Genomic DNA, 57,671 nt, shown 5'->3' with positions numbered 1-57,671 from the left:
GCCGCGAAGCCCCGTCCGTACAGCACGTAGTACAGCTGCGAGGTGGCGTTCGGGCTGGTCTCGACCTGCTCACCCGGGCGGATGCGCACGAAGTTGGCCAACAGCGCCGGACTGGTGGCCGCGCCGGTCCTCATGCCCAGCTCGGTCGACAGGTCGAGCGGGATGACGCCGGTTCCCTCGTTGAGGTAGGTCTCCGGGTCAAAGCGGGTAACCGGCACCTGCGGGACGTGCCCGGAGCCGATCGGGTTGGCGGCCTTGGAGTATTCGAAGTACTGAGCGTCATCGGCCCAGTCTTCGAAGCGGCCCTCGAAGCCGTATTCGGCGACGTTGATCATCGGCGCGGGAACGGTCGGGTTCAGGTCGGGAACCGCTGAGTGATCCGTGCCCACGGTGTTCGTGGGTGAGCTGGTGGTCATGGGACAAACCCTTCGACGAAGGTGACTTCTTGCACCTATATCGTATCTATCTTGTATCTAAGCGTCAACCGACTCCCTCGGACGGTTTCCCGGGGTGTACGGTCAACCCCCTTGGGATACGACTTAGCTACAAGAGGGGTGGTGGGATGCCTTCCGCAAAGGACCGCGCGCTGGAGTACGTGAAGACCCGAGTCCTCACCGGCGCCCTGCCCGGCGGTGAGCTCATCAGCGAGGGCGACGTCGCCGCCGCGCTGGGAATGTCGCGTACGCCGGTGCGCGAGGCGTTTCTGCGGCTGGAGGCCGAGGGTCTGCTCCGGCTGTATCCGCAGCGCGGCGCCTTGGTCGTGCCGGTCTCGCCCGATGAGGTCCGCGCGGTGATCGAGGCCCGTTCGGTGTTGGAACAGTTCGCGGTCACCAAGGTTGCCGAACGCGGGCCCGCGGCCTGCGCCGCGGTGTTCGAGCGGTTGTCGGGTGAACTGCAGCGGCAGCGCGACGCGGCCGCGAAGTCGGACTGGCGGCGATTCGTGGAGGCCGACCGCGCCTTTCACGCCGTCACGCTCGAGGAGTCGGGAAACGCCATCCTGTCTGGCTTCTACTCGTCGCTGCGCGACCGGCAGATGCGGATGATCGGCGAGTCGTCGCTCCGCGAGCCCAGCCGGGTGGCGACCATCCTCGCCGAGCACCGCGACATCGCCGAGGCGCTGCGCGACGGCGACCTGCCCCGCACGCAGCGCGCCGTGCAGGCCCACCTCGCCAGCACGGTGCGCGCCATGGGCGGCGCGCTCGACCGGATTTGAGAAAGCCGTTCCGGCCGAACTGTGTTACGAGGCGGCGAATTCGGGGAACACCTGTGCAAGATGGCGCCCACCCCGGGAGCCGTTACGAACAGGAGCGGAAATGATCGGATCGATAGTCCTCGCCATCGTTGTGGGCGCGATCATCGGTTTGGTGGCGCGTCTCGTCATGCCGGGTAAGCAGAACGTCGGCATGCTCATGACGGTGGCCATCGGCGCCGTCGGCGGCCTGATCGGCTCGGCGCTTGCGAGCCACTTCGGCTACCACAATGCCAACGGTGGAATCGCGTGGATTCCGTTCTTCATCGGAGTCGGCGTCGCCATCGTTCTCATCGCCCTCTACGAGACCCTGACGGGTCGTCGCACCGGCACCAGGCTGCCCCGCTAACCCGGTCGGCCTCGCAACGCCGCTCGCCCGGCTACCGGGCGGGCGGCGTTTGTCGTCTTACCCGATCAATACCGCGTAGCGCGGCTTGATCACCTCGTCGATGATCGCCAGCCGCTCGTCGAACGGGATGAACGCGGACTTCATGGCGTTGATGGTGAACCGTTCCAGGTCGCTCCACCCGTAGCCGAAAGCGTCGACCAGGCGCGACATCTCGAGACTCATCGAGGTGTCGCTCATCAGCCGGTTGTCGGTGTTCACGGTGACCCGAAACCGCGTGCGCGCCAGCAGGTCGAAGGGGTGGTCGCCGATGCTCTTCACCGCGCCGGTCTGCACGTTGGAGCTTGGGCACAGCTCCAACGGAATTCGCTTGTCCCGCAGGATCGCTGCGAGACGGCCCAGCCGGACGCTCCCGTCGGCGAGCACGTCGATGTCGTCGACGATGCGCACCCCGTGGCCCAGCCGGTCGGCCCCGCAGAACGCGATCGCCTCATGGATCGACGGCAGTCCGAACGCCTCCCCGGCGTGAATCGTGAAGCGCGCGTTGTTGTCCCGCATGTACTCGAACGCGTCCAGGTGGCGCGTCGGGGGGTTGCCGGCCTCGGCACCGGCGATGTCGAACCCGACCACCCCCTTGTCCCGCCAGCGGATCGCCAGCTCGGCGATCTCCCGGGACACCGCGGCGTGCCGCATCGCGGTGACCAACAGCCGCACCACGATCGTCCGTCCCGCTGCGGCGCAGGCCTTCTCGCCGTCGGCGAAGCCCGCCAGCACGGCGTCGACGATCTCGTCGAACGACAGCCCGCGGTCGATGTGCAGCTCCGGGGCGAACCGAATCTCGGCGTAGACCACCGAGTCGGCGGCCAGGTCCTCCACGCACTCGAACGCCACGCGGTGCAGCGAATCCGCCGTCTGCATCACGGCGACCGTGTGCGAGAAGGGCTCCAGGTAGCGCTCCAGCGAGCCGCTGTGCGACCGCGTGCGGAACCACTTCGCCAGCGCGTCGACGTCGGTGGCGGGCAGCCCGTCATAGCCGATCTGGCCCGCGATGTCGACCACGGTCGACGGGCGCAGGCCCCCGTCGAGGTGGTCGTGCAGCAGGGCCTTGGGCGCCTTGGTGATCTGGTCGAGAGTCAGGGGTGTGGTCACTTGACGATCCGATCGATGATCAGCGGACGGCCCGCGGGTGCGGTGTCGCCCACGCTGTAGCCGCCGGCCAGCTCGGCCATCGCGGCGGCGAAGCGGTCCGGCGTGTCGGTGTAGAGGGTGAACAACGTCTCGCCGGCAGCGACCGGCTCCCCCGGCTGGCGGTGGATCCGCACGCCCGCACCCGACTGCACCGCGCCACCCGGCCGGGATCGTCCCGCGCCGAGCCGCCAAGCCGCCAGCCCCACTGCCATCGCGTCGATATCGCCCATTGTGCCGCCCCGGGCCGCGGTCACGGTCTCGGTATGCGCACCGATCGGCAACGGGACCGACAAGTCGCCGCCCTGGGCGGCGATCAGTCGCCGGAATCGGTCCATCGCGGAGCCGTCACGCAGTGTGTCGGCGGGGTCGCGGTCGCCGATCCCGGCGAGCTCGAGCATCTCGGCGGCCAGCCGCAGCGTCAGCTCGACGACGTCGGGCGGGCCCCCGCCGGACAGCACCTCCAGCGACTCCGCGACCTCGAGCGCGTTGCCCACCGTCTTCCCGAGCGGGCAGTTCATGTCGGTCAGCAGCGCGCGGGTCGGCACGCCGTAGGCCGCGCCCAACCCGACCATGGTGTGCGCCAGGTCGCGGCATTGCGCCTCGGAGGCCATCAGCGCCCCCGAGCCCACCTTGACGTCGAGCACCAGCGCGGCCGTCCCCTCGGCCAGCTTCTTGCTCATCACCGAGCTGGCGATCAGCGGCAGCGACTCGACGGTGCCCGTGACGTCGCGCAGTGCGTACAGCTTGGCGTCGGCGGGGACCAGCTCGCCGGCGGCGAAGATGGCCGCGCCCACACCGCGCAGCTGCTCGCGCACCCGGCCGCTGGACAGGTCGGCCGTGAATCCGGCGATGGACTCCAGCTTGTCCAGGGTGCCGCCGGTGTGCCCGAGCCCGCGGCCCGAGGCCTGTGGCACCGCCGCACCGCACGCGGCGACGACGGGCACCAGCGGCAGGGTGATCTTGTCCCCCACCCCGCCGGTGGAGTGCTTGTCCACGGTCGGCAGCGGCAGGTCACCGAAATCCAGGCGCGGGCCGGACGCCACCATCGCCGCCGTCCAGCGCGCGAGCTCGCCGCGGTCCATGCCGCGAAAGACGATCGCCATCAGCAGGGCCGCCATCTGCTCCTCGGCGACCCGGCCGCCGGTGTAGGCGTCGATCACCCAGTCGATGGCGGCGTCGGACAACCGGCCGCCGTCGCGCTTGGTCTTGATCACCGTCGGCGCGTCGAACGGGAGGCTCACACCAGATCCTCGGGACCGAACGCGTCGGGCAGCAGGTCGCCGAGGCGCCGCGGCCCGGCCGGATGGTCGACCAGCAGTTCGGGGCCGCCGTGCTCCAGCAGCACCTGGCGGCACCGTCCGCAGGGCATCAGCGCGGACCCGGCCGCGTTCACACACGCCAGCGCGACCAGCCGCCCACCGCCCGTCGCGTGTAGGGCGCACACCACACCGCACTCGGCACAGAGACCAAGGCCATATGAGACGTTCTCCACATTGCACCCGGTGACAACGCGGCCGTCGTCGACCAGCGCGGCCGCGCCGACCCGGAATCGCGAGTACGGCGCGTACGCGCCCGCCGATGCCCGAGTTGCCTTGTCCCGCAACTGATCCCAGTCAATTCCTGGCATGAGAAACCCGCTACCTCCGATGGGCCGTGTCCACAGGTCACCCTAGACCCGGACCACACTTCGCTTGGCGGCCTGTTCGGTGCCGCGGGCTAACTCGCCGGGTTAGGCTGAACTGCCCGGCTTGGCTGTGGGCGAGTGTCGGAGAAGGGCGGTGAGGACAGGGTTGAGTACGCAGGCGACGACCGCGGAACCGGTGAAGCCACCGGCGCGCAAGCGGCGGCCACCACGCACCCTCTACCGGGGCGACCCCGGGATGTGGGCCTGGGTGCTCCACCGCATCAGCGGCGCGACCATCTTCTTCTTCCTGTTCGTCCACGTGCTCGACGCGGCGATGCTGCGGGTGAGCCCGCAGACCTACAACGCGGTGCTGGCGGACTACAAGACGCCGATCGTCGGGCTGATGGAATACGGCCTGGTCGCGGCGGTGCTGTTCCACGCCCTGAACGGGATCCGGGTGATCCTGATCGACTTCTGGTCCGAGGGCACCCGCTACCAGAAGCTGATGCTGTGGATCGTCGCCGTCGTCTTCCTGCTGCTGATGGTCCCGGCGGGCGTGGTGACCGGCATCCACATGTGGGAGCACTTCCGATGAGCAGCCCCGACCTCCAGCTCGGACGCGGCCAGACGGCGCCGGTGCGGCAGCGCACCCACGACCGCCCCGCCAGCCTGGACAACCCGCGCTCCCCGCGCCGCCGCGCCGGCATCCCCAACTTCGAGAAGTTCGCCTGGCTGTTCATGCGGTTTTCCGGGGTCGCGCTGGTCGCCCTGGCGATCGGGCACCTGTTCATCACGCTGATGTGGGACAACGGCGTCTACCGCCTGGACTTCAACTTCGTGGCCCAGCGCTGGGCTTCGCCGTTCTGGCAGTTCTGGGACCTGGCGCTGCTGTGGCTGGCCCAGCTGCACGGCGGCAACGGCCTGCGCACCATCATCGATGACTACAGCCGCAAGGACGTCACCCGCTTCTGGCTCAACAGCATTCTGCTGCTGTCGATGGGCTTCACGCTGGTGCTGGGCACCTACGTGATCCTGACGTTCGACCCGAATATTTCCTGATGGAGGCGACCCGCAGTTGATCCAGCAACACCGATACGACGTGGTGATCGTCGGCGCGGGCGGTGCCGGCATGCGGGCCGCCGTCGAGGCGGGGCCCCGGGTGCGGACAGCGGTGCTCACCAAGCTCTACCCCACCCGCAGCCACACCGGCGCCGCGCAGGGCGGTATGTGCGCGGCGCTGGCCAACGTCGAGGACGACAACTGGGAATGGCACACGTTCGACACCGTCAAGGGTGGCGACTACCTCGCCGACCAGGACGCCGTGGAGATCATGTGCAAGGAAGCGATCGACGCGGTGTTGGACCTGGAGAAGATGGGGATGCCGTTCAACCGGACCCCCGAAGGCCGCATCGACCAGCGCCGCTTCGGCGGGCACACGCGCGACCACGGCAAGGCTCCGGTGCGCCGCGCCTGCTACGCCGCCGACCGCACCGGCCACATGATCCTGCAGACCCTCTACCAGAACTGCGTCAAGCACGACGTGCAGTTCTTCAACGAGTTCTACGCGCTGGACCTGGTTTTGACGCAGACCCCGAGTGGCCCGGTGGCCACCGGCGTGGTGGCCTACGAACTGGCCACCGGCGAGATCCACGTGTTCCACGCCAAGGCCGTCGTGCTCGCCACCGGCGGTTCGGGCCGCATGTACAAGACGACGTCCAACGCCCACACGCTGACCGGCGACGGCATCGGCATCGTGTTCCGCAAGGGACTCCCGTTGGAGGACATGGAGTTTCACCAGTTCCACCCGACCGGGCTGGCCGGCCTGGGCATCCTGATCTCCGAGGCCGTACGCGGCGAGGGCGGCCGGCTGCTCAACGGCGAGGGCGAGCGCTTCATGGAGCGCTACGCGCCGACGATCGTCGACCTGGCACCGCGCGACATCGTCGCCCGCTCAATGGTTTTGGAAGTTTTGGAGGGCCGCGGCGCCGGCCCGCACAAGGACTACGTCTACATCGACGTCCGCCACCTGGGCGAGGATGTGCTGGAGTCCAAGCTGCCCGACATCACCGAGTTCGCCCGCACCTACCTGGGTGTGGACCCGGTGCACGAGCTGGTCCCGGTCTACCCGACCTGCCACTACGTGATGGGCGGCATCCCGACCACCGTGACGGGACAGGTGTTGCGGGACAACACCTCCACCGTGCCGGGCCTCTACGCGGCCGGCGAGTGCGCGTGCGTGTCGGTGCACGGCGCCAACCGGCTGGGCACCAACTCCCTGCTGGACATCAACGTCTTCGGCCGCCGCGCCGGCATCGCCGCCGCCGGCTTCGCCGACGGGCACGACTTCGTCGACATGCCGCCGGACCCGGCGGCCATGGTGGTCGGCTGGGTGGGCGACATCCTCTCCGAGCACGGCAACGAGCGCGTCGCCGATATCCGCGGCGCGCTGCAGCAGTCGATGGACAACAACGCCGCCGTCTTCCGAACCGAGGAGACGCTGAAACAGGCGCTGACCGACATCCACGCGCTCAAGGACCGCTATTCCCGGATCACCGTGCACGACAAGGGAAAGCGATACAACAGCGACCTGCTGGAGGCGATCGAACTCGGCTTCCTGCTGGAGCTGGCCGAGGTCACCGTGGTGGGCGCGCTGAACCGCAAGGAGTCCCGGGGCGGGCACGCGCGCGAGGACTACCCGAACCGCGACGACGTCAACTACATGCGCCACACCATGGCATACAAGCAGGGCACCGACCTGCTCAGCGACATCGCGCTGGACTTCAAGCCCGTCGTGCAGACCCGCTACGAACCGAAGGAACGGAAGTACTGATGACTGCAGGCGAGGCTGTCGAACCCCGCGTCGAGCCGCCGTTGCCGCCCGTCCCCGAGGGCGCGGTGATGGTGACGCTCAAGATCGCCCGGTTCAACCCCGACCAGCCCGACGCGTTCGCGCAAACCGGTGGCTGGCAGAGCTTTCGGGTGCCCTGCCTGCCGAGCGACCGCCTGCTCAACCTGCTGATCTATGTGAAGAGCTACCTCGACGGGACGCTGACCTTCCGGCGGTCCTGCGCCCACGGGGTGTGCGGTTCGGACGCCATGCGCATCAACGGCGTCAACCGGTTGGCGTGCAAGGTGCTGATGCGTGACCTGCTGCCCGAGAAGCCCAAGCCGGGCAAGACACTGACCATCACGGTCGAACCGATCCGCGGGCTGCCCGTGGAGAAGGACCTGGTGGTCGACATGGAACCCTTCTTCGACGCCTACCGCGCGGTGAAACCGTACCTGGTCACCACCGGGAACCCGCCGACGCGCGAACGCATCCAGAGCCCCACCGACCGCGCGCGCTACGACGACACCACCAAGTGCATCCTGTGCGCGGCCTGCACCACCAGCTGCCCGATCTTCTGGCAGGAGGGCAGCTACTACGGGCCGGCGGCGATCGTCAACGCGCACCGGTTCATCTTCGACAGTCGCGACGAGGCCGCCGCCGAGCGCCTCGACATCCTCAACGAGGTGGACGGGGTGTGGCGGTGCCGGACCACGTTCAACTGCACCGAGGCGTGCCCGCGCGGCATCCAGGTCACCAAGGCGATCCAGGAAGTCAAGCGCGCGTTGATGTTCACGCGCTAGACCCGCGCCAGGACCCTCCTGACGGCGAGCGTGACGCCAGCGTCACCGTCGGCGCCGAACGTGAACGCACCGTCACGTTCGCCGGGGCAACCTCGTCTCAAGGGCATGACACAAAAAACCCGCATCGAACCCCTGCCCCCCGAACGCGCCGGGCTGTGGACCCGCGCCATGTACCGGATCGCCAGTCGGCGCTACGGCCAGGTCCCCGAACCGTTTGCCGTCACAGCGCACCATCGCGGGCTGATGCTCGCCGGAGCCGTGCACGAGACGATGATCGAGCGGGCGTCGAAGCGGCTGCCGGTCGGCGTGCGTGAGCTGGCGGTGCTGTGGACCGCACGCAGCATCGGCTGCTCCTGGTGCGTCGACTTCGGGTCCATGCTGCAGCGGATGGATGGCCTCGACGTGGAGCGACTCAACGACATCGACAATTACGCAACCTCTTCGGCCTTCACCGACGACGAGCGCGCCGCAATCCGCTACGCCGACGCGATGACGACGGATCCGCACACCGTCACCGACGAGCAGGTGACCGACCTGCGGGCCCGGTTCGGCGACGCCGGAGTGATCGAGCTGACCTACCAGATCGGCGTGGAGAACATGCGGGCCCGGGTCAACTCCGCGCTGGGCATCACCGAGCAGGGCTTCAGTTCCGGTGCGGCATGCCGGATTCCGTGGGCCGCGCCGGCGTCCGCAGCGGAGAGCCGGTGAACTTGTCGGGATTGGCGATGTCCCACAGCGCGCAGACCTTCCCGTCGCGCACGGTGAACGCCGTGATCCGCGGCAGCATGCCCCGGTGGCCGTCGCCACCGGGGGTGCCCGCGGTGTAGGCGCCGAGCTCGCCGTTGACCCGGGCGAGCTGCTGGGCGGTAAAGAAGGCCGGGCCGTAGCGCTCGGCCAGGCCGAGCATGAACCGCACCACCTTGTCGCGGCCATGGATGACCTGAACGGCTGTGGGCGCCTTGCCGTTCGAGTCGCCGGTCAAGATCACGTCCGGGTGCAGCAGCGCCACCACCGCGTCCACGTCGCCGGCGGCCATGGCGGCCAGCAGGCGGCCGACCACCGCGTCGTGCGAGGGGTCGGGTTCCGGCGGCGGCTGCGCGGCGACCGCCTTGCGCGCCCGCGACGCCAGCTGGCGGGCGGCGGCCTCGGTGGTGCCGAGCACCCGCGCCACCTCGGCGAACGGCACGACGAACCCGTCGTGCAGCACGAACGCCACCCGCTGATCCGGCGACAGTCGCTCCAGCACCACCATCGCGGCGAACCGGGCGTCCTCGCGGGCCACCACGGCGGACAGCGGGTCGGCCTCCCGGGACAACGGCGCGACGACGGGTTCGGGCAGCCAGTTGCCGGTGTAGGCCTCGCGGCGATGCCTGGCCGACCGGAGCCTGTCCAGGCCGAGCCGGCTGACCACCGTCGTCAGCCACGCGCGGAGGTCGGCGATGTCAGACTTCTGGCGGTCCCAGCGCAGCCAGGCCTCCTGCACGATGTCCTCGGCGTCGGCCACCGTGCCCGTCAACCGGTACGCGACGGCCATGAGATGCGGTCGCAGCGCCTCGAATTGGGCGACCTCCCGGGTTGAGGTCATGGCCTTGAACCTACCCGTCGATCGCACCCACCGATACGCTCACTCCAATGACCGACAACCTGTGGCTGCACTTCACCCGGCACGGCGCGGGCGCGACGCCGCCGATCATCACCCGCGGCGACGGCGTCACCATCTACGACGACCGCGGCAAGAGCTACCTCGACGGCCTGTCGGGGCTGTTCACCGTGCAGGTCGGCCACGGGCGAACGGAACTCGCCGACGTTGCCGCCCGGCAGGCGAGCACCCTGGCCTACTTCCCGTTGTGGGGGTATGCCACCCCGCCCGCGATCGAGCTGGCCGAGCGCGTCGCCGGCCACACGCCGGGCGACCTGAACCGGGTGTTCTTCACCACCGGCGGCACCGAGGCCGTCGAGACCGCCTGGAAGCTGGCCAAGCAGTACTTCAAGCTGACCGGCAAACCCGGTAAGCACAAGGTGATCTCGCGCTGGGTCGCCTACCACGGCACCACGCAGGGGGCGCTGGCGATCACCGGGCTGCCCAAGTACAAGGCGCCGTTCGAGCCGGTCACCCCGGGGGGCTTCCGGGTGCCCAACACCAACTTCTACCGCGCTCCCGAACCGTTCCAAACCGACCTCAAGGCCTTCGGGAGGTGGGCCGCCGATCGGGTCGCCGAGGCCATCGAGTTCGAGGGCCCTGACACCGTCGCGGCCGTCTTCCTCGAGCCGGTGCAGAACGCGGGCGGCAGCATCCCGCCTCCGCCGGGTTATTTCGAGCGGGTCCGCGAGATCTGCGACGCCTACGACGTGCTGCTGGTCTCCGACGAGGTGATCTGCGCGTTCGGCCGGATCGGGTCGATGTTCGCCTGTGAGGACTTCGGCTACGTGCCCGACATGATCACCTGCGCCAAGGGACTGACGTCGGGCTACTCACCCCTGGGCGCGATGATCGCCAGCGAGCGGTTGTTCGAGCCCTTCGACGACGGCAAAACGATGTTCCCGCACGGCTATACGTTCGGCGGCCACCCGGTGTCGGCCGCCGTCGGGCTGGCCAACCTCGACATCTTCGAGCGCGAGGGCCTCAACGATCGCGTCAAACAGCACGCGGCCGGCTTCCGGGCGACCCTGGAGAAGCTGTACGACCTGCCGATCGTCGGCGACGTGCGCGGCGAGGGCTACTTCTACGGCGTCGAATTGGTCAAGGACCAGGCGACGAAGGAGACCTTCACCGATGACGAGCGCCGGTCGCTGCTGCCGCGGGTCGGTGCGGCGCTGTTCGAGAACGGGTTGTACTGCCGCACCGACGATCGCGGCGACTCCGTCATCCAGCTGGCGCCGCCGCTGATCAGCGGCCCCGCCGAGTTCGACACCATCGAGGCCGTCCTGCGCGCGGTGCTCAGCGAGGAGTCCCGGCGCCTATAGACCGCGGGCGCGAAGTAACTTGCGTCCCAGCAGTCACAGCGCGGCTCCCCGGAATCGGGGCGCGGATCGCCTAGTCTGCACACACAATGAACGTACTGCGCTCCGCATCTTGCCTGGCAGCGGCGGCTTTCCTGACGGCGGCCCCGGTGCTGTTCGCGACTCCCGGCGCCCTCCCGAAGGCGGCCGCCGAGCCGAACCCGGGCCCCAACGCGGCGCCGGCGAACTGCCCCTTCAAGGTCAACACCCCGCCAGCGGTCGACTCGTCGGAGGCGCCGCAGGCCGGCGACCCGCCGATCCCGCTTGCGGTGCCGGCCAAGCCGGTCGGCGGCGACGCGCTGGGCGGCTGCGGCATCGTCACGGCGCCGGATACACCGCCGCTGCCGACCGACGTGTCGGCCGACGCGTGGCTGGTGGCCGACCTCGACAGCGGCGCCGTCGTTGCCGCCAAGGACCCGCACGGCCGGCACCGGCCCGCGAGCATCATCAAGGTGCTCGTCGCGATGGCGTCGATCAACGCGTTCAACCTCAACAAGTCGGTGCCCGGCACCGCCGAGGACGCCGCCGCCGAGGGCACCAAGGTGGGCGTCGACGAAGGCGGGGTGTTCACGATCAACCAGCTGCTGCACGGGCTGCTGATGCACTCCGGCAACGACGCCGCCCACGCGCTGGCCATGCAGCTCGGCGGGATGCAGCAGGCGGTGGAGAAGATCAACGTGCTGGCCGCCAAGCTCGGCGGCCGCGACACCCGGGTGGCGACGCCGTCCGGCCTGGACGGCCCGGGCATGAGCACGTCTGCGTACGACATCGGGCTGTTCTACCGCTACGCCTGGCAGAACCCGACTTTCGCCGACATCGTCGCCACGCGCTCGTTCGACTTTCCCGGCCACGGGGACCACCCCGGCTACGAGCTGGAGAACGACAACCAGCTGCTCTACAAGTATCCCGGCGCGCTCGGCGGCAAGACCGGGTACACCGACGACGCCGGCCAGACGTTCGTGGGCGCGGCCAACCGCAACGGGCGGCGGCTGATGGCCGTGCTGCTGCACGGGACGCGGGTGCCGATCGCCCCCTGGGAACAGGCGGCGCACCTGCTCGACTACGGCTTTGCCACCCCGCAGGGCACCCAGGTCGGATCGCTGATCGAGCCCGACCCGTCGCTGCTGCCGAAGCACGACAGCGCCACGGACCGGCAGACCGGCGCGCAGGCGGCGGGCCTCATCCCGTCGGGGGACGCGATGCCCGTGCGGGTGGGCGTCGCCGTCGTCGGCACCATCGTCGTGTTTAGCTTGATCATGGTCGCACGCTCGATGAACCGCCGGCCCCAACACCGTTGACCGCGCGGCCCGCCCGGTTGCGCGGCGCGCTGGTCGGGCTCACCGCCGCCAGCGTCGGTCTCATCTACGGCTACGACCTGTCCATCATCGCCGGCGCCCAGCTGTTCGTCGCCGACGACTTCGGGCTCACCACCCGGCAGCAGGAGCTGCTGACGACGATGGTGGTGCTTGGCCAGATCCCCGGCGCGCTCGGCGCCGGCGTGCTCGCCAACCGGATCGGTCGCAAGGGATCCGTGCTGTTGATCCTGGTCGCGTACGCGGCGTTCGCGTTGCTGGACGCGTTCTCGGTGTCGCTGCCGATGCTGCTGGCGGCGCGGTTCCTGGTGGGCCTGACCATCGGGGTGTCGGTGGTCGTCATCCCGGTGTACGTGGCGGAATCGGCCCCCGCGGCGGTGCGCGGGTCGCTGCTGACGGCCTATCAGCTCGCCGTGGTCAGCGGCCTCATCGTCGGCTACCTGACGGGCTACCTGCTGGCCGGCACCCACAGCTGGCGGTGGATGCTGGGCCTGGCCGCCGTGCCCGCAATCCTGTTGCTGCCGTTGATCGGCCGGATGCCCGACACCGCCCGGTGGTATTTGCTGCGGGGTCGGCCCGACGACGCCCGCGCCGCGCTGCTGCGCGTGGAGCCCACCGCCGACGTCGACGCCGCCGACGCGGAGCTCGCCGAGATCGGCCGTGCGCTGGGCGAGGAGGGCGGCGGAGCGGCCGAGATGCTGCGCCCCCCGTACGCGCGGGCCACCGCCTTCGTGATCACGCTCGGCTTCCTCATCCAGATCACCGGCATCAACGCGATCATCTACTACAGCCCAAGGATATTCGCGGCAATGGGCTTCACCGGCGACTTCGCCCTGCTGGCGCTGCCGGCCCTGGTGCAGGTCGCCGGGCTGGCGGCGGTGGGCGTCGCGCTGCTGCTCGTCGACAGGGTCGGGCGGCGCCCAATCCTGTTGTGCGGCATCGCGATGATGATCGTCGCCGACGTCATCCTGCTGCTGGTGTTCGGCCGCGGCGCCGGCGGGGTGATCCCCGGCTTCGCCGGGGTGCTGCTGTTCATCATCGGCTACACCATGGGTTTCGGCTCGCTGGGCTGGGTGTACGCCAGCGAGAGCTTCCCCACCCGGCTGCGGTCCATCGGCTCGAGCGCGATGCTGACGTCCAACCTGGTGGCTAACGCGATCGTCGCCGCCGTCTTCCTGACCATGCTGCATTCGCTCGGGGGCGCGGGCACTTTCGCGGTGTTCGCGGCCCTCGCGGTGTTCGCGCTGGGCTTCGTCTACCGGTATGCGCCGGAAACCAAGGGCCGCCCGCTCGAGGACATCCGCCATTTCTGGGAAAACGGCGGCCGCTGGGAAGGCCCGTGATCACCGCGGGCACCATGGTCCTCGACGGGGAGGTCGCCCGGCCGGGGTGGCTGGAGACGTCCGGCGGCCGAATCCTGGCCTGCGGCGCCGGTCCCCCGCCCCGGCCGACCCACGACGACTTCCCGGATTGCACCGTGGTGCCTGGCTTTGTCGACATGCACGTGCACGGTGGCGGCGGGGCGTCCTACACCGACCCCGCCGGCATCATCCGGGCGGCCGACTTCCATGTGCGGCAGGGCACCACCACCACGCTCGCGAGCCTGGTCACCGCCTCGCCCACCGACCTCCTCGCCGGCATTCGCGCGCTCGCCGCAGCCAGCCACGAGGGCGCGGTCGCCGGTATCCACCTGGAGGGGCCGTGGCTGAGCCGCGCGCGCTGCGGGGCGCACGACCCCGCCCAGACGCGTCCCCCCGACCCCGCGGAGATCGAGGCCGTGCTGGCTGCCGGTGGCGGCGCCATCCGGATGGTCACGCTGGCCCCGGAACTGCCCGGTGCCGGTGAGGCGATCCGGCGCTTCCTGGACGCGGGAGTCGTTGTGGCCGTTGGCCATACCGATGCGACCTACGACCAGACCGAGCGCGCCGTCGACGCCGGTGCCACGGTCGCCACCCACCTGTTCAACGCGATGCCGCCACTGCATCACCGCGAGCCGGGGCCGGCGCTGGCGCTGCTACAGGACCCGCGGGTGACGTGCGAGCTCATCGCCGACGGCGCGCACGTGCACCCGGCCGTCCTCCGCGCGGCGATCCGGGCCGCGGGACCCGGCCGCGTCGCGCTGATCACCGACGCCATCGCCGCGGCCGGATGTGGCGACGGCGCATACACACTCGGCGCCATACCGATCGACGTGGAGTCCGGTGTCGCGCGGGTGCGCGGCGCGTCGACGATCGCGGGCAGCACCGCCACCATGGCCGAGATCTTCCGAGTCGCCGCCACGCTCGCGGGAGTGCCCGCCGCCGTGCGGATGACCGCCGCCACGCCGGCGGGGGCCCTGGGCCTCGAGCGGGTGGGGCACCTGCGCGCGGGCCACGACGCGAACCTGGTTGTGCTGGACGCCGACCTGCGTGTCAGGGCGGTGATGGTGCGCGGCGACTGGCGGGTCACCCGTGACTAGCGCAGCCAGCGGGTCAGGCGCGAAAACGCAAGCGCCACAAGAGCTCCCAGCCCCATCGCGGTCAACGTCTGCCGCGCGCTCAGGCCCTCGTCCAGCTGCACCCGCGGGGCGATGATGGCCGGGGGCGGCGGCTCGATGCGACGACGGCGCGCATCGGTCGAGGTGGTCGCCGCCCACGCGGTGCAGAACAGCACGAGATAGGCGGTGATGTAGGCGAACACCATCAGGCCCAGCACCGGCCCGAACGTGGCGCCCGCCGGGCTGCGCGACACCACCCGCAGGTAAACGGAGGCCACCTGCTTGAAGATCTCGAAGCCGACCGCCGCCATCAGCCCGGCCCGCATCGAGTGGACCACGCTGACCTTCTCCCGGGGCAGCCGGGCGATCATCCAGGTGAACAGCAGCCACGACACCAGCACCGACACCACGATCGAGATGCCGCGGAAGAGCCATTCGAACACCAGGAACTCCGGTATGCCGGCCCATCTCAGCACCGCGGCCATCGGCTGCTCGTGGCCGAGCGTGGTCAGTGCGACGGTGCCCATCGTCACCGCGAACGTCCCGCCCATCGCCAACAGGTCCGAGACCTTGTTGCGCACGAAGCCCGGCGAGTCCACGCAGTGTTCCCACCACATCTCGGTGAGGGCCTGCCGCAGATGGGAGATCCAGCTCAGGCCGCCCCAGGCCGCCGTCGCCAGGCCGATGACACCGACCGATGTCCGCGCGTCGATAGCCGAGTCGATGAGCTCCAGCAGCTGGTTCCCGAGCGGGCCCGACACCTGCGCCCGGATGTGGTCGTCGATCGTGCCCAGCAGCCGGGGACGGGTCGCGAGCAGGAAGCCGAAGACCGCGAAACCGACCATCAGCAAAGGGAACAGCGCAAAGATCGTGTAGTACGTGAGCCCGGCCGCGAAGAACCCGCCGTTGCGGTCGTCGAAGCGCTGGTAGGCGCGCACGGCGTGGTCGAGCCAGTCGTACCGGGCCCGCAGGCGGTCCAGGATCCCCGGCTTGGCCGGCTCGTTCATGTGTGAAACCTATTCCCGCTGCGGAAGGAAGCCCAGCCGATCGTAGACCCGGTGCACGGTCTTGCCGGCCACGTCCTCGGCGCGCGCCGACCCGGCGGCCAGCACCGACTCCAATTCGGCGCGGTCCGCCATCAATTCGTCGACGCGCGCCTTGATGGGGCCGACGTACTCGACGACCGCCTCGGCGGTCTCCTTCTTCAGGTCGCCGTAGCCGCGCCCGGCGTAGCCCTCGACGAGCTTGTCGATGCCCACCCCGGTGACCGCCGACTGGATGCTCAGCAGGTTCGACACGCCGGGCTTGGCCTCCAGGTCGTAGCGGATCTCGCGCTCGCTGTCGGTGACCGCCGAGCGAATCTTCTTGGCGGACACCGCCGGATCGTCGAGCAGGTTGATCAGCCCGGCGTCCGAGGACGCCGACTTGCTCATCTTCGACGTCGGGTCCTGCAGGTCGTAGATCTTCGCGGTGACCTTGGGGATGAGCACGTCGGGAACCACGAACGTGTCCGGGAACCGGCTGTTGAAGCGCTGCGCGACGTCGCGCGCCAGCTCCAGGTGCTGGCGCTGGTCCTCGCCCACGGGCACCAGGTCGCTGTCGTAGGCCAGGACGTCGGCGGCCTGCAGCACCGGATAGGTGAACAGCCCCACGGTGGTCGAGTCGCTGCCCTGCTTCGTCGACTTGTCCTTGAACTGCGTCATGCGCGACGCCTGGCCGAAGCCGGTGAAGCAGCCCAGCACCCACGCCAGCTGGGTGTGCGCGGGCACGTGGCTCTGCACGAAGACCGTGCTGCGGCCGGGGTCGATGCCCAGCGCCAGGTACTGCGCCGCCGTCACCAGCGTCCGGTGCCGCAGCGCCGCCGGGTCTTGCGCGATTGTGATCGCGTGCAGGTCGACCACGCAGAAGAACGAGTCGTGCTCGTCCTGCAGCGCGACCCACTGGGTGATGGCGCCCAGCGCATTGCCGAGGTGAAGCGAGTCAGAGGTGGGCTGCACGCCGGAGAAGATCCGGCGGGGTCCGGTGGGGGTGCTCATGATGCCTCGATCTTTTCACGCGGCCCGCTTCGGCCGAGCGCCCGGCCAGCCGGGCGCCCGCCTTCCAGCGCCCGGCCAGCCGGGCGCCCGCCCCGCACTCGCTTGGCCGCCTCCGAGTGCTTGGCCGCTTCGGCCGGGCGCCCGGCCAGCCGGGCGCCCGCCCCGCGCTCGCTTGCGGTACCGGCGGTACCGCATTTACTGTCACGGATATGGGGAATCGTCCACCGATCCACCTCGGCTCCGGAGAGCCCGTCCTGCTGCTGCACCCATTCCTGCTGTCCCAGGCGGTGTGGGAGGGCGTGGCCAGGCGGCTGGCCGACACCGGCCGCTACGAGGTGTTCGCCCCGACGATGGCCGGCCACAACGGCGGCCCGCGCGCCGGGACCTGGTTCCTGTCCTCGGCGGTGCTCGCCGATCACGTCGAGCGGCAGATGGACGAGCTGGGCTGGGACACCGCCCACATCGTCGGCAACTCCCTGGGCGGCTGGGTGGCCTTCGAGCTGGAGCGGCGCGGACGGGCCCGCAGCGTCACCGGCATCGCGCCCGCGGGCGGCTGGACGCGGTGGAGCCCGCACAAGTTCGAGGTGATCTTCAAGTTCGTCCTCGGCATCCCGCTGCTGCTGCTGGCCTGGGCGTTCGGACCGCGCGTCATGCGCCTGCCCTACAGCCGCCGGCTGGCGACGTACGCGATCAGCGGGTCGCCCGATGCCATCAGCGACGCCGACATCCTCACCTGCATCGACGACGTCGCGCACTGCCCCGCCTACTTCCAGCTGCTGGTCAAGGCGACACTGCTGCACGGCCTGCGGGAGCTCGCCGACAACGCGGTTCCCGCACACCTGGTGGTCTGCGAGAAGGACCGGGTGATCCCCGCACCCAGATTCAGCCGACACTTCACCAACCACCTGCCGGACCATCAGGTCACCGAGCTCGACGGCGTGGGGCACGTCCCGATGTTCGAGGCGCCCGACCGCGTCGCCGAGGTGATCAGCGGCTTCATCGACGAGTGCACCCGCGAGACGCGGGATCGCCAGCAGCCGGCCGGCTAGCTTTTATGGCGGCGACCCGCTAGTTGGCTAGTCGGCCCCGGCGAGCTTCTTGTCGAGGTTCTCGGCGATCGAGTTGAGGAACTGCTCGCTCTGCTGCCACTCCTGGTCGGGACCGATGAGGATGGCGAGGTCCTTGGTCATCTTGCCGCTCTCGACCGTCGCGATGACCACGCTTTCCACAGTCTGCGCGAACTCGATCACTTCCGGCGTGTTGTCGAGCTTGCCGCGGTGCTGCAACCCGCGCGTCCAGGCGAAGATCGAGGCGATCGGGTTGGTCGACGTCGGCTTGCCGGCCTGGTACTGCCGGAAGTGCCGGGTGACGGTGCCGTGCGCGGCCTCGGCCTCGACCGTCTTGCCGTCGGCCGTCATCAGCACCGACGTCATCAGCCCCAGCGAGCCGTAGCCCTGGGCAACGAGGTCGGACTGGACGTCGCCGTCGTAGTTCTTGCAGGCCCACACGTAGCCGCCCTCCCACTTCAGGCAGGCGGCGACCATGTCGTCGATCAGCCGGTGCTCGTAGGTGAGCCCCTCGGCCTCGAATTTGTCCTTGAACTCTTCGTCGTAGATGCGCTGGAACTCGTCCTTGAACATGCCGTCATAGGCCTTGAGGATGGTGTTCTTGGTGGACAGGTACACCGGCCACTTGGCGTTGAGGCCGTACGCCAGCGAGGCGCGCGCGAAGTCCCGGACCGATTCCTTGAAGTTGTACATCCCCATCACGACGCCGCCGTCCTCGGGAATGGAGACCACCTCGTGCACAATCGGCTCGCTGCCGTCCGACGGGGTGAACGTGATCGACACGGCGCCCGGCTTGTCCACCTTGAAGTTGGTCGCCCGGTACTGGTCGCCGAAGGCGTGGCGGCCGATGACGATCGGCTTGGTCCAGCCCGGAACCAGCCGGGGGACGTTCGAGATCACGATGGGCTCGCGGAAAATGGTGCCGCCCAGGATGTTCCGGATCGTGCCGTTGGGCGACAACCACATCTTCTTGAGGTTGAACTCGGAGACGCGGGCCTCGTCGGGGGTGATGGTGGCGCACTTGACGCCCACGCCGTGCCGCTTGATCGCATACGCCGCATCGATCGTCACCTGGTCATTGGTGCGGTCGCGGTTCTCGATGCCGAGGTCGTAGTACTCGAGGTTGATGTCGAGGTGCGGCAGGATCAGCAGGTCCTTGATGAACTTCCAGATGACACGGGTCATCTCGTCACCGTCGAGTTCGACGACCGGGCCCTTGACCTTGATCTTGCTTCCGTCGGACATCTCGAGTCGACTCCCTCCTCGCGGCCCTTAGCCTTGCGAGCGTGCCAGCGCTTCGTTAAACGTTTTGCTCGGCCGCATGACTGCAGTTGTCTTCTCGCTGTCCGGCCGATAGTAACCACCGATGTCAACGGCCTCGCCCTGCGCTTCGGCGAGCTCGGCCACGATGGTGTCCTCGTTTTTGCTCAGCGCGTCGGCCAGCGCGGCGAAGTGCTTGCGCAGCTCCTCGTCGTCGGACTGCGCGGCGAGTTGTTCGGCCCAGTACAGCGCGAGGTAGAACTGGCTGCCGCGGTTGTCGAGTTCGCCGGTCTTGCGGGACGGACTCTTGTTGTTGTCCAGCAGCTTGCCGATCGCCGCGTCCAGCGTCTTGCCCAGGATCTTGGCGCGCTCGTTGCCGGTCTTGATCCCGATGTCTTCGAAACACGCTCCCAGCGCGAGGAACTCACCGAGGGAGTCCCAACGCAGGTGGTTCTCCTCGACGAGCTGGTGGACGTGTTTGGGCGCCGAACCGCCCGCCCCGGTCTCGTACATTCCGCCGCCGGCCATCAACGGCACGATGGACAACATCTTGGCGCTGGTGCCGAGCTCCAGGATGGGGAACAGGTCGGTGAGGTAGTCGCGCAGGATGTTTCCGGTGGCGGCGATGGTGTCCTGCCCGCGCACCGCGCGCTCGATCGTGTACCTCATGGCCCACACCTGCGGCATGATCTGGATTTCCAGGCCCTCGGTGTCGTGCTCCTTGAGGTACTGCTTCACCTTCTTGCGCAGCTCGACCTCGTGCGGCCGTTCGGTGTCCAACCAGAACACCACCGTCATGCCCGAGTTGCGGGCCCGGGTGACGGCCAGCTTGACCCAGTCGCGGATCGCGGCGTCGGTGACGATAGGCATGCGCCAGATGTCACCGGCCTCCACATTCTGGGTCAGCAGGACTTCCCCGGTGTCGAGGTCGACGATGTCGGCGACCCCGTCCTCGGGAACCTCGAACGTCTTGTCGTGTGAGCCGTACTCCTCGGCCTGCTGCGCCATCAGGCCGACGTTCGGCACGGTGCCCATCGTGGTCGGATCGAACTGCCCGTTGGTCTTGCAGAAGTTGATCATCTCCTGGTAGATGCGGGAGAACGTCGACTCGGGGTTGACGGCCTTGGTGTCCTTCTGGCGCCCGTCGGCGCCCCACATCTTGCCGCCGGCGCGGATCATCGCCGGCATCGACGCGTCCACGATGACGTCGCTCGGCGAGTGGAAGTTCGTGATGCCCTTGGCCGAATCGACCATCGCCAGCTCGGGCCGGTGTTCGTGGCAGGCGTGCAGGTCCCGGATGATCTCCTCGTGCAGCGACGCGGGCAGCGACTCGATCTTGTTGTACAGGTCGACCAGTCCGTTGTTGACGTTGACGCCGAGCTCGTCGAACAGTTCCTGATGCTTGGCGAACGCGTCCTTGTAGAAGATCTTCACCGCGTGGCCGAAGACGATCGGATGGGAGACCTTCATCATCGTCGCCTTGACGTGCAGCGAGAACATCACGCCGGTCTCGTAGGCGTCCTGCATCTGCTGCTCGTAGAACTCGCAGAGCGCCTTCTTGCTCATGAACATGGAGTCGATGACGTCGCCCGCGCGCAGCTCGACTTTGGGCTTGAGCTCGAGGGTTTCCCCACTCTCGGTCCGAAGCACCATCTTCACGTCGCGCGCGTGGTCCAGCGTCATCGACTTCTCACCGTGGTAGAAGTCGCCGTGCCGCATGGTCGCGACGTGCGTGCGCGACGCCGGCGACCACTCCCCCATGCTGTGCGGGTGCTTGCGCGCGTACTCCTTCACCGCCTTGGGTGCGCGCCGGTCCGAGTTGCCCTCGCGAAGCACGGGGTTCACGGCGCTGCCAAGGCACTTGGCGTAACGCTCGCGAATTGCCTTGTCCTCGTCCGTCTTCGGGCTCTGCGGGAAGTCCGGGACCTTGAATCCCTTGCCCTGCAGCTCCTTGACAGCCGCGATCAGCTGGGGCACCGACGCACTGATGTTCGGCAGCTTGATGATGTTGGTGTCGGGCAGCTTCGTCAGGCGGCCGAGCTCACCGAGGTCGTCCGGCACCCGCTGATCCTCGGTCAGGTGCTCGGGGAACTCGGCCAGGATCCGGGCGGCCACGGAGATGTCGCTGGTCTTGATCGTGATGCCCGCCGGCTCGGCGAAGGCGCGCACGATCGGCAGCAACGCGTAGGTCGCCAGCAGGGGCGCCTCGTCGGTCAGCGTGTAGATGACGGTCGGCTGTTCGGCGCTCACGGTCCCTCTTCCGGCGTTCAAATCTTGATCGGACAGACCTCATCCGGGCTCAGCGTTCTGGCTGCCACGTTATCAGCGGCGTTCGGGCGGGTGTCGACCCGCAGGCTGGATGCGCCGCCCGATCGGCCAGCGCGGGGCCTACTCCCGGACGGCGTTGCGCCGGATCTTGCCTGTCTGTGTCTTGGGCAGTTCGGGTACGACGCGGATTGCGCGCGGACACTTGTACGCGGCCAGCCGTTCCCGGGCGAAGGCGATCATCTCGGCCTCCGTGGCTGTTTCACCGCCGTTGAGGGACACGTACGCCACCACCGCCTCACCGCGATACTCGTCCGGCGTCCCCACGACCGCCGCCTCGAACACCGCTGGGTGCGCCGACAGCACATCTTCGACTTCGCGCGGCCACACCTTGTATCCCGAGGTGTTGATCTGGTCTTTGAGGCGGTCCACCAGATAGACCCAGCCATCCTCGTCCACGATGGCGCCGTCACCGGTGTGCAGCCATCCGTCCGGCATTGTCGACGCGGTCGCCTCGGGGTTCCGCCAGTAGCCGGGAACCACCTGCGGCCCACGCAGCACCAGTTCCCCCTGCACATGCGGGATCACGGGCCGGCCGGAGGCATCCACCACCCGCACCTCCATCCCGTGCAGCGGTCTGCCGATCGACAGCGCGCCGCTCGCCCGGTCCACGGGCGCTTCCGCGCCGAGTGGTACGCCGATCACCGCCGACGACGTCTCGGTCATCCCGTAGACGTTGTGGATGTACACGCCGAACCGTTGCATGAACTGGCCGACCGTCGACGGCGGGATAGGCGCGCCACCGCTGTACACAGACTTCAGGGACGCAAAATGCTCGTGCGACGCGTGCGGCAGCCGTGAGATGGAATTGAAGGCGGTTATCGAGCCGATTGTAAAAGTAACCCCGTGCTCCACAAACGCCTCGATCGCCACTTCGGGGTGAAAGCGGTTGACCAGCACGAGGATTGCGTCATGCAGCAAGGCCATGGCGGCGTTGACGACGGCGCCGGTGATGTGGAAGAACGGCGCCATCGCGAACACTGCATCCCCGGGTTGGAGGTCGATCCAGGCAGCGAAGCTGTCGGTGACCGCGAGAAGGTTGCCGTGTGTGTTGGTGGCGCCCTTCGGCGGACCGGTCGTTCCGGAGGTGTAGGTCAGCAGGGCGACCTCGTCTGACGTCAGGTCAAGCCGGGGCGCGGACCTCCCGCGGAACTGCGCGATCAGGTTCTCCAGGTCACGGTCCGTGTCGCGGGCCACACGTTCGTCCGTATCGAACACTCGTGGATCATTGCGGCTCTGAAAGGCCAGGGGTGACGTGCTCACCACCCACCGGACCGAGCTGCCGGCCAAGGTCGCCGAGGTTTCCGCCACGTCGTCGTCGGTGCAGACGATGCCGACTGCCTCGGCATCATCGATCAGCCGCCGTAACTCGTGACCTCGGTACATCGGGTTGAGCAGGAGCGCGGTGGCCCCGAGCTTCCAGAGGGCGAGGAACGACAGGGCGTACTGCGGAATGTTCTGCAGGTAGATACCGACCCGGTCCCCACGGGAAGTGCCGAGCGATCGGAACCCGGCCGCGAGGGCATCACTGGCTTCATCGAACTCACGGACCGTCATGGCCCCGTCGAAATACGCGATCGCGCGGGCGTCCGGCTCCCGTTTGACCCTGGCGCGCCACGCATCGACCAACGAGGAATGGCCCCCTCTGGTTGCCACTGCATGCACGGGTGAGGATGCCTCCGGGCTCGTGGGCGCCATCCCACCACCTTATTGGGTTCGAACGATCGCTTATTGGGTTCGAATGATCGGCCGGTCGGCGCCAGGCCGGCGGGCCAGCATCGAGTCAGGCTCGGGAACGCGTTGTCCCACCAGGTGGCTCGTGTTGTTCAGTGCGTGCACGACACGCCGGCCGCCGGGCATGACCCGCACGGTCGACACCGACGTGTAGTCGGGCAGGAAGAAGAACAGCTGCTCCTCGAGCCCCAGCACTGTCGACAGCGCCGCGTTGATCAGCCCGCCGTGGCTGAACGCCGCCACTCTCCGGCCCGGCCAGCGGTCGCTGAGTTCGTCCACGACCCGCCGGGCGCGGGACAGAAAGCCAGTGCGGTCGATGTCTGGAACGAAGTATTCGTAGCGGCCAGTCCTCAGCGCGTGAGACCGGGGGTTGTCGTCCCCCAAATCCTCTATCGCCACGTAAGTCCCGTCGGATCGATGGTCGCGGTCCCATTCGCGGAGATCCTCGAGGGTGCCGGCCACCGCCAGCGCCATCTCATGGGCTGCGACCTCCGCGGTTTCGAGGGCGCGGGCCATCGGACTCGCGACCACCGCGTCGACGCGTTCCCCCGCGAGCCACCGTCCCAGTCGCTCCGATTGATGACGGCCGACAGGGGAAAGTGGTGGATCGACGTATCCCGGACGCGGCTGGCCGTGGCGGATCAACAGAATCTCCGTCATATCGGCGGGAGCCGGCGTCATGCAATCGCTTCGAGATCACGTACGACTGGCTCAAGGTCACGGTCGGACTCTTTGACCACCTCACGCTCGGTTGCCATGTCGAGGTTGCGACACAGTAGCCAGTAGGTCAGGCAGCCGACCGGCACCCCCACAAAGAACGCGACGTCTATCCCGCCCAACGCGGCAGAGATCGGGCCCTCGAAGTGGGAAGCGTGCATGAAGGGGATCATGACGAGAAACGTGACCGTGTACGCCATGATGCCGCGCCAATTCCATCGCCCATAGATGCCGTCGCGCTTGAAGATTTCGCGCACCGAATAGTGCCCCCGCCGGACGATGAAGAAATCGGTCAAGTTCACTGACGTCCACGGCGCCATCAGGTAGGCGAACACCTCCAGGACGACCAGGAAAACGGTGTTGAGGAAATTGTCGGGCAGGAAAGCGCCCGCGATCGCGCTGCTGCCCCCGAGCAACAGGATCGTGACGACGCGGATTGAGCGGCTCACATCGACGGGCCGGATGCTGTCGATGGCAGTGATGAGCGTCAGTGACCCGCCGTAGACGCACATCCCCATGAGGCCGAGCAATCCCAACCCGAAGACCAGGAGCATCAGCGTCCCCAGCCCGGGGAAGACGTGGTCACCGGTCGCCGACACGCTTGCGATGATGTCGTCGCCGGGCAGCATCGCCGCGGCCATGGCGCCGACCGCTTCGTAGGCGAACACGCTGAAATAGAGGCCGATCGACGTCCACAGGATGATGGCGCCGCGGTTGGTGTCCGGGGGCATGTAGCGCGAGTAATCCGAGACGAAGAACGCCCACGACAGCTGGTAGGCCATGGCCGCCGAGACGGTGACCGCGAACGGCACCGGTTGGAAGGTCTCGCCGAGGTTGAGCGCGTTGCCCGGGATGTAGCCGCCGACTGCCAGCCCTGCAATGTAGATCACCAACACGATCACGAGTCCAATGGAGACAATGCGCTGCGCGGAATGCAGCCACCGATACCCGAAGATCGCCAACACGATCGCGACGACGCCCGTGACTATCGCCCAGACGGGCGCACTACCGCCGACGAACTGGTGCAGGTTGGTGCCGAAGATGTTGCCGCCCACGACGAGGTAACCCCAGTAAACGACGATTGCCATCACCCAGATGAACAGGGCACCGTATCGGCCGAACTGCGGCCGGGTCTGCACCATCTGGGGTAATCCGAGGTGGGGACCCTGCGTGGCGTGGATGGACACCGGGATCGTGCCGAACAGCGTTCCGAGCGCCACCCCGAGCAACGTCCAAATGAGATTCAACCCCAAGCCGATGCCGATCGCGCCGGTCACCAGGGTCAGTGGATGGAAACACGCGAACCAGATCGTGGTCTGGTCGACAAGCCGGCCGTGGCGTGCTCGCAACGGGACGTAATCGATTGAGTGCAGCTCGATTTGGTTGACAACTCCGACCTTCGGCTCTTCCTGTACGGCCATTGAGGGTCCTTTCACCTTGTGCATCCGTGTCTTGTTTCATTCACCACGCGGCGCCGGGCAGAGAATCGGATGTGTTATCGATCGCGTATGCCGACGAGAAGTTCGTCGCCCTCAGAGTTCGCCGGACACCAGCTTGGCCCTCACCTGCGCGGTAACGCTGTCCTGGAAGGACGCCCATCCCGTAGCCGGGACTGATTCGAGCGCATAGTGATTCGTCAGCATCCCGCCATCGATGACCACGTCCGATCCCGTCATGCCCGACGCCCTGTCTGAGAGCAGGAACGTACACAGGTTCGCGACCTCCGGGGTGTCCACCATCCGCCGCAGCGGCGCACGCTGCCAATCACTGAGGAGCACGCTCATGGGCTCGTCGGCATCGCCCGTGTCGTCGGCCATGGGGGTCCCGTCGACATATCCGGGGCTGACGGAGTTGACGCGGATCCCGAAGCGGCCGAGGTCCATCGCAAGGGAACGGGTCAACCCGATCAGGCCCGCTTTTGACGCGTTGTAGGGCGCGTTGAGCGGTTCGCCCTGGTGCCCGTTGACCGAGGCGATGTTGACGACCGAGCCCCCACCCGCGCGTGCCATGACACGGCCCGCCGCCTGCGTGAAGAAGAACGACGCGCTCAGGTCGACGTCGATAACCTGATTCCATTGCTCCCGCGTCATCTCAAGGGCGTGGGCCATGACGAACATCCCGGCGTTGTTCACGAGTCCGTCGATCCGGCCCCACCTGGCGAGGGCGAGGGCGACCGCCCGGTCGATGTCGGCCTGCTGCGTCACATCGCATCGCTGGACAAGCGCGCCGTCGCCGATGGCGGCAGCGGTTTCCTCCAGCTTGTCCACGCGTCGCCCAAGGAGCAGGACGTTCGCTCCGTCGGCGGCGGCCTGCTTTGCCACCGCGGCTCCGATGCCACTTCCTGCCCCGGTGACGATCACCGCCTTGCCCGCCAGGAGGCCATTCACCAGGCCCTTGCCATCCATGCGGTTTCCTTTCGCTGTTGGTCCCTGTGGGTGAGCCACGCCTCACATCAGGCAGACGTGTCTATCCACACCGCTTTGGTTTCCAAGTACTCGTTCAGCGACTCGACGCCGCTGTCGCGGCCGATACCACTGCGCTTGACGCCCCCGAACGGCATCGCGGGGTCGATTCGGCGGAACGTGTTGACCCAGACCGTGCCGGCGCGAAGGTTGGCAGCGACCCGGTGGGCGCGGCTGACATCGCGTGTCCACACTCCTGCGGCGAGGCCGAATGGACTGTCATTGGCCTGCTGGATCACGTCGGCCTCGTCCTCGAAGGGAAGCACCGCCAGAACCGGGCCGAAAACCTCTTCCTGAGCGATGGTCATGTCGTTGCGTACCTCGCTCAGGACCGTCGGTTCAAAGAAGTATCCATTGCCCAGCTCAGGGGCGCTGGGCGCCCGACCGCCGGCCGCCAGGGCGGCGCCCTCGTCCTGGGCGGCGGCGACGAGCGCGGCGATTCGCTGCAGGTGTGCACGGAAGGCCACCGGTCCCATGTCGGTCGACGGCTCCAGCGGGTTGCCGAGCCTCATCGCCTCGGCGTGACCGGCCACGCGTCGGACCACGTCGTCGTAGAGCCGGCGCTGCACGAAGAGTCGCGAGCCCGCCTGGCAGCTCTGGCCCGTCGAGGAAAAGATCGCCTTCGCGGCCGCCTCGGAAGCCCTTTGGGGGTCGGCGTCGTCGAAGACGATGTTGGGGGACTTGCCGCCCAACTCCAGGGCAACGCCGGTGATGTTCGTCGCGGCGGTCCGCATCACTGCCGAACCGACCGCCGTCGAGCCGGTGAACGAGACCTTGTCGATCCCTGGGTGACGCACCAGCGGCTCGCCGCACTCGTGGCCGAATCCCGTCACGATGTTGACGACCCCGTCGGGCAATCCCGCCTCGACACACAGCTTTCCGAGCTCAAGGGTTGACGCGGAGGCGTGCTCGGATGGCTTGATCACCATCGTGCACCCCGCGGCCAGTGCTGGCGCAAGCTTCCACAACAGAACCGCGAGCGGGGCATTCCAGGGCGTGATGGCAGCCACCACGCCGACTGGCTCCCGTTTGGTGTAGGCCACCAGCCCGGGCTCCTCGAGGGGGATCGTGGTTCCGTGCAGTTTGTCGGCCAATCCGCCGAAGTAGTCCAGCCATGCCGGCAGTCCCCGGACGTGTCGGCTGGTGTCCGCCAACAGCTTGCCGTTGTCGATGGTCTCGATGCGCGCCAGCCGGTCAGCGTTCTTCTCGATGACCCTTGCCAGACTGTGCATGTGGGCGGCTCGCCGGCGTCCCGACGTCCGCGACCAGAGCTCGAAGGCACGACGGGCGGACGCGACGGCGGCGTCCACGTCGGCGCTGGCCGCCCTGGCCATGAAGGCCCAGTCCTCCCCGGTGTAGGGGTTGACCGAAGGGAAGACGTCACCGTCAAGGGCGTCGACGAAGGAGCCCCCGATGAACAGGCCGTAATGAGGCCGCTCGGAGACATGCACCGCCTCGGGTGCGGCTTCAGACTGGAGATTCACTGTTCTTTCCCACGGTTCTCTTTCCCACGGTTCGCGTCGTGACCATCACTTCACCTTCATGAGCCCGGTGGGCCCCAGTTCGGCCAATCGCTTCGTCAGGCGTGAGCTCGGCCGGCCTTGATCGCTGGCGGCCATGTGGCGCCGGACCGCTCCACGGATCATCAGCGCGCCGACATAGCGCACCGGCTCCGGCGGGAAGCGGTATTTCGGTATCCCGACGTAACTGCTTGCGGCCCAGGCGTCGTCGAGCCCCAACGCCAGCGACGCAAGCATCTGGGCGAAGACGACCGAGGGCCCAACGCCGTTGCCGGCGAAGCCCGCACAGAACAGCGCCCGCGACCCGGGAAGTCGGCCGATGATCGGAAGACCGTCCTGTGTGCGATCTACCGGTCCCGACCAGGAGTGGGTCACCGCAGCACCGAACAGCCGGGGTATCTGCTGCACGAGTGCCGTCGAGAGTTCCAGCGTGCGAGGGGGATTCACGAAGAAGCGGTCGTCGATCTGACCGCGGAACGCGATGGCAGCCGCCCCTCGGCCGAACACCACTCGCCGGTCGCCGGTGGGCCTGGCGAAGTCCACGACAGTGCCGGAGTTGGTCCAGGATTCGCGGGCGCGCCAGTTACAGTCCAAGAAGTCCGGCACAGGCTCGGTTGCGACCGCGTCCGCCGAGACGGGGACGATCACGCGCCTCAACTCCGGCAGCTCCGCCAACCAGGCATTCGTGGCCAAGATGAGCTGGCGGCACCGCACCGAGCCTGCGTCGGTGGTGACGACCTGACCGGCTCGATCGATGCTCTTGACCGCCGAGTTCTCGAACAGCCGTACGCCGCGACGCGCGACCGCGTCGCGCAACCCGAGCACCAGCCGTCCAGGGTCCACGATCGCGGATTTCTCCTCGAACACCGCGCCGAATACATTGTCGGTGCCCAGGCGCTCACGAGCGTCTTTGGCGGATACCCGCTCGAAGGGGCTGCCACCGAGGGACTCGGCCGCCCTCACCGTCGACTCCCAGGAGCCCACCTGTGCGGGCGCGTTCGCAGTCCACAACCAGCCGGACATGTCGAAGCCGCAGTCGATGCCCTCAGCGGCGCAAAACCCGGCGATTTCGGTCAGTGCTGTTTCGCTCGCCTGTGCCAGACGGGCGGCGTCCTGGACCGTCGCGCGTTTGGTCAGCGACGCAGCCTTCGACCACATCGTCATCGCGAATCCGGCGTTGCGGCCGGACGCCCCGCAGCCGCAGGTCTTCGCCTCGAGGAGGATGATGTCGGCGTCCGGCTTGGCCGCGAGCAACTTCAACGCGGTCCACAGTCCCAGGAATCCGCCGCCCACGATGCAGAACTCCGCCTCCACATCACCGGCGAGCGAGGGTGCCGCGGACGTAGTGGGCGCACCGGCCTCCGGGTCCAGCCAGAGAACCTTTCCGTCGATGGAGCGACGGTCCTTCACAGGGCGAACGTCAGCAACGTTTGACACACTTCTTCCTTCCGGGGCGGCCTTAATTCATACGACATACAAGGGTTTTCGAGTGATCAGGTGTCCGTGAGCACCGCGAATTCGCGTAATCTCTTGTGAATTCGCCACCGCGACTTCGTCCCCTTCGTGAAGGATGCGATGGTCCCGGGTCCTAATTCGACGATTTGCGTCCCGCCAACCTCGACCGTGGCTTCTCCCTCGAGAACGAGAACGGTTTCATTCCCGGCAAAGACATAATTGAAGCAACACGGAAAGACTGTGACCACGGCAGCCCACACGCTGCCGCCCGGTCCACTGGTCGAACGCAACTCGTGGACAAGCATGTCGGGGTTTCCGCACACGTCGACGAGGCCGAGTTCCTCCGGCGTCATAGACACCAGATGCTGAGCGTCGACGCTCGACGCATAGGCCAGTGTTGCCAGGTTCTCACGTGAATCGTTGCCCGCCATTGGTCCGTGCTCCTCTTTCCTTTCACTCATCGCTGTTGTCACTCATCGCTGTTGCCTTCGCTCACCGGAATCCGGGTGCCGGGAGTGCTGACGACGCACTGTGCAGCCACATGTCCCACCGGCCATCACTGCTGAGGTCCACGGCAAACCGCCAGTTGACCGCGCGGTAACCGTCGTAGAAGTTTGTCTCTACGCCGGACTGCGTGGTGGGCAACAGAGCCGCTTCGGCATGGGTGCGGTCGACGAGTAAGTCGCTGGCGCTCAGACACCAGGCCCACTCGCGCAACGCATGAACGAACCGCATCAGTTGCACCCGCGCCAGGTCCTCTGCCTCGAAGTCGGGTATTGCGGCGCGGACGAAGACGTCCAACTGACCGTCGTCCAGCTCGGCGTAGGTGGCGAGCATCGCGAGGTCAAGGTAAGGGCTGTCCACGCCGGAGAAGTCCCAGTCGATCAGCCTGACCGTGTCGTTGGTCTGAATACAGTTCTGCGGGTTGAGATCCCGGTGTGAGAGGCAGGTGCCTTCCACGTTCTCCAGGACCGTGCGGCATGCCTCGAGCGATTTCTGCAATGCCGAGTACTTTTCGGCGTGCGGCGCGCACCGCCCGACGGCATTGCCGAACCATTCGTCGAATTCGTCGAACGCGGACACCCGACGAACGGTCCCTACCGGCAGTTCATGAAGCCTTCGGACGGTGTCGCCGACCCGACGCAGGACGTCTAGATCGCGAATGGTGCTGGCGCTGAGGACTCCGGGGAGGAACTCGATCAACGAATCGCCGGTCTCCTGATCCACACCGATAACCGATGGCCCAACTCCCGCCTCCGCGGCGATTCTCGCAACGACGGCCGAATTGGCCATGTCGATACCGATCTGAGCTCTCGACCGCGCGGGGGGTGCCAGGCGCAGGACGTAACCGTTGCCGACATCGACCAGGTAATTGCGGTTGATGGCGCCACCCGGGAGTGCCCGCACCTTGACGTCGGCGACACCGTCAGCTGGAAGCCAGTTACTCAACCGCGCGGTAATCGTCTGCCGCACAGTGACGTTGATATCGTCGCAGAACTGGATCACGACGTTGATCCTTCAACTCGTGGCCGGTTAGGTGTTGGAACGCCAAGGCATTCCGTGACACCTGTCGCGCTTGGTGGGCACATGCGGCTAACTTTGCTGCGCGGTGTGCCGTCGCGACAATTACGAAAGCCGTCAAACTTTGACGCCGGTCTTTGCGATCTTCGGTAGGCGTGAGGTCCGTCCGGTTCGCCTGTGTAACAACGCCCGTCTTCATGACGCTCACCGAAATCAACTGTTAACGCATTTGTTAAACGCGGCGGTTCGATGGGCATTGGCAATACCATCGACGAGAAGTTCGACCGGGAGGAGGGCAGTGGGAGACTCGATGGATCAGCGGATGGCGACGTTGCGCGTACGGTTGCGCGACCGCCACCGCCCGATGGTCGAGGAGATGCTCCAGCGAATGAGGGTCGACATCCCGGCCTTCTTCAGTTCCGACGATCCCGACTTTGTCACCCTGTATACCGCGAGTTGCTACGCGCATCTCGGATTGATGCTCGACCAGATGACCTCGGACCGCGTCATCCCAGAGGCGCTCCCCACAGCTGCGGTCGAGGAGACGCGCGCCGTGGCCCAGTGGGGCATCTCATTGGAGGCGCTCATCCAGACGTATCGGACCGGCCACTCGGTCATCTGGGAGCACACCATGGACGTTGCCGAGCAGACGATCGACGAGTCAACCGTACGTTCGCAGGTCCTCAAGCTCAGCTCTCGCTACCTTTTTGCCTACTTCGACCGGATGATCGTCCTGGTGACCGAGGTCTACGAGGGGGAGCGGTTGTCGCTTTTCCGCGAAAGTGACCGTCGGCGAAGGCAAATGGTCAGAGACTTGCTCGACGGGCTACCCATCGACCAGAGCAAGCTCCCCTACCGACTTACAGATACGCACATGGCCGCCATCTCGATTGGAGAGGGCTCCGAAGGGGTGATCCGCCGGCTCGCTGCCCGTAGCGGTTTGAGCTGCCTCACCGTCCGAGGACCGACTCAATCCGTCTGGGCGTGGATCGGCGGCAAGAACCTTCGAGACGTGGCGACCCAGAAGGCTGTGGTGGCCGCCGTGCCGAGCACCACCTTCGTCGCGTTCGGCGAGGTGGGCGAGGGCCTGGAGGGTTTCCGGATCAGCCATCGGGAGGCTCGCGAGGCATACCGCATCGGTCGACAGCTGGGGTCCAGGACGCTGCAGTACGCCGACGTGGCGCTGCTGTCCCTCACCAGCCATGACGCGACGCTGGCACGCGAGTTCATCCAGCGCGAACTCGGGTTCCTGGCAGAGGACGACCAGCGCGCTGAGGAACTGCGCACTACCGTTCGCGCCTACTTCGACGCCGGACACAACGCATCGGCAACCGCTAACCGGCTCTCGCTCAACGATCGAACCGTCGGCTACCGGCTGCGTACGGTCGAGGAGAAACTCGGGCGGCCACTCCTGTCGCGGCGAGATGAACTGTCGGTGGCGCTGCGTCTGCACGAACTGTACGCATCGAAGCCCGACACGCCGGCGGCCGATGACCTGGACCAGCTGTAGGGGCCGGTCCTCAAGAAGCCCGCGCGGCGTCCGATGGTCAAGGCCATCGGGGTTGGCACGGAGTCGGCACCATAAGATAGTCTTCGTATTGGTCATGAGCGCCAGCGTCAAGCCCCGGCTTGCTGGCCGGCAACCCTCCAACCGCGGTGGGGTGCCCCGGGTGATGACCAGGTCTAGTAGCCAGTAGCCGGCTGCACGGCAAGCGCGGGTCCGCCATGACGGACCCCTGACCAGAGGGGAAACGTGATGTGCCTCCATTTACCCCGTTCGGATTCGCCCATGCGCCGAGTCGTGTGCCGTTGCTAACCGGTGACCCCGGTCACATCCCTGTTCGCCACAGAGCACCTTCAGCAGCACGTTCAGCAGAAAGCAACCATCCATGAGCTCCGAGAACACCACCGATCCGGACCCGGCGGCGCACTGGTCCTTCGAGACCAAGCAGATCCACGCGGGCCAACAGCCCGACCCGGCCACGCACGCCCGCGCGCTGCCGATCTACCAGACCACGTCGTACGTCTTCGACGACACCACGCACGCCGCCGCCCTGTTCGGGCTGGAGGTTCCGGGCAACATCTACACCCGGATCGGCAACCCGACCGTCGACGTCGTCGAGCAACGCATCGCCGCGCTGGAGGGCGGGGTGGCCGCGCTGTTCCTCAGCTCGGGGCAGGCGGCTGAGACCATCGCCATATTGAACCTCACGTGTGCCGGAGATCACATCGTCTCCAGCCCGCGGCTCTATGGCGGCACCTACAACCTGTTCCACTACTCGCTGGCGAAGCTCGGCATCGAGGTCACCTTCGTCGAGGATCCCGACGACCTGGACTCCTGGCAGGCCGCGGTGCGGCCGAACACCAAGGCGTTCTTCGCCGAGACGATCTCCAACCCGAAGATCGACGTGCTCGACATCCCGGGGGTGTCCGGCGTCGCCCACGCCAACGGCGTGCCGCTGATCGTCGACAACACCATCGCCACGCCGTACCTGATCCAGCCGTTCAAGCACGGCGCCGACATCGTGGTGCACTCGGCCACCAAGTACCTGGGCGGGCACGGCGCCGCGATTGCCGGCGTCATCGTCGACGGCGGCACCTTCGACTGGGCGCAGGGCCGCTTCCCGGGCTTCACCGAGCCCGACCCGAGCTACCACGGCGTGGTGTTCGCCGAACTGGGTCCGCCGGCCTACGCGCTCAAGGCGCGGGTGCAGCTGCTGCGCGACCTCGGTTCGGCCGCTTCGCCGTTCAACGCGTTCCTGGTGGCCCAGGGCCTGGAGACGCTGAGCCTGCGGGTGGAGCGGCACGTCGCCAACGCGCAGCGGGTCGCCGAGTTCCTGGCCGGCCATGACGGCGTGCTGTCGGTCAACTACGCCGGGCTGCCGAGTTCGCCGTGGCACGAGCGGGGAAAGAAGCTGGCCCCCAAGGGATGCGGGGCGGTGCTGGCGTTCGAGCTGGCCGGCGGCGTCGAGGCGGGCAAGGCGTTCGTGAACGCGCTCAAGCTGCACAGTCACGTCGCCAACATCGGGGACGTGCGTTCGCTGGTGATTCACCCCGCGTCCACCACCCACGCCCAGCTGAGCCCGGAGGAACAGCTCACCACAGGTGTCAGCCCAGGGCTGGTGCGGCTGGCGGTGGGCCTCGAGGGCATCGACGACATCCTGGCCGACCTGGAGCTGGGCTTCGCCGCGGCCCGCACGCACGCGGCGACTTCCGACCCGCAGGCCGTGGCGGCGTTCTAGGGGCTCCGACGTGACGATCTCCGACGTGCCGATCCAAACGCTGCCCGCCGAGGGGGAACTCGGCTTCGTCGACATCGGCTCGCTCACCACCGAGAGCGGCGCGGTCATCGACGACGTGTGCATCGCCGTCCAGCGCTGGGGCGAGCTGTCGCCGACGCGAGACAACGTGGTGGTGGTCCTGCATGCACTCACCGGCGACTCGCACATCACCGGCCCCGCCGGACCGGGACATCCCACGCCCGGCTGGTGGGACGGGATCGCCGGGCCCGGCGCGCCGATCGACACCAACCGCTGGTGCGCGGTGGCCACCAACGTGCTGGGGGGTTGCCGCGGCTCCACCGGGCCCAGCTCCCGCGCCCGCGACGGAAAGCCCTGGGGCTCAAGGTTCCCGCTGATCACGGTGCGCGATCAGGTGGAGGCGGACATCGCGGCGCTGTCCGCGCTGGGCATCGACCGGGTCGCCGCCGTCGTCGGCGGATCCATGGGCGGCGCAAGGGCTTTGGAGTGGATGGTCGGCCACCCCGATCGAGTCCGGGCCGGCCTGCTGCTGGCGGTCGGGGCGCGCGCCACCGCCGACCAGATCGGCACCCAAACCACCCAGATCGCTGCCATCAAGGCCGACCCGAACTGGCAGGGCGGCGACTATCACGAGACCGGGCGCAGGCCGGACGCCGGCCTGGCGATCGCCCGCCGCTTCGCGCACCTCACCTACCGCGGCGAGGTCGAGCTCGACACCCGGTTCGCCAATGCCGCGCAGGGCGACGAGGACCGTGCGAGCGGCGGCCGCTACGCCGTGCAGAGCTATCTGGAACACCAGGGCAACAAGCTGCTGGCGCGGTTCGACGCTGGCAGCTATGTGGTGCTCACCGAGGCGCTGAACAGCCACGACGTGGGCCGTGGCCGGGGCGGGGTGGCGGCGGCGCTGCGCGGCTGCCCGGTCCCGGCGGTGGTGGGCGGCATCACCTCCGACCGGCTCTATCCGCTGCGGCTGCAGGACGAACTGGCCGAGCTGTTGCCGGGCTGCGGGGAGCTGCAGGTGGTCGAGTCGATCTGCGGGCACGACGGCTTCCTGGTCGAAACCGATGCCGTCGGGGGCTTGATCCGCAAGACGCTCGACGTGGCCCTCAACGCGGGCGGGGACACAGGCGAGACCCAAGGCGCGTGCCGGCGGTGACGCGTTCCAGCCACGAGCGCTCCCTGTCGTTCGGCTCGGCGGCCGCCGCCTACGAGCGGGGCCGCCCGTCCTATCCGCCGGAGGCGATCGACTGGCTGCTGCCGCGGGGCGCGCGCCAGGTGCTCGACCTCGGAGCGGGCACCGGAAAGCTGACCACCCGACTGGTGGAACGCGGCCTCGAGGTCGTGGCCGTCGACCCGATCCCCGACATGCTCGAAGTGTTGCGCACGTCCCTGCCGGAAACCAGCGCGCTGCTGGGGACCGCCGAGGAAATCCCGTTGCCGGACAACAGCGTTGACGCCGTCCTGGTAGCCCAGGCCTGGCATTGGGTGGACCCCGAGCGCGCCATCCCGGAGGTGGCTCGCGTGCTGCGACCGGGCGGGCGGCTTGGGCTGGTGTGGAACACGCGCGACGAACGGCTCGGCTGGGTGCGTGAGCTCGGCCAGATCATCGGTTCCGATGGCGATGGGGGCCGCTTCGACGTGGACCTGACCGCGTCCTTCGAGCAGCCCGAACGCCATCACGTCGAGTGGACGAGTTACCTTACGCCGCAGGCGTTGATCGATTTGGTCGCATCGCGCAGTTACTGCATCACCTCGCCGACCGAGGTGCGCAGCAAGACGCTGGACCAGGTGCGGGAACTGTTGGCCACCCATCCGGCGCTGGCCAATGCGACGGGCCTGGCGCTGCCCTATGTCACCGTCTGCATCCGGGCGACGCTGGCCGCCTGACCGCCTTTAGTTTTCGTCTTCTTCGCCGTCGTCGTCCTCTTCGTCTTCGTTCTCGTTGTGGAGGAGTTTTTCGGGGTGCCAGCAGGGGTTGGTGCGGGGTTGGCCGCGTTCTTGGTGGGGTGGGGGGATCCATTGGGTGTCGCCGTGGGGGGTGGTGCGGGTGGTCCAGCCGCCGGGTTGCAGGAGGCGGTGGTGGGGGCCGCAGGCGAAGGTCAGGCCGTTGATGTCGGTGCGTTGGCATTGTGCGTAGTCGGTGATGTGGTGGACTTCGCTGTAGTAGCCGGGCACGGTGCAGCCCGGGGCGGTGCAGCCGCGGTCTTTGGCGTAGAGCACGATTCGTTGGCCGGGTGAGGCCAGCCGTTTGGTGTGGTAGAGCGCCAGGGCTTTGGCGTGGTCGAAGACGGCCAGGTAGTGGTGGGCGTGGCGGGCCAGCCGGATCAGGTCGCTGATCGGTAGCCGGGTGCCGCCGCCGGTGCGGCCGGTGCCGGCGGCGGCTTCGAGCTCCTGCAGGGTGGTGGTGACGATGATGGCCGCGGGCAGCCCGTTGTGTTGGCCGAGGTTGCCTGAGGCCAGTAGCGCGCGCAGGCCCGCGAGCAGTCCGTCGTGGTGGCGTTGGGCGGCGGTGCGGGCGTCGCGGTCGCTCGCCTGCTGGGTGGGGGCGCCGTCCACGCACGGGGTCTGCTCGAGGGGGTTGCACATGCCGGGGGCGGCCAGTTTGGCCAGCACCGCCTCCACGGTGGCGCGGGCTTGGGGGGTCAGGTGCCCGCGCAGCTGCGACATGCCGTCGGCGCCCTGGGGGCCCAGGGTCAGCCCGCGCCGCCGGGCGCGGTCGGTGTCGGTGTAGCTGCCGTCGGGGTTGAGCCGGTCGGCCACCGCGGCGGCGAACTGCGCCAGGTGTTCAGGGCCGCACTGCGCGCCCAGGGCGGCCAGCTGGGTTTCCACCAGTTCGCGGGTCTCGACGTCCACCGAGGCGGGCAGGGTGTGAAACAACCGGCGGACCACCGCGACCTGCTTGACCCCCAACGTGCCGGCGCGTTGGGCGGCGGCGGTCGCCGACAGCGCCGGCGCGATCGGCTCCCCGGTAAGGCCGTGCCGCGCACCCAACTCGGCGGCGCCCTTGATGCGCCGGCCGGCTTCGGCGCGGCTGATCAACACCGTCTCGGCGATCGCATGAGACAGCTTGCCGCCCAACTCTTCAGCGGTGGCCTGCCGGGCCAGGTCATTGATCAGCGGATGCTCGATCGCCGGGATCCGCCGACGCACCCGCTCACACCGGCGCAACACCCGCAACCGCGCACCGGTGTCCAACACATCAAACGACAACCCCAAAGCACGGTCCAAGTCGGCATCGAGCGCGTCGAACACCGCATCGATCTCTGCACAACCACCCGCACTCACACCGCCAAACTAACCCCCACCCCCGACAAAACCCGCCGGTCAAATCGCCCCAGATACACACTCGAAAAATTACTTTCAGCCAACCCATTTCGGATCACACCGAGGCCGCAACGCCGACGATTCGAGCCACCGCCAGGTCGAGCCAAAGCCCCCCGTCAATCACCCACGAGGGTGGACCTGGCCGCCCCGACGACGTCGTGCGGCTCGACCTCGAGATCAGCCGGGGCGACGCGCGCTATGCGCGACTCGATGTCGTACGGAACGATGATGGCGGTCGCCCCGCGGATGCGGCTGACGGCGCGGGCCATCTTGTCGGCAGTCCGGTCGTGCAGTAAGCGACCCAGGAGCGGCGAATAGGTCCTCCGCGGCAACAGCACCGTCACCTTGGTGTCCGCATGGTCGTTGAGAACCCGTACCACCAACTCGTGCGAGGCTCGGCCGAGGTGGCGATCTGGGCAGTTGATCAACCACAGCGGCGTGTCGTGCTCGAAGACGTTCCAACGTTCCCGCAGCGCCATCGCATGATCGACGTCGATGACGAAATGCACCGCAGTGAGCTCGTCGGCGTGCAACCCGTAGCCGAGGCGTAGCGCCTCGATCTCCGCGAGATCGATTGAGTCCACAAAAACCAGCACCTGCAGTCGCGGATGCCGGGTCAGGTCAAGATGCTCGGCGCGCGACATCTCCAATACCGAGGCCTCGTCGCAGTATTTCCGGTTCAGGCGCATCAGCGCCAGGACCAGCAACGGGAAGATGACGACGATCAGCCAGGCGCCCTCGGTGAACTTGGCCACCACGAAGATGCCCACCACGACCGTCGACATCGTTCCTGCCGACAGGTTCACCGCCAGCTTGAATCGCCAGCCTGGCTCGCGGCGGGTCAAGTGGTGCTTGGCCATGCCGTAACCAGCCATCGCGAATGCGGTGAACACGCCGATCGCGAAGAACGGCACCAGCGCACTGACCTTGGCTTCGGTGATGATCAGCAGCACCATAGCCAGCGCCGTCAACACGAAGATGCCGTTCGAGAAGACCAGGCGATGGCCACGTTTCGTCAGCGGACGCGGCAGAAAGCGGTCCTCGGCAACGAAACTGGCCAACGCAGGAAAGCCGTTGAAGCTGGTATTGCATCCCGTGAAGAGGATGGCCGCGGTCGACGCCTGCACCAGGAAGTACAAGGCATTGCCGATCACCCCGTGGCCGAAGACCGCCCTGGCGATCTCGGACAACATCGACGGGTACTCATCGAGATACGGCACGGCGTGGGTGACGTGCGTCAGCCACGCGACGCCCGCCAGCAAGAAGCCGAGTATGCAGGCCATCCACGTCAGCACGCGACGGGCGTTGGGGCCCTGCGGCTTCTGCAAGACGTTGACGGTGTTGGACACGGCCTCCACCCCGGTCAACGACGTGCCGCCGTTGGCGAACGCGCGCAACACGATCAGGATGGACGCGCCCATCACGAGCCCGCCGCCCTGATGAACCGGCACAGCTCCCACGATGTGCTGGGGGTCGTATTTCGGCAATCCCCAGAACATTTCGCGGACGATTCCGGTCACAATCGTCAGGGTGATCATTCCGACGAAGGCATAGGTCGTCATCGCGAACGTGCGACCCGACCGTCGCAGCCCGCGCAGGTTGGCCAGGCAGATGAGGACTACGGCCGCGAGTGTGATCTCGAGGTGATAGGGCCGCAGCGGGGGAATCGCCGAGACCACCGCCACCGTCGCCGCCGCCGGCTGCACCGCCACGGTGACCACATAATCGATGAGCAACGCCGCAGCGGCGACCTGCGCCACCCGCGGACCGAAGTTCTCTCGCGCGACCGTGTAGGACCCGCCGGCCCGGGTGTAAGCCATGACGACCTGTCGGTACGACGCGGACACCAGCGCAAGGACAACGAGGATGACGCCGGTGATCGGAAGCACCAATGCAAACGCCGCCATACCGGCCGCAGGGAGCAGTTCGATCATGATCTGCTCGGTTCCGTACGCGGTCGAGGAGATGGCGTCCGGCGAAAGTGCGCCCAGAGCAATGTGATTCGGCAGCCGCTCGCCGTCCAGCTGATCGGTGGTCAGGGGCTTTCCGAGGAACACCCGCTTGCACTTGTCGGTGAAAGACAGCGGCAGTCCACCGCTCGGTTGCGTCACAATGCATCCCTTCCTCGAGGGTCTTCAGTCGAATTCGGCTTCGCGGCCAGGCTGTCGATCGCCGGCCGCCCGGAATCATCCGGCGCGAGTGACCTCTGCGATGCGCGACTCGATGTCGTAAGGCACTATCTGCGCGGCCGCTCCGGGGATGCGGCTGACGGCTCGGGCGATCTTGTCGGCGGTACGGTCGTGTAGCAGTCGACCGATGAGCGGCGAGTAGGTTCGGCGCGGAAGCAGCACGGTCGCCTTGGTGTCCGGATGATCGCTCAGCACTCGCAGGACCAACTCATGCGCGGCCCGACCGAGGTGACGGTCCGGGCAGTCGACCAGTCGCAGCGGGGTCCCGTGTTCGAAGACCTCCCAGCGCTTCTGCAACCGGGCGGCGTGATCGGGATCGATCACGAAGTGCACGACCGTGAGCTCGTCGGCATGCAGCCCGTTCGCGTACCTCATGGCCTCGACCTCGGCGAGGTCGATCGCATCCACGAAGACGAACACCCGGTGTCGCGTGTATCGGCTCAGGACCGGCGGTTCCGTGCGAGACATCTCCAGGACGGAGGCCTCGGCGCGGTACTGCCGGTTGAGGCGCATCAACGCCAGCACGAGCAGGGGAAACACGACGACGATCAGCCAGGCGCCCTCGGTGAACTTGGCGACCGCGAAGATGCCCACGACGATCGTCGACAAGACGCCCGCCGACAAATTGATCAGCACGTTGCGCCGCCAACCCGACCCGCGTTGGGCCAGATAGTGCTTGGTCATGCCGTAGCCGGCCATCGAGAACCCGGTGAACACACCGATCGCATAAAACGGCACCAGCGCGTCGACCGAGCCGCCGGTGATGACGAGCAGCGCGATCGACAGCGCGGTCAGGGCGATGATGCCGTTGGAGAACACCAGGCGATGTCCGCGCTTCATCAATGGACGCGGCAGAAAGCGGTCCCCCGCAACGAAACTGGCCAACGCCGGGAATCCGTTGAAGCTGGTGTTGCCGCCGGTGTAGAGGATCGCCGCCGTCGACGCCTGAACCAGGATGTACAGGGCGTTACCGATCACCCCGTGGCCGAACACCGCGCGAGCGATCTCGGACAACATCGAGGGGTAGCCGTCGGTGTACGGCACGGCATGCGTGACGTGCGTCAGCCACGCCACGCCCGCAAGCAAGAACGCAAGGATGCAGGCCATGATCGTCATGACCCGGCGCGCGTTGATGCCCTCCGGCTTGCGGAAGGTGGTGACCGTGTTGGAGATGGCCTCCACTCCGGTCAGCGACGATCCGCCATTGGCGAACGCGCGCAGCACAACCAGAACCGTCGCACCCATGATGAGGCCGCCGCCGTGATGGACCGGGACCGCTCCGGCGACGTGTTCGGCGTCGTAGACCGGCAGCGTGCCGCACAGCTCCCGGACGATCCCGACGACGATCGTCAACGACACCATGCCGACGAAGGCGTAGGTCGGTACCGCGAAACGGGCGCCGGCCTCGCGCAAACCACGAAGGTTCGCCAAGCACATCAGCAGCACCATTCCGACGGTGATTTCCAGACTGTAAGGACCCAGTGCGGGTATCGCCGAGGCCACCGCGACCGTGCCCGCCGCGCACTGGACCGCGACGGTGACCACGTAGTCGATCAGCAGCGCGGCGGCGGCGACCTGCGCCACCCGGGGCCCGAAGTTTTCGCGCGCGACCACGTACGATCCGCCGGATCTGGTGTAGACCATGACGACCTGGCGATACGACGCCGCCACCAACACCAGAATCAGCAGGATCACACCGGTGATCGGAAGCAGAAGGGTGAACGCCGCCATCCCGGCCGCCGGCAGCAGTTCGATCATGATCTGCTCGGAGCCGTAGGCGGTCGAGGAGATCGCATCCGGCGACAACACCCCCAGCGCGACTGGATTCGACAACTTCTCATGCTCGAGTTGGGAGTTGATCAACGGCTTGCCCAGGACGCCGCGCTTGCACACGTCGCCGAAGGACGACCACGCCTTGTGTTCGCCCGTGCCCCCGCTGGCCGACCCGCTAGCCCCCCCGCTAGCCAATGACGTTGCCAAAAGCCATATCCCTTCCCCCATTCCTCACAACTCGTCCCCCGCGGCCGTGAAGCCCTCCGGAAGCGTAGCCGCCACAGTGCACATCTCCCATCCCCATTCGCCGCCAGCAACCACAACCACAGGACTTCCTCAGCAGATTTGCCAGCACATTCCCAGATCGGTGACCCGGGGGTAACAAACCGACAAGCGCTGGTAATGAATCTAGGCGCGGCGGCCGCATTGACCCGTCTCGTGATCTGGATGCGAAACATGCTGTACGTCATATCTCTTCGATGTCATCGACGAAATCCTGCATGACTGTTGAAGAAGCCGGTGCAGGTGCCGTCTGCCAAACCCATTGCCTGGCAGTTAGTCTGATCGAGGACGCGCGGTCGTTGTTCGGGCGGTTCCCACAACATCTCGTTGGATTAATTGAATTATGTTGCAATAAAGCGCATTTGGGACACATGGGAGAGGTCGCTCACGCGCCTGCGTTATCGAACCGATGCGCACAGACTCACCACCCGCCGAATCTGTCTGTTAGCATCGAGTTCGATCTCCATTTCCTTGGAGTAGCACGCGGCATCCGTCAGCAAAGTAAGCGCTTACGCCAGAGCTCGCGTCTGCCCCGCCGGACTCGTGGAGTAACCAGTCCAGGTCGTCCTGATTCAACATTCGGCGGAGGGGTGGAATGTTCAACGGAGGGGAGCAAGCTCATGAACCAGCGCGTCATCGTCAGCGGTGACGACGCGCTGGCGTCGACCATCGTCGATGAGTTGAAAAGGGCGGGCGCGAGCGTGGCCAGACTTCTGGACTCCGACCTCGCCAGCACCCGCGTCAAGACCGAACTCACCAAGGCGGGAGTCGCGGAGGCGGCGGCCGTCGTCTGTGCCGGAAACGACGACGCGACGAACCTCGAGATCGCGCTGCTGGCCCGGCGCGCCAATCCCGACATTCGCGTGGTCGCACGGCTGGCCAATGACGTACTGCGCGAAGCGGTCGCCGCCGACGATGGGCCCAGCGCGATCCTCGGCGTCGCCGACATCGCCGCGCCCGCCGTCGTCGAGGCGAGCCTGGCGCGCACCACGCATCCCTTCGAGGTGGCCGGCATCGACTTCGTGGTCTTCGGCGCCGAGGCACCATTCGACGCGTCGCTTCGGGAGATCTACGGCGACCTCGCACCGGTTGCCGTGGTGCACAACGACGACGCCGCGAACGCCGGCGAGGTGATGGTGTGTCCGGGACGCGACATGCGCGTCAGCGCCGGGGACTGGACGGCGATGATCGGCACCTCCGAGGAGGTGGCGGCGTGCGGCATCAAGGTCCCCCGGCAGGTCAAGGGCGCGCGGTCGCGTCAGTCGCGACTGCGACGGTTCATCTACGCGACGCGCGCCCTGCCCAGTGAAGTCAACCCCGCGTTCTATCCCGTGATCGCCGCCCTGACCATCCTGATCATCGTCTCTACGACGTTGCTGCACTTCTCCTACATCCATCCCGGAATGTCGTGGACCGACGCTTTCTACTTCACCAACGAGACGATCACGACCACGGGCTATGGTGACTTCAGCTTCGCCAAACAGCCGACGTGGCTGCGGCTGTACGCCGCCCTGCTGATGTTGGGTGGCGTCACCACGACCGCCCTGCTGGTCGCGTTCGTCGCCGATGTCCTGTTGTCGCGGCGTTTCCTGTTGTCTTCCGCGCGCCCGCGAGCGCGCCACCTGCGCAACCACGTCATCGTGGTCGGCTTGAGCGCCCTCGGGGTGCGAGTCGTGACCGATCTGACCGAGGCCGGATACGACGTGGCCGTCATCGAGCGCGACCAGAACAACCCCTTTTTGGCCACGGCCGCCGAGCTCGACGTACCGGTCATCTTCGGGGATGCGACGTTACGGTCGACCATGGAGGCGGCCCGGGTCGACACCGCGCGCGCGGTCGCGGTGCTGACCCGCGACGACATGGTCAACATCGAGACGGGGATCGTCGTCCGCGAGATGCTGGGATCCCAAACCGCTCCCGTCGGAAATCGTTGGGGGCAAGTACCACTGGTGCTGCGGGTCTACGATCACGACCTCGCGTCCGCGGTCGCGCAACGGTTCGGATTCGAAAACGTCCGTTCCACAGTCGAATTGGCGGCGCCCTGGTTCATCGGCGCGGCGATGGGCCTGCAGGTGCTGGGCACGTTCTCGGTCGGGAACCGGTCGTTTCTGATCGGTGGCATGCACGTGCAGGCCGGTAGCGAGCTGGACGGGCTCCCGATGTTCGAAGTGTCGACCCAGACCCGGGTCATCGCGGTGACCCGGGAGGACGCCCCGGTTCGGCTGCATCCGCGTCGCGACTCTCGGCTCAGTGCGGGTGACACCGTCTACCTGGTCGGGCCATATCGGGAACTGCTCGCCACCTTGGCCAAGGGCCGGCCGTCGCCGCGACCGGGTGCAGAACAGGAACTGAACACCGAATTGCCGCGCCCGGCGCGGGCAAAGTCCGACGGCTCCAACCGCTCGGGGAGGGGCGCGGCGTAGCCAGTCATCGACCCGACGCCGGCCCGGCCGCCGCGTCGCCACAAGCCATTCGAGGGGGAAGGCTTTGTCGTCCACGACCGCTCAGTCGAAGGTCACCATCCACAGTTCGCGCGGCGGCGCCGCCGGCACGCGCCGGGGATAGGGCGCCGCAATGGATTTCGCGACGCTTCCACCGGAAGTCAACTCGGGCCTGATGTACGCCGGCCCGGGCGCCGCGCCAATGCTCGCGGCCGCGGCCGCGTGGGAATCGTTGGCGGCCGAGCTCTACGGGACTGCCGGCTCTTACCAGTCGGCGGTCTCGGCCCTCACCGCCGGACCCTGGCTGGGGCCTTCGTCGGTGACCATGGCGGCCGCCGCGGCGTCCTACAGCGCGTGGATGAGCGGCACCGCCGCGCGGGCCGAGGAGACCGCCGGCCAGGCCAGAGCGGCCGCCGCGGCCTACGAGACAGCATTCGCGGCGACGGTGCCGCCGACGGAGGTTGCGGCCAACCGCAGTCTGCTGGCCGCGCTGGTCGCCACGAACCTATTGGGGCAGAACACCCCTGCGATCGCGGCGACCGAGGCGCAGTACGGCGAGATGTGGGCGCAGGACGCGGCCGCCATGTACGGCTACGCCGGATCGTCGGCCGCCGCCTCGCAGCTGACCCCGTTCCGTCCGCCACCGCAGAACACCGACGGCCTGGCCGGTCAGGCCGACGCGGTCGGGCAAGCCGCCGAACTGCCCGCCGGGTCCGCGCAGAGCGTGTTGTCCGTGATCACCCAGCCGATTTCGTCGGCGGCGCAGGCCCTCACCGGTGCCACGTCCCCGCTCGGGGTGTCATCGCCGTTGGACCTGGTGAATCTAGGCGCCGATGCAATCGCGTACGGGGTGGACGCCCCCATGTCGCCCCTGGGGGCGATATCCCTCCCGATCGACCTCATCGGTGCTCAAACCGGTTTGCACACCGACGACATCGTCAGCGGCTGGGAGGCGCTGGGTTCACTGCCGGGGACGGTGGCGACCACCTCGCCCGTGGCTGCCGCGGCATCGAACGCGGCCTCGAGCGCCGTGTCGGCCGGCATCGGGAGCGCGGACACGGTCGGCGCGCTCTCGGTGCCGCCCTCGTGGACCGCGGCGGCGCCGGGGGTGCGCTCGATCGCGCTGGCGCTGCCGGCCGCGCCCGCGGGACTCGGTGCGCAAGCCATGTCGACGACTTTGGGGAACACGTTCGGCGAGATGGCACTGGCCGGCACCGCCGCCCGCGCCCTGCGCGACACCATCGGCGTGCGCGGTCCCCACCCACGCGACAAGGAAGCGGCCCGATGTCCGTCGGCCGCCGGCGGGGCCGCGCAGCCCGGCGGTGATGACACCGAGGCGCAAGACCCGGCACGGACCGTGGTCATGGGGCTCGCCGCGGAGGTACGCGAGTTCGCCAAGCTACGCGATGAGGGTTTGATCACCCACGAGCAATTCATCGAGCACAGGGACCGTCTGCTGGGGTAACCCCCGCGCGGTCGTTGTCAGAAGGCCAACCCCGAGAACATCACCCGGTTCGGGTCGTACTTCTGCCGGACCGCGGTGAGCCGGGACAGGTTCGGCCCGAAGTAGCGCGCCGCCGACGCGTTGGCCTCCAGGTAGTTGACGTAGCCGCCGGCCGAATACTGTTGCACCGCTTGATGTGCGGACGCCACCCACTTGTTCGCGACGGCCACCTCGTTGCTCGCGGGCTCGACGTACCACTGCAACACGGCGGCCTGAGAGCGCCACGGAAACGCGGTGTCACCGGCGGCGACGTCGCCGGCCGCGCCACCGAGCGGGTCGACGACTACCGAAGCCTTGCCCGATCCGGACGCCGGCCACAGCCCGATCGCCGTCGCGATGGCATGGGCGGAGGCGGAATTCACGGTGCCTATGACGTCGGACCCGGCGACGAAGGCGCGCGGCGGGCTCGTCGAGCTGCCGCCGCCCAGGTACGTCATCAACTCCATGTAGCCGAGCGTCTTGTTCTGAACGGAGTTGGGCGCCAGCCCGATTGCGGACTTGAGCGCGTTCACCACGCCCGAGCCGGCGCCGGCCGGGCACGTCGCCAGCACGTGGCAATTAGCCTGGGCCGAACCGACGGACAGGTCGACCAACCCCCAGGCGTTGCGGTCGGCGGTCGACAGCCAGGACTGCCAACCGGTGAGCACCTGGACCGCCGCGGACGGCGCGAACTCGAGCCGGACGAGGTCGCTGTCGGCGGTCGCGAACGTCGCGAACGTCATGGACGTCGTCACCCCGAAATTGCCACCGCCGCCGCCACGGAGCGCCCAGAACAGGTCCGGATGGTCGTTGGCCGACGCGGTGACCACGTCGCCGCTGGGCAACACCACCGTTGCTGACTGCAGCGCGTCACAGGTCAGCCCGGCGCGCCGGGTGGCCGATCCCATCCCGCCCCCAAGCGCCAGCCCCGCGACGCCGACGGTCGGGCAGCTGCCCGTCGGCATCGCCCGCCCCGACGCGGCCAAAGCCTGTTGCACCGCATACAGATTGGTGGCGGGGGTGACCGTCACGTTGCCGCCACCGTCGAGGTTCGCGCCGCCGGGCAGCCCGCGCAGGTCGATCACCATGGTGCCGTTGGCACTCGACGCGCCGACATAGGAATGCCCGCCGCCCCGCGGGGCGATCTTCAGGTTGTTCGCCGTCGCGAACGTGACCGCCTTCTGCACATCCGACTGCGACGAAACAGACACCACCGCAGCGGGATTCGTACTGTCATAGAAGGAGTTGAAAACTTGCTTTCCCGAGGCGAATTGAGCTCCGCTGGACGGCAACAGCACCCGGCCCCCGATGGAGGACGCCAGGCCACTCCAGCCGGCCGCCGGGTCGGCAGCGGCGCGAGACGTCCCGAACACCGCGCCCGCTGCCAGCACCGACACCGCACCGCGAAGGAAGCTCTGACGCGAGATGCCCTTAGCCAGGGCAGGGTCCAGCGGACGGCCGTGATTCGTCGTCATGGCCGGATTCTCGCCCATTTCGACCGCGAAGTCCGGCGCCGCCGCCCGTGTCGGGTAACTTTGTTGCGACGATCGTTGGGACCGCCCATAATCCACGTCTCGGACGGGCAACCCTTACGAAACGCTTATTGGGCAAAGCTTTATCGCACCGTGTTGCAAACGTGACACGCGTAGATCAGAGTTCCATAGGTGATTCGAGTGCCGCCGAGCACTCCACAAACAGATGGGGAGGCTGGCATGAGGGCAATGGCATCGTTGGCATCGACGCACCGGTGGATCTGGGATCTCCGTCACCAGCCCCTCACAATCCGCCTGCTGGCTGCTGCCGCCGGCCTCCTGACCGCGGCGTCCGCGTTCGCGGCGCCCGCCGGGGCGGATCCCGCCACCGACGACCACTTCATCGACGCGCTCAACCATGCCGGCATCGACTTCGGCGAACCCGGGAACGCGATGGCCGTCGGCCAGTCCATCTGCCCGATGCTCGTCGAGCCGGGCGGCAACTTCGCCGCCGCCGCGGCCAGCGTTTCCCACCGGGGCATGTCCCCGCAGATGGCCCAGATGTTCACCAGCATCGCGATCCAGATGTACTGCCCACAGGAGATGGCCAACATCGCCAGCGGCAACCTCGGCGCCGCCGTGCCCCAGCTGCCGGGAATGCCCGGACTCCCGGGAATGGGCGGGCTCCCCGGTGGGCTCCCGGGTGGGATCCCGGGGATCTAGCGCGTACCCAGCGGGTCGATGGTCGACGCGATATAGACCATCGCCGCCCCGACCGCCGCGGTCGTGACGAAGTCGGTGCCCTTGCTGCGCACCGCCAACAGGCCGGCGCGGTCCTCGGACAGCACCAGACGCAGCACCGCGGCCACCCCGACACCGATGCCGATCAGCAGGGAACCGCGGCGCCAGAAGTTGGCGCCCGCGAGGATGAACGCCGTCGCAAAGATGAGGCCCACCAACAGGATCGGCCACTGCGCCTGCAGCACGGACCGCGCGGTCATTGCCGCTCGGCCAGTTCGACGACGTTGGTCAGCAGGAACGCCCGCGTCAACGGCCCGACGCCGCCGGGATTCGGCGACACGTGGCCGGCCACCTCCCAGACGTCGGGGTGCACGTCGCCGACCAGGCCGCTGTCCGTGCGGCTGACACCGACGTCGACGACGGCGGCACCGGGCCGCACCATGCCGGCGGTCAGCATGTGCGGCACGCCGACGGCCGCGACGACGATGTCGGCCTGCTTGGTGAAGGCGGCCAGGTCGCGAGTTCCGGTGTGGCACAAGGTCACGGTGGCGTTCTCGGAGCGGCGGGTGAGCAGCAGCCCCAGCGGGCGGCCGACCGTCACACCCCGGCCGATGACGACCACGTGTGCCCCGGCGATCTCGATGTCGTAGCGCCGCAACAGGTGCACGATGCCGCGCGCCGTGCACGGCAGCGGCGCCGGAACGCCCAGCACCAGGCGGCCCAGGTTGGTCGGGTGCAGCCCGTCGGCGTCCTTGTTCGGGTCCACGAGCTCGAGCGCCGCGTTCTCGTCCAGGTGCTTGGGCAGCGGCAGCTGCACGATGTATCCGGTGCATTCCGGGTTGGCGTTGAGTTCGGCGATGGTGTCGTGCAGCGTGGTCGTGCTGATGTCGGCGGGCAGGTCCCGGCGGATCGACGTGATCCCGACCTTCGCGCAGTCGGCGTGCTTGCCACGGACGTACGCCTGCGAGCCGGGGTCGTCGCCGATCAGGATGGTGCCCAGGCCCGGCGTGCGGCCGACCGCGGTGAGCGCCGCCACCCGTTCCTTCAGGTCGACGAAGATCTCGTCGCGGGTGGCCTTGCCGTCCAGTGTGATTGCGCCCACGCCAAACAGTCTGGCAGATCTCGACGATGGCGACCCGCCGCGCCCGGCTGGGACACACCGCAGCCGCGCTTGCGATCGCCACTAGGCTCCCGATATGTCTACCCCCCCGGACGTCCTGGCCCCCGCCAAACTGGGCCCTGTCACGCTGCGCAACCGCACCATCAAGGCCGCGACGTTCGAGGCGCGCACGCCGGACGCGCTGGTGACCGACGACCTCATCGAGTACCACCGGGCGCCGGCCGCGGGCGGGGTCGGCATGACCACCGTCGCCTACTGCGCCGTCTCCCCCGGCGGCCGCACCGAGGGCAACGGGATCTGGATGCGCCCGGAGGCCGTGCCCGGGTTCCGCCGGCTCACCGACGCGATCCACGCGGAGGGCGCGGCGGTGAGCGCGCAGATCGGCCACGCCGGTCCGGTGGCCAACGCCAAGTCCAACAAGGCCACCGCGCTGGCGCCGGTGCGGTTCTTCAACCCGATCGGGATGCGGTTCGCCAAGAAGGCGACCCGCGACGACATCGACGACGTCATCGCGGCCCACGCGAACGCCGCGCTGCTCGCCATCGACGCTGGCTTCGACGCCGTCGAAATCCACTTGGGGCACAACTATTTGGCGAGCGCGTTCCTCTCCCCGCTGATCAACCGCCGCGACGACGAGTTCGGCGGATCGCTGGAGAATCGCGCGAAGGTGGCCCGCGCGCTGGTGATGGCAGTGCGCCGCGCTGTCGACATGCAGGCCCCGGGACGGGTGGCGGTCACCGCCAAGCTCAACATGACCGACGGCGTCCGCGGCGGCATCAACACCGACGAGGCGCTGACGACGGCCAAGTGGCTGCAGGACGACGGCGGGCTGGACGCGATCGAGCTCACCGCGGGCAGCTCGCTCGTCAACCCGATGTACCTGTTCCACGGTGACGCCCCGCTCAAGGAGTTCGCCGGCGCCTTCAGGCCGCCGCTGAGTTGGGGCATGCGCGCGACCGGCAAGAAATTCCTCCGCGAGTACCCGTATCGCGAGGCCTATTTGTTACGCCACGCCAAGCTGTTCCGGGCCGAGCTGACGATGCCGCTGATCCTGCTCGGCGGCATCACCAACCGGGAGACGATGGACCTCGCGATGGCCGAGGGGTTCCAGTTCGTCGCGATGGGCCGGGCCCTGCTCGCGGAGCCCGACCTGATCAGTCGGATCGCGGCCGACGGCGCCGCGCACAGCGTGCATTCGGCCTGCACGCACTGCAACAAGTGCATGGCGACGATCTACACGCGCACGCACTGCGTGGTGACAGGCGCACCCGACGTCACAGGGTGATAGGCGGCCCACAAGCTACAGTTGTTTTCGATGACCGCAGCAGCCCCACCAGTGTTGACCGTCCGCTTCGACGGCTCGGAACGCACCTTCGCGGCGGGCCACGACGTGGTGATCGGTCGCGATCTTCGCGCTGACATGCGCATCACCCACCCACTGATCTCGCGCGCCCACCTGCTGCTGCGATTCGACCAGGGACGCTGGCTGGCGATCGACAACGGTTCGCTCAACGGCACTTTCGTCAACGGCCGGCGGGTGCCGGTGGTCGACATCCACGACGGCGCGACGCTCAACATCGGGAATCCCGACGGTCCGCTGCTGAGGTTCGAGGTCGGACGGCATCAGGGCTTGGTCGGGCGCCCGCCCGAGACCGAGTCGATGCGCCTGCCGGCCGGGGCGACGCAGTCGGCCGGCGGCGCCTGGTCGGCCGCCCCCGCGCCTCCCCCCGCGCCCGTCCCCGGCCGACCGCACGGCCGCGTCGCGCCGCCGCCGCTGCGGCCGCACCCGGGACCACCGCCGCCCCCGCACGGGCAGCCGGTGTACCCGCCCGCCGCCGGGCGCCACTCCGCCTACGCGCCCGGCCCGGCCCATCCGGTCAACGCGCCGCCACCACCGCCCCCGCCGTCACCCAACTTCCATCCGCACCCGCCGATGCCGGGCGGTGGCGCCCCACCCGCGGCGCCGCAGACCCAGCTGTCGCCGGTCGCCGACAAGCCACCCGAGGTGGGGAACCTCGCGACCAAGATGTTCAACGCGCTGATGCCGTCCCGGTCCGGGGCGTTCCAGAAGCCGATCGGGGCGCAGACCATCGGGCGTGCCACCGACAACGACATCGTCATCCAGGACGTCCTCGCGTCGCGCCACCACGCGTTCATGACGCAGACCCCGCTGGGCACCGAGATCCGCGACGCGCACAGCGTCAACGGCACCTTCGTCAACGGGGTCCGGGTCGGGTCGGCGCTGCTGACCGAGGGCGACGTGGTGACCATCGGCAACGTCGACCTGGTCTTCACCCGCGACACCCTGGTCCGTCGCACCGAGGCCGCCACGCGCACCGGCGGCCTGGAGGTCAACTCGGTCTGCTACACCGTCGACCACGGCAAGCAGCTGCTCGACCACGTCTCGCTGACCGCCCGCCCGGGCACGCTGACGGCGATCATCGGCGGTTCCGGCGCTGGCAAGACCACGCTGTCACGCGTGATCGTCGGCTACACCAACCCGACGTCCGGTTCGGTGACGTTCGAGGGCCACGACATCCACAGCGAGTACGCGTCGATGCGCAGCAGGATCGGGATGGTCCCCCAGGACGACGTGGTGCACCGTCAGCTGACGGTCAACCAGGCCCTGAACTACGCCGCGGAGCTGCGCCTACCGCCGGACACCAGCAAACAGGAACGCGCCCAGATCGTCGCGCAGGTGCTCGAAGAGCTCGACATGACGCGGCACGCCGACACCCGCGTCGACAACCTGTCCGGCGGTCAGCGCAAACGCGCCTCGGTGGCGCTCGAGCTGCTCACCCAGCCGTCGCTGCTGCTGCTGGACGAACCGACCTCGGGCCTCGACCCGGCCCTGGACCGCCAGGTGATGCTGATGATGCGCCAGCTCGCCGACGCCGGCCGCGTGGTGCTGGTGGTCACCCACTCCGTGTCCTACCTGGACGTCTGCGACCAGATCCTGCTGATCGCGCCTGGCGGCAAGACCGCGTTCTGCGGGCCCCCGGATCAGGTCGAGGCCGCGATGGGCACCCGCAACTGGGCCGACATCTTCGCCAAGGTGGGCGCCGACCCGGACGAGGCCAACCGCCGTTTCAAGGAGCGCAACCAGCAGTCGGAGCAGGCCCCCTCGCCGCAGAGCCCGGCCGACCTGGGCGAACCGCCCAAGACCGACCTGTGGCGCCAGTTGTCCACCGTCGCGCGCCGCCAGGTCCGGCTCGTCGTGTCGGACCGCGGCTACACGATTTTCCTGGCGGTGTTGCCGTTCCTCATCGGCGCGCTGTCGCTGACCGTGAAGGGCCCCACGCCGGGCCTCGGTCCCGCCGACCCGCTCGGCCCCGCGCCCACGCAGCCGCAGTACATCATGGTGCTGCTCAACATCGGCGCCGTCTTCATGGGCACCGCGCTGACCATCCGCGACCTCATCGGGGAGCGTCCCATCTTCCGCCGGGAGCAGGCCGTCGGCCTGTCGACGACCGCCTACCTGCTGGCCAAGATCGCCGTGTTCTGCGTCTTCGCGACGGCCCAGGCCGCGGTGGCGACGTTCATCGTGCGGCTGGGTAAGGGCGCGCCGACGGCGCATCCGCCGCTGTTCGGCAACTCGACCTTTGCGCTGTTCATCACCGTGGCGGGCACCTGTGTGGCCTCGGCGATGCTCGGGCTGCTGCTGTCCGCCGTGGCGCAGTCCAACGAACAGATCATGCCGCTGCTGGTGGTGTCGATCATGTCGCAGCTGGTGTTCTCCAGCGGCATGATCCCGGTGTATCAGCGCTTCGGGCTCGAGGAGCTGGCGTGGCTCACGCCGGCGCGGTGGGGCTACGCGGCGGGGGCGTCCTCGATCGACTTCCCGTCGCTGGTGAAGGTCAAGCAGATCCCGACGAACGACCCGATCTGGCAGCACTCGGTCCACATCCTGCTGTTCGACCTGGGCATGCTGGCCCTGCTGTCGATCGCCTACACGGGCTTCGTTCGCTGGCACATCCGGCTCAAACGGCACTGAGGTGGCCCCGCCACCCGCTTTCGCCCTGAGGGACGGATGACTCGACCCGCTCAGCCCGTGCTGACGGTTGGATCCGGACGTTCTGAATTGAGCTTCGCGCCGGGGCGCGACGTCGTCGTCGGCAGCGACGTGCGCGCCGACCTGCGCGTGGCCCACCCGCTGGTCGCCCGGGCGCACCTGCTGTTGCGCTTCGACAACGGCCGGTGGATCGCCGTCGACAACAACTCGCTGAACGGTGTGTTCCTCAACGGCCAGCGGGTGGCCACGGTGGACATCCGCGACGGGCAGGCGCTCAACGTCGGCAAGCCCGACGGACCGCGGGTGACATTCCGGGTCGGCCACCACACCGGGTCGGTCGGCCTCCTCCCGCTGACGACGGAATCGATACCGGTCATCGCCACGCCCGGCGGCCGGCCACCGGCGTCCTCGGGGCCCGTGTCGCAGCCCCAGCCCGCGCCTCCCCGGCGGCCCCCTCCCCCGGGCCAGCCGCCGCAGCAGGCCCCGCCGAGGCTGCACCGGCCCAACGACCCGCTGCGGACCACCGCCGTCCCCGTCGTGCCCCCGACCGCCGCGACGCAGGCGCTAGCGCAGGGTGCGCAGCCTCCGGACCCGTCGTCGGAGGCGAATCCGCCCACGCAGATCGGCGTGAGCGGCGAGGTGGTCGAGTTCCCAACCACCCGGGTGAAAGTCCCCGGGGCCGGGGATCTGCGGGAGCCCGTCACCGGGACGGCGTGGATCGGCCGCGCGCTCGACAACGACATCGTGATCCACGACGTGCTGGCCTCGCGCCACCACGCCTTCCTCACCGCGACGCCGATCGGCACCGAGATCCGCGACGCGCAGAGCATCAACGGGACCTTCGTCAACGGGATCAGGGTCGGGTCCGCGGTGCTCGCCGAGGGTGACGTGGTGACCATCGGCAATGTGGACCTGGTCTTCACCGCGGGCGTGCTGGTGCGTCGCGGCGAGGCGGCGGCCCGCACGGGCGGCCTGGAGGTGCGCGACGTCAACTTCACCATCGAGGGGAAGAACCTGCTCGAGCGGATCTCGCTGACCGCGCGTCCGGGCACGCTGACCGCGATCATCGGCGGATCCGGGGCGGGCAAGACCACGCTGTCGCGGCTGATCGCCGGGTATGCCACCCCGACCTCCGGCCTGGTCACCTTCGAGGGGCACGACATCCACACCGAATACGCGTCGCTGCGCACCCGGATCGGCATGGTCCCCCAGGACGACGTCGTGCACCGCCAGCTCACGGTCAACCAGGCGCTCGGCTACGCCGCCGAGCTGCGCCTGCCGCCGGACACGAGCAAGGCCGACCGGGAGCAGGTGGTCGCGCAGGTGCTCGACGAGCTGGGGCTCACCCAGCACGCCGACACCCGCGTCGACAAGCTGTCCGGCGGCCAACGCAAGCGCGCGTCGGTCGCGCTGGAGCTACTCACCGGGCCGTCGCTGCTCATCCTCGACGAGCCCACCTCGGGGCTCGACCCGGCGCTCGACCTGCAGGTCATGACGATGCTCCGGCAGCTGGCCGACGCCGGGCGCGTCGTGCTGGTGGTCACCCACTCCCTGACCTATCTCGACGTCTGCGACCAGGTGCTGCTGATGGCGCCCGGCGGCAAGACCGCCTACCTGGGGCCGCCGGGGCGGATCGGCGACGCGATGGGCACCACCAACTGGGCGCAGATCTTCGCCAAGGTGGGCGCCGACCCCGACGAGGCCAATCGCCGCTTCAGGGCCCACAACGAGGCCCGGAACGCGCCGCCGGTCGCCCGGATCGAAGCGCCCGCCGACCTGGGCGCCCCGGCGCACACGAGCATGCGCCGGCAGTTCTCCACCGTCGCCCGCCGCCAGGTCCGCCTAGTGGTCTCCGACCGGGCGTACTTCGTCTTCCTCGCGCTGCTCCCGTTCGTGCTGGGGGCGCTGTCGCTGACCGTGCCGGGCGACACCGGCTTCGGCGTCGCCCAGCCAACCAGCGAGACGCCCGACGAGTCGGCGCAGATCCTCATCCTGCTGACCATCGCCGCCGTCTTCATGGGCACGGCGCTGACCATCCGCGACCTCATCGGCGAGCGCGCCATCTTCCGGCGTGAGCAGGCGGTGGGCCTGTCGACCGGGGCCTACCTGATCGCCAAGATCACGGTGTTCTGCGCGTTCGCGATCGTGCAGGCGGCGATCGCGACGGGCATCGTGCTGGTGGGCAAGGGCACGCCCAGCCAGCCGGCGGTGCTGCTCGGGTCCTCCAAGTACGCCGCCAGCCTGGAGCTGTTCGTGGCCGTGGCCGCGACCTGCGTGGCCTCGGCGGTCTTCGGGATGATGCTGTCGTCGATCGCGCGTTCCAACGAGCAGGTCATGCCGCTGCTGGTGGTGTCGCTGATGCTGCAGCTCGTGCTGGCCGGCGGCATGGTCCCGATCACCGCCCGCATCTTCCTCGATCAGCTCTCCTGGGCCGTGCCGTCGCGCTGGGGCTACGCGGCGTCGGCGTCGACGGTCGACCTGTGGAAGCTGGTGCCGGGCACGCTGAGCCCCAAGGACGGCCACTGGAAACACACCCCCGGCGCGTGGCTGCTCGACATGGGGATGCTCGGCGCCCTGTCGGTCGCCTACGCCGTCGTCGTGCGGTGGCGCATCCGGCTCAAGCGCTGACGGGTTACCCGTCCGGGCCCCCGTCCAGCAGTAGCCCGTGCGCCAGCGCAAACGCCACCGCCTGGCCGACGTCGACCCGGGCGCCGGCCAGCGCCGCCGTCCGCCACAGCGCGGGGTCGACGGTCGCGCCGCGCAGGTCGGCGTTGTCCAGCCGGGCGCCGGTGGTCCGGGCGCCGCTGAGGTCCGCGCCGCACAGCACGGCCTTGCGCAGGTCGGTTCCCACCAGACTGGCCTCGCGCAGCCGGCAGCCGCTCAGGTCGACGCCGCGCAGGTCGTTGCCGCCCAGCACCGCGAGCGTGAAGTCCACCTCGTCGAACGAGATGGGCCGCAGCCGGCAGTGCACGAACACCGAGCCGAGCAGGCTGCACTGCGCGAACAAGCTGTGCCACAGCGTGGTGCGTTCGAACCGGCAGTTGCGAAACGCCGAACCGCGGTGCTGCGACTCGGCCAGGTTGGCGCCGCTGAAGTTGCAGTCGCTGAACACGACCCGCTCCGTTAGCAGCCGGCTGAGGTCCTCGTCGGTGAAGTCGTGGCCCTCGAACTCGCGCTCGGCCCACCGAAGCGCAGCGGTCAGCTCGCGGCCAGGCTCTGCAGCGCGTACTCGCTCACGGCGATCAGCGCGTCCGTCGCCGACCGGCGGTCCCGGGCGTCGACCCCGATCACCGGGATGTGCGCGGGCAGGGTGAGCGCCTCACGCACCTCGGCGACCGGATACCGCGGCGCGCCGTCGAACTCGTTGACCGCAATCAGAAACGGCAGGTTGCGGTGCTCGAAGAAGTCGACGGCGGCGAAGCTGTCCTCCAGCCGTCGGCAGTCGACGAGGATGATGGCGCCGATCGCGCCGCGGACCAGGTCGTCCCACATGAACCAGAACCGGCGCTGACCCGGGGTGCCGAACAGGTACAGCACCAGGTCCTCGTCCAGCGTGATCCGCCCGAAGTCCATCGCGACGGTCGTGGTCCGTTTGTCCGGGGTGGCCTCGAGCGCGTCCACGCCGGTCGAGGCGTCGGTCAGCATCGCCTCGGTGCGCAGCGGCATAATCTCCGACACCGCCCCCACGAACGTGGTCTTGCCGGCGCCGAACCCGCCCGCGACGACGATCTTCGTCGACGCGTGGGCTCCCCCCTCGGGCTGCGCCTCAGAGTGCTTTGAGGCCACGCAGCGTCCTTCCTATGAGTTCGTAGCGCTCGTCCCTGGTCGAACGCTCGGTCAAGGTCCTATGCACCCGAAGGTAGCCGGACAGCACCAGATCACCGACCAGGACGCGCGCGACTCCGACGGGTAAATCCAGCCGCGCCGAGATTTCCGCCACGGATGGGCTGTCGACACACAGGTGGATGATCTTGCCTCTCGCGTCGTCGGGCGGCCAGCGGTGGGCCAGCCCGGCCTGCAGGGTCTGGATGGGCGCTTCCAGGGGTAGGTCGACGTCGGTGTCGGTTCGGCCGGCCGTCAGGGTGTACGGACGAACCAGGCTGGCCTCGCGTCTGACCGCCCAGGGCTCGTGTTCGACCATCGGGGGCTCACGAGACGGTGGACCGGCGGGCGGACTGGACCACGCCGCCCACTCGTTCGACCAGGAGGGCCATCTCGTAGCCGATCTGGCCGATGTCACACGACGTGGCGGCCAGCGTGGCCAGATGCGAGCCGTCGCCGACCCGCATCAGCAACAGGTAGCCGTTCTCCATCTCGACCACCGACTGCAGCACCTGACCGCCCTCGAAGAGCTGCGCGGCGCCGGCGGCGAGGCTGGCCAGCCCGGAGGCCACCGCGGCCAGTTGGTCGGCGCGCTCGCGCGGCAGGTGCTCGCTGGCGGCGATGGGCAGCCCGTCGACCGACACCAGCAGGGCGTGCGCCACGCCGGGCACCTCGCGGGAGAACCGCGTCACCAGCCAGTCCAGGGAGTTGTCGGGTGATGTCATTACTGCTCAGACCCTTGATCATGGGCGTGCGCACGGCCCGTGCGCACGCCGCCGAAATGGCTGCTGAAGGAGGCGCGGACGGCCTCGGGGTCGCGGGTGACGGC

48 protein-coding genes, 2 pseudogenes and 1 riboswitch (2 of these 51 only partly in view) are annotated in these 57,671 nt (G+C 68.2%); of the genes and pseudogenes, 22 read left to right on the top strand and 28 right to left on the bottom strand.

What is annotated here, in order from left to right; translation table 11 throughout:
- A protein-coding gene (locus tag G6N56_RS23445) for a cupin (RefSeq protein WP_085253643.1) crosses the window boundary here: on the bottom strand, nt 1–416 show its beginning. Its footprint begins 637 nt before the window's first position; 416 of the gene's 1,053 nt are visible here — the first part of the coding sequence; its start codon is at nt 414–416; its stop codon lies off the left edge, out of view.
- A gap of 146 nt (nt 417–562) precedes the next feature.
- Between G6N56_RS23445 and G6N56_RS23440 the strand changes: the two genes are divergently transcribed.
- Both G6N56_RS23440 and G6N56_RS23435 read left to right on the top strand, forming a co-directional pair.
- Nucleotides 563–1,213 carry a GntR family transcriptional regulator gene (locus G6N56_RS23440; protein WP_085253644.1) on the top strand — a complete coding sequence of 217 codons (651 nt, stop codon included), beginning with the start codon at nt 563–565 and terminating at the stop codon, nt 1,211–1,213.
- A 100-nt stretch (nt 1,214–1,313) separates the two neighbouring features.
- Nucleotides 1,314–1,598 carry a GlsB/YeaQ/YmgE family stress response membrane protein gene (locus G6N56_RS23435; RefSeq protein WP_085253645.1) on the top strand — a complete coding sequence of 95 codons (285 nt, stop codon included), beginning with the start codon at nt 1,314–1,316 and terminating at the stop codon, nt 1,596–1,598.
- Nucleotides 1,599–1,655: 57 nt separating this feature from the next.
- On the opposite strand, the gene G6N56_RS23430 is transcribed toward G6N56_RS23435, so the two are convergent.
- From G6N56_RS23430 to G6N56_RS23420, 3 genes are read right to left on the bottom strand one after another with little or no spacing between them, the layout of a single operon-like run.
- Complete coding sequence (locus G6N56_RS23430; protein WP_085253646.1) at nt 1,656–2,744, bottom strand: adenosine deaminase; 1,089 nt, start codon at nt 2,742–2,744, stop codon at nt 1,656–1,658.
- Complete coding sequence (locus tag G6N56_RS23425; RefSeq protein WP_085253647.1) at nt 2,741–4,024, bottom strand: thymidine phosphorylase; 1,284 nt, start codon at nt 4,022–4,024, stop codon at nt 2,741–2,743. Before G6N56_RS23425 ends, G6N56_RS23430 begins: the two co-directional genes overlap by 4 nt.
- Nucleotides 4,021–4,410 (bottom strand): cytidine deaminase, encoded by a 390-nt coding sequence (locus tag G6N56_RS23420; RefSeq protein WP_085253648.1) that lies wholly within the window; start codon nt 4,408–4,410, stop codon nt 4,021–4,023. The genes G6N56_RS23425 and G6N56_RS23420 overlap by 4 nt, the downstream gene beginning before the upstream one ends.
- 253 nt (nt 4,411–4,663) lie before the next feature.
- On the opposite strand from G6N56_RS23420, the gene sdhC reads away from it, so the two are divergent.
- The 5 genes from sdhC to G6N56_RS23395 all read left to right on the top strand — a co-directional run bounded on the left by sdhC (nt 4,664) and on the right by G6N56_RS23395 (nt 8,745).
- The gene (gene sdhC / locus G6N56_RS23415; RefSeq protein ID WP_232069386.1) at nt 4,664–5,002 is read left to right on the top strand and encodes a succinate dehydrogenase, cytochrome b556 subunit; all 339 of its coding nucleotides are present in this window, start codon (nt 4,664–4,666) and stop codon (nt 5,000–5,002) included.
- Complete coding sequence (locus G6N56_RS23410; protein WP_085253649.1) at nt 4,999–5,466, top strand: succinate dehydrogenase hydrophobic membrane anchor subunit; 468 nt, start codon at nt 4,999–5,001, stop codon at nt 5,464–5,466. Before sdhC ends, G6N56_RS23410 begins: the two co-directional genes overlap by 4 nt.
- 16 nt (nt 5,467–5,482) lie before the next feature.
- Nucleotides 5,483–7,237 (top strand): succinate dehydrogenase flavoprotein subunit, encoded by a 1,755-nt coding sequence (sdhA, locus tag G6N56_RS23405; RefSeq protein WP_085253650.1) that lies wholly within the window; start codon nt 5,483–5,485, stop codon nt 7,235–7,237.
- Nucleotides 7,237–8,037, top strand: a complete 801-nt coding sequence (locus G6N56_RS23400; protein ID WP_085253651.1) for a succinate dehydrogenase iron-sulfur subunit — start codon at nt 7,237–7,239, stop codon at nt 8,035–8,037. Before sdhA ends, G6N56_RS23400 begins: the two co-directional genes overlap by 1 nt.
- Nucleotides 8,038–8,142: 105 nt before the next feature.
- Entirely contained in the window at nt 8,143–8,745 is a 603-nt protein-coding gene (locus tag G6N56_RS23395) for a carboxymuconolactone decarboxylase family protein (protein ID WP_085253652.1), read from the top strand.
- On the opposite strand, the gene G6N56_RS23390 is transcribed toward G6N56_RS23395, so the two are convergent.
- Nucleotides 8,681–9,622 (bottom strand): sigma-70 family RNA polymerase sigma factor, encoded by a 942-nt coding sequence (locus tag G6N56_RS23390; protein ID WP_085253653.1) that lies wholly within the window; start codon nt 9,620–9,622, stop codon nt 8,681–8,683. The two genes, G6N56_RS23395 and G6N56_RS23390, sit on opposite strands and share 65 nt — an antisense overlap.
- 47 nt (nt 9,623–9,669) lie before the next feature.
- Between G6N56_RS23390 and G6N56_RS23385 the strand changes: the two genes are divergently transcribed.
- The 4 genes from G6N56_RS23385 to nagA all read left to right on the top strand — a co-directional run bounded on the left by G6N56_RS23385 (nt 9,670) and on the right by nagA (nt 14,808).
- On the top strand, nt 9,670–11,001 hold the full coding sequence (locus G6N56_RS23385; protein ID WP_085253654.1) for an aspartate aminotransferase family protein: 1,332 nt from the start codon (nt 9,670–9,672) through the stop codon (nt 10,999–11,001).
- An 86-nt stretch (nt 11,002–11,087) separates the two neighbouring features.
- The gene (locus G6N56_RS23380; RefSeq protein ID WP_085253655.1) at nt 11,088–12,335 is read left to right on the top strand and encodes a D-alanyl-D-alanine carboxypeptidase DacB1; all 1,248 of its coding nucleotides are present in this window, start codon (nt 11,088–11,090) and stop codon (nt 12,333–12,335) included.
- Nucleotides 12,332–13,693, top strand: coding sequence for a sugar porter family MFS transporter (locus G6N56_RS23375; RefSeq protein ID WP_085253656.1), 1,362 nt, complete (start codon nt 12,332–12,334; stop codon nt 13,691–13,693). The genes G6N56_RS23380 and G6N56_RS23375 overlap by 4 nt, the downstream gene beginning before the upstream one ends.
- Before the next feature lie 14 nt (nt 13,694–13,707).
- Entirely contained in the window at nt 13,708–14,808 is a 1,101-nt protein-coding gene (gene nagA / locus G6N56_RS23370; RefSeq protein ID WP_085253676.1) for an N-acetylglucosamine-6-phosphate deacetylase, read from the top strand.
- Here nagA and yhjD read toward each other — a convergent pair.
- Together yhjD and trpS are read right to left on the bottom strand one after the other, a co-directional pair.
- Nucleotides 14,805–15,833, bottom strand: a complete 1,029-nt coding sequence (gene yhjD / locus G6N56_RS23365; RefSeq protein ID WP_085253657.1) for an inner membrane protein YhjD — start codon at nt 15,831–15,833, stop codon at nt 14,805–14,807. The genes nagA and yhjD overlap by 4 nt on opposite strands.
- A 9-nt stretch (nt 15,834–15,842) precedes the next feature.
- The gene (gene trpS, locus G6N56_RS23360) at nt 15,843–16,862 is read right to left on the bottom strand and encodes a tryptophan--tRNA ligase (protein ID WP_085253658.1); all 1,020 of its coding nucleotides are present in this window, start codon (nt 16,860–16,862) and stop codon (nt 15,843–15,845) included.
- A gap of 209 nt (nt 16,863–17,071) precedes the next feature.
- On the opposite strand from trpS, the gene G6N56_RS23355 reads away from it, so the two are divergent.
- Entirely contained in the window at nt 17,072–17,911 is an 840-nt protein-coding gene (locus G6N56_RS23355) for an alpha/beta fold hydrolase (protein ID WP_085253659.1), read from the top strand.
- Between the two features lie 27 nt (nt 17,912–17,938).
- Here the strand turns inward: G6N56_RS23355 and G6N56_RS23350 are convergent, their stop codons facing one another.
- The 10 genes from G6N56_RS23350 to G6N56_RS23305 all read right to left on the bottom strand — a co-directional run bounded on the left by G6N56_RS23350 (nt 17,939) and on the right by G6N56_RS23305 (nt 30,908).
- A complete protein-coding gene (locus tag G6N56_RS23350; RefSeq protein WP_085253660.1) occupies nt 17,939–19,174 on the bottom strand; it encodes an NADP-dependent isocitrate dehydrogenase in 1,236 nt (411 codons plus the stop codon).
- A 27-nt stretch (nt 19,175–19,201) separates the two neighbouring features.
- The gene (locus tag G6N56_RS23345; RefSeq protein ID WP_085253661.1) at nt 19,202–21,439 is read right to left on the bottom strand and encodes an NADP-dependent isocitrate dehydrogenase; all 2,238 of its coding nucleotides are present in this window, start codon (nt 21,437–21,439) and stop codon (nt 19,202–19,204) included.
- A gap of 138 nt (nt 21,440–21,577) precedes the next feature.
- On the bottom strand, nt 21,578–23,212 hold the full coding sequence (locus tag G6N56_RS23340; RefSeq protein WP_085253662.1) for a class I adenylate-forming enzyme family protein: 1,635 nt from the start codon (nt 23,210–23,212) through the stop codon (nt 21,578–21,580).
- 30 nt (nt 23,213–23,242) lie between these two features.
- Complete coding sequence (locus tag G6N56_RS23335; RefSeq protein ID WP_197746640.1) at nt 23,243–23,929, bottom strand: histidine phosphatase family protein; 687 nt, start codon at nt 23,927–23,929, stop codon at nt 23,243–23,245.
- Nucleotides 23,926–25,386 (bottom strand): purine-cytosine permease family protein, encoded by a 1,461-nt coding sequence (locus G6N56_RS23330; RefSeq protein WP_085253664.1) that lies wholly within the window; start codon nt 25,384–25,386, stop codon nt 23,926–23,928. Before G6N56_RS23330 ends, G6N56_RS23335 begins: the two co-directional genes overlap by 4 nt.
- 111 nt (nt 25,387–25,497) lie before the next feature.
- Entirely contained in the window at nt 25,498–26,370 is an 873-nt protein-coding gene (locus G6N56_RS23325) for an SDR family NAD(P)-dependent oxidoreductase (RefSeq protein WP_085253665.1), read from the bottom strand.
- Nucleotides 26,371–26,417: 47 nt separating this feature from the next.
- A complete protein-coding gene (locus tag G6N56_RS23320; protein WP_232069135.1) occupies nt 26,418–27,911 on the bottom strand; it encodes an aldehyde dehydrogenase in 1,494 nt (497 codons plus the stop codon).
- A gap of 45 nt (nt 27,912–27,956) precedes the next feature.
- On the bottom strand, nt 27,957–29,357 hold the full coding sequence (locus G6N56_RS23315) for an NAD(P)/FAD-dependent oxidoreductase (RefSeq protein WP_158090654.1): 1,401 nt from the start codon (nt 29,355–29,357) through the stop codon (nt 27,957–27,959).
- 83 nt (nt 29,358–29,440) lie between these two features.
- Nucleotides 29,441–29,833 (bottom strand): cupin domain-containing protein, encoded by a 393-nt coding sequence (locus G6N56_RS23310; RefSeq protein WP_158090655.1) that lies wholly within the window; start codon nt 29,831–29,833, stop codon nt 29,441–29,443.
- A 61-nt stretch (nt 29,834–29,894) separates the two neighbouring features.
- Nucleotides 29,895–30,908, bottom strand: coding sequence for a choline/ethanolamine kinase family protein (locus G6N56_RS23305; protein WP_158090656.1), 1,014 nt, complete (start codon nt 30,906–30,908; stop codon nt 29,895–29,897).
- Between the two features lie 313 nt (nt 30,909–31,221).
- Here G6N56_RS23305 and G6N56_RS23300 point away from each other — a divergent pair, with 313 nt between their 5' ends.
- From G6N56_RS23300 to G6N56_RS23285, 4 genes are all read left to right on the top strand, one after another.
- A complete protein-coding gene (locus G6N56_RS23300; RefSeq protein WP_085253670.1) occupies nt 31,222–32,433 on the top strand; it encodes a PucR family transcriptional regulator in 1,212 nt (403 codons plus the stop codon).
- A gap of 90 nt (nt 32,434–32,523) precedes the next feature.
- Nucleotides 32,524–32,644: riboswitch (SAM riboswitch) on the top strand.
- 168 nt (nt 32,645–32,812) lie between these two features.
- The gene (locus G6N56_RS23295; RefSeq protein WP_085253671.1) at nt 32,813–34,165 is read left to right on the top strand and encodes a bifunctional o-acetylhomoserine/o-acetylserine sulfhydrylase; all 1,353 of its coding nucleotides are present in this window, start codon (nt 32,813–32,815) and stop codon (nt 34,163–34,165) included.
- Nucleotides 34,166–34,175: 10 nt separating this feature from the next.
- On the top strand, nt 34,176–35,339 hold the full coding sequence (gene metX, locus G6N56_RS23290; RefSeq protein ID WP_085253672.1) for a homoserine O-acetyltransferase MetX: 1,164 nt from the start codon (nt 34,176–34,178) through the stop codon (nt 35,337–35,339).
- Nucleotides 35,336–36,070 carry a class I SAM-dependent methyltransferase gene (locus G6N56_RS23285; protein WP_085253677.1) on the top strand — a complete coding sequence of 245 codons (735 nt, stop codon included), beginning with the start codon at nt 35,336–35,338 and terminating at the stop codon, nt 36,068–36,070. Before metX ends, G6N56_RS23285 begins: the two co-directional genes overlap by 4 nt.
- Before the next feature lie 6 nt (nt 36,071–36,076).
- Here G6N56_RS23285 and G6N56_RS23280 read toward each other — a convergent pair whose 3' ends face one another.
- The 3 genes and pseudogenes from G6N56_RS23280 to G6N56_RS23270 all read right to left on the bottom strand — a co-directional run.
- Nucleotides 36,077–37,468, bottom strand: a complete 1,392-nt coding sequence (locus G6N56_RS23280) for an HNH endonuclease signature motif containing protein (RefSeq protein WP_163645165.1) — start codon at nt 37,466–37,468, stop codon at nt 36,077–36,079.
- A gap of 209 nt (nt 37,469–37,677) precedes the next feature.
- Nucleotides 37,678–39,618 (bottom strand): annotated as a pseudogene (locus tag G6N56_RS23275) (APC family permease); the annotation flags it as partial.
- Nucleotides 39,619–39,711: 93 nt separating this feature from the next.
- A pseudogene (locus G6N56_RS23270) lies at nt 39,712–41,697 on the bottom strand (APC family permease); the annotation flags it as partial.
- 674 nt (nt 41,698–42,371) lie between these two features.
- Here G6N56_RS23270 and G6N56_RS23265 point away from each other — a divergent pair.
- The gene (locus G6N56_RS23265) at nt 42,372–44,174 is read left to right on the top strand and encodes an NAD-binding protein (RefSeq protein WP_085258425.1); all 1,803 of its coding nucleotides are present in this window, start codon (nt 42,372–42,374) and stop codon (nt 44,172–44,174) included.
- Nucleotides 44,175–44,325: 151 nt separating this feature from the next.
- A complete protein-coding gene (locus G6N56_RS23260; RefSeq protein ID WP_085258426.1) occupies nt 44,326–45,657 on the top strand; it encodes a PPE family protein in 1,332 nt (443 codons plus the stop codon).
- A gap of 17 nt (nt 45,658–45,674) precedes the next feature.
- Here G6N56_RS23260 and G6N56_RS23255 read toward each other — a convergent pair whose 3' ends face one another.
- Nucleotides 45,675–47,114: an FAD-binding oxidoreductase gene (locus G6N56_RS23255; RefSeq protein WP_085258437.1), complete on the bottom strand. Its 1,440-nt coding sequence runs from the start codon at nt 47,112–47,114 to the stop codon at nt 45,675–45,677.
- A gap of 282 nt (nt 47,115–47,396) precedes the next feature.
- On the opposite strand from G6N56_RS23255, the gene G6N56_RS23250 reads away from it, so the two are divergent.
- Nucleotides 47,397–47,870 (top strand): DUF732 domain-containing protein, encoded by a 474-nt coding sequence (locus tag G6N56_RS23250; protein ID WP_085258427.1) that lies wholly within the window; start codon nt 47,397–47,399, stop codon nt 47,868–47,870.
- Here the strand turns inward: G6N56_RS23250 and G6N56_RS23245 are convergent.
- Nucleotides 47,867–48,148, bottom strand: coding sequence for a DUF3017 domain-containing protein (locus tag G6N56_RS23245; RefSeq protein ID WP_085258428.1), 282 nt, complete (start codon nt 48,146–48,148; stop codon nt 47,867–47,869). The genes G6N56_RS23250 and G6N56_RS23245 overlap by 4 nt on opposite strands.
- Entirely contained in the window at nt 48,145–48,990 is an 846-nt protein-coding gene (locus G6N56_RS23240; protein WP_085258429.1) for a bifunctional methylenetetrahydrofolate dehydrogenase/methenyltetrahydrofolate cyclohydrolase, read from the bottom strand. Before G6N56_RS23240 ends, G6N56_RS23245 begins: the two co-directional genes overlap by 4 nt.
- Nucleotides 48,991–49,084: 94 nt before the next feature.
- Between G6N56_RS23240 and G6N56_RS23235 the strand changes: the two genes are divergently transcribed.
- Genes G6N56_RS23235 through G6N56_RS23225 form a run of 3 tightly spaced genes read left to right on the top strand, consistent with a single transcriptional unit; the run spans nt 49,085 to nt 55,648 of the window.
- A complete protein-coding gene (locus G6N56_RS23235) occupies nt 49,085–50,293 on the top strand; it encodes an NADH:flavin oxidoreductase (RefSeq protein WP_085258430.1) in 1,209 nt (402 codons plus the stop codon).
- Between the two features lie 30 nt (nt 50,294–50,323).
- Nucleotides 50,324–53,002, top strand: coding sequence for an ATP-binding cassette domain-containing protein (locus tag G6N56_RS23230; RefSeq protein ID WP_085258431.1), 2,679 nt, complete (start codon nt 50,324–50,326; stop codon nt 53,000–53,002).
- 36 nt (nt 53,003–53,038) lie between these two features.
- Complete coding sequence (locus tag G6N56_RS23225; protein WP_085258432.1) at nt 53,039–55,648, top strand: ATP-binding cassette domain-containing protein; 2,610 nt, start codon at nt 53,039–53,041, stop codon at nt 55,646–55,648.
- 4 nt (nt 55,649–55,652) lie between these two features.
- Here the strand turns inward: G6N56_RS23225 and G6N56_RS23220 are convergent, their stop codons facing one another.
- The 5 genes in view from G6N56_RS23220 to G6N56_RS23200 are tightly spaced (at most 7 nt apart) and all read right to left on the bottom strand, a layout consistent with a single transcriptional unit that may run on beyond the window.
- The gene (locus tag G6N56_RS23220) at nt 55,653–56,222 is read right to left on the bottom strand and encodes a pentapeptide repeat-containing protein (RefSeq protein WP_085258433.1); all 570 of its coding nucleotides are present in this window, start codon (nt 56,220–56,222) and stop codon (nt 55,653–55,655) included.
- On the bottom strand, nt 56,219–56,806 hold the full coding sequence (locus tag G6N56_RS23215) for a GTP-binding protein (protein WP_085258434.1): 588 nt from the start codon (nt 56,804–56,806) through the stop codon (nt 56,219–56,221). The genes G6N56_RS23220 and G6N56_RS23215 overlap by 4 nt, the downstream gene beginning before the upstream one ends.
- Nucleotides 56,787–57,161, bottom strand: a complete 375-nt coding sequence (locus G6N56_RS23210; protein ID WP_085258435.1) for a DUF742 domain-containing protein — start codon at nt 57,159–57,161, stop codon at nt 56,787–56,789. The genes G6N56_RS23215 and G6N56_RS23210 overlap by 20 nt, the downstream gene beginning before the upstream one ends.
- Before the next feature lie 7 nt (nt 57,162–57,168).
- A complete protein-coding gene (locus tag G6N56_RS23205; RefSeq protein WP_085258436.1) occupies nt 57,169–57,567 on the bottom strand; it encodes a serine protease inhibitor in 399 nt (132 codons plus the stop codon).
- Nucleotides 57,567–57,671, bottom strand: partial view of a sensor histidine kinase gene (locus tag G6N56_RS23200; RefSeq protein WP_163645164.1) — the end only. Its footprint extends 2,646 nt past the window's final position; 105 of the gene's 2,751 nt are visible here — the last part of the coding sequence; the start codon falls outside the window, past its right edge — the gene reads right to left on this strand; its stop codon occupies nt 57,567–57,569. Before G6N56_RS23200 ends, G6N56_RS23205 begins: the two co-directional genes overlap by 1 nt.

Source organism: Mycobacterium saskatchewanense (assembly GCF_010729105.1).
GTDB classification, from domain to species: domain Bacteria; phylum Actinomycetota; class Actinomycetes; order Mycobacteriales; family Mycobacteriaceae; genus Mycobacterium; species Mycobacterium saskatchewanense.
The sequence above is the reverse complement of the archived record's forward strand: the minus strand, read 5'-3'. Positions and strand labels throughout refer to the sequence as shown.

Bases quoted from the DNA above. Each gene is read 5' to 3' on its own strand.
- G6N56_RS23400 (WP_085253651.1), top strand. From the start codon at position 7,237: ATGACTGCAGGCGAGGCTGTCGAACCCCGCGTCGAGCCGCCGTTGCCG.
- G6N56_RS23350 (WP_085253660.1), bottom strand. From the start codon at position 19,174: ATGTCCGACGGAAGCAAGATCAAGGTCAAGGGCCCGGTCGTCGAACTC.
- G6N56_RS23380 (WP_085253655.1), top strand. From the start codon at position 11,088: ATGAACGTACTGCGCTCCGCATCTTGCCTGGCAGCGGCGGCTTTCCTG.
- G6N56_RS23330 (WP_085253664.1), bottom strand. From the start codon at position 25,386: ATGGCCGTACAGGAAGAGCCGAAGGTCGGAGTTGTCAACCAAATCGAG.
- G6N56_RS23205 (WP_085258436.1), bottom strand. From the start codon at position 57,567: ATGACATCACCCGACAACTCCCTGGACTGGCTGGTGACGCGGTTCTCC.
- G6N56_RS23390 (WP_085253653.1), bottom strand. From the start codon at position 9,622: ATGACCTCAACCCGGGAGGTCGCCCAATTCGAGGCGCTGCGACCGCAT.
- G6N56_RS23420 (WP_085253648.1), bottom strand. From the start codon at position 4,410: ATGCCAGGAATTGACTGGGATCAGTTGCGGGACAAGGCAACTCGGGCA.
- trpS (WP_085253658.1), bottom strand. From the start codon at position 16,862: ATGAGCACCCCCACCGGACCCCGCCGGATCTTCTCCGGCGTGCAGCCC.
- yhjD (WP_085253657.1), bottom strand. From the start codon at position 15,833: ATGAACGAGCCGGCCAAGCCGGGGATCCTGGACCGCCTGCGGGCCCGG.
- G6N56_RS23210 (WP_085258435.1), bottom strand. From the start codon at position 57,161: ATGGTCGAACACGAGCCCTGGGCGGTCAGACGCGAGGCCAGCCTGGTT.
- G6N56_RS23325 (WP_085253665.1), bottom strand. From the start codon at position 26,370: ATGGATGGCAAGGGCCTGGTGAATGGCCTCCTGGCGGGCAAGGCGGTG.
- G6N56_RS23295 (WP_085253671.1), top strand. From the start codon at position 32,813: ATGAGCTCCGAGAACACCACCGATCCGGACCCGGCGGCGCACTGGTCC.
- G6N56_RS23235 (WP_085258430.1), top strand. From the start codon at position 49,085: ATGTCTACCCCCCCGGACGTCCTGGCCCCCGCCAAACTGGGCCCTGTC.
- G6N56_RS23265 (WP_085258425.1), top strand. From the start codon at position 42,372: ATGAACCAGCGCGTCATCGTCAGCGGTGACGACGCGCTGGCGTCGACC.
- G6N56_RS23310 (WP_158090655.1), bottom strand. From the start codon at position 29,833: ATGGCGGGCAACGATTCACGTGAGAACCTGGCAACACTGGCCTATGCG.
- nagA (WP_085253676.1), top strand. From the start codon at position 13,708: ATGGTCCTCGACGGGGAGGTCGCCCGGCCGGGGTGGCTGGAGACGTCC.
- G6N56_RS23340 (WP_085253662.1), bottom strand. From the start codon at position 23,212: ATGGCGCCCACGAGCCCGGAGGCATCCTCACCCGTGCATGCAGTGGCA.
- G6N56_RS23225 (WP_085258432.1), top strand. From the start codon at position 53,039: ATGACTCGACCCGCTCAGCCCGTGCTGACGGTTGGATCCGGACGTTCT.
- G6N56_RS23250 (WP_085258427.1), top strand. From the start codon at position 47,397: ATGGCATCGTTGGCATCGACGCACCGGTGGATCTGGGATCTCCGTCAC.
- G6N56_RS23230 (WP_085258431.1), top strand. From the start codon at position 50,324: ATGACCGCAGCAGCCCCACCAGTGTTGACCGTCCGCTTCGACGGCTCG.
- G6N56_RS23440 (WP_085253644.1), top strand. From the start codon at position 563: ATGCCTTCCGCAAAGGACCGCGCGCTGGAGTACGTGAAGACCCGAGTC.
- G6N56_RS23395 (WP_085253652.1), top strand. From the start codon at position 8,143: ATGACACAAAAAACCCGCATCGAACCCCTGCCCCCCGAACGCGCCGGG.
- sdhC (WP_232069386.1), top strand. From the start codon at position 4,664: ATGTGGGCCTGGGTGCTCCACCGCATCAGCGGCGCGACCATCTTCTTC.
- G6N56_RS23385 (WP_085253654.1), top strand. From the start codon at position 9,670: ATGACCGACAACCTGTGGCTGCACTTCACCCGGCACGGCGCGGGCGCG.
- G6N56_RS23335 (WP_197746640.1), bottom strand. From the start codon at position 23,929: ATGACGCCGGCTCCCGCCGATATGACGGAGATTCTGTTGATCCGCCAC.
- G6N56_RS23410 (WP_085253649.1), top strand. From the start codon at position 4,999: ATGAGCAGCCCCGACCTCCAGCTCGGACGCGGCCAGACGGCGCCGGTG.
- G6N56_RS23260 (WP_085258426.1), top strand. From the start codon at position 44,326: ATGGATTTCGCGACGCTTCCACCGGAAGTCAACTCGGGCCTGATGTAC.
- G6N56_RS23435 (WP_085253645.1), top strand. From the start codon at position 1,314: ATGATCGGATCGATAGTCCTCGCCATCGTTGTGGGCGCGATCATCGGT.
- G6N56_RS23245 (WP_085258428.1), bottom strand. From the start codon at position 48,148: ATGACCGCGCGGTCCGTGCTGCAGGCGCAGTGGCCGATCCTGTTGGTG.
- G6N56_RS23355 (WP_085253659.1), top strand. From the start codon at position 17,072: ATGGGGAATCGTCCACCGATCCACCTCGGCTCCGGAGAGCCCGTCCTG.